The following is a 55,800-nucleotide window of genomic DNA, read 5'->3' on the forward strand; positions in this document are numbered from 1 at the left end:
CACGCGCCGCCTGACTCAAACCAACCAGCCTCCGGCAAACCCGGGGCGGTTCAGTACCGTGCTTCAACCTGGTTGTTGGCAGCGGGTGCAGTGTGTGGCTTTTTGAATCTGCTGATCATGGGCTGGGGAGCAGATTTTTGGGGCCAACGGGTGCTGCTGACCAGCCTTCTTATCGTGGCCGGCATCATTCCGATCTTCGCATACCGCCATTATGTGACCGACGGGGGTAAATTCCCGCGGTGGATGCAGATCGATCTGGAAGAAAATGGCCAACCTATTCCGCGTCGCGCCGGCTTCCTCCCTTACCTGACGCTTTTAGCAGGAGGGGCGACTATCTATGTCGGTCACCTGCTAGCCACCTATCAAGTTCCTTGAGGAGACGCGAACGGGCGGAAGCTTCCGCCCGTTCGCTGATTCAAAATAAAGGACATCGAGAGGGAGCTTCCCCTCTACAGGAATGTTGCACCTGTGGAGCGACTAGACACCTCGGCCAATAGCTGAGGTGTCCTTTTTGCGACTGCATTCCACTGCGTGCCTTCAGCTTAGATGGATTTGGGAGAGCGCGACGGCGATTTCTTCGCCGACCTTTTCGCCGCGCCTGATCCGCGTTGCTCCATCAGCTTGCGTTTGATCAATCGTCCGGCGCGAGATCTGCAATGACAACGGGCCGGGCTTGAAAAAAGTCCGGACGCGATCCCAACGGCTTTGTCCTCGCCCGCTCGCTCTTGGTCGACGTCCCAGTCACAATCCCCGTGGACCGAACCCGCTGTAATTCATGCAAGGCAGTCCGAGTACATTACCACTCCTTGGTCAGCGATAGCCGGAAGGATCTAGGCTCCAATGGGTGAAAGTGGAAGTCCTCAACCCCATCGACTGGCTCACCGGGGAGGCGGGATGCGTAGTAGTAGTCGATTTGGCTCGCTGTCTGGTCCAGCAAATTATAGCCGTCCAGCCTCACCACCAAACCATCGCTGAATTGGTAGCCCAGGCTCGCCGACACGGGCGTACTGGACCCAGAGCGCCTGCTGTTGTCCTCGATGAGTGGGCGCGGTCCGAAGTAGCGCACATTTATGCTTCCGAACCAATTGTCGAGATTATCGAACGACAGTCCGGCGGCAACGACTCCTTCAACGGCACCCGGAATGTATCGGCCCGGAGCGTCGGGGTCCTCCTCGCGGAAGCGAGCATGGGTATAGGCCGCATCAAAATCCAGCGAGAGCCATGGCAGCAACTTGGCGTGCAATGAATACTCCCCCCCGATCCGCCGGCTTGGGAGGCTCGCTTCCGTTGTTCCGGCGTCGCCGACGAACACAATCTCTGAATCGAAATCGAGAACAAACAGCGAGAGCGTGCTGGTCAGCCAGGAGCTTGGCGTGGTGCGCACTCCGATCTCGGCTCCTTTCGATCTCACGAGGTATGGTGTCGGCGATGCGGGGTCGCCGCTCGCGGGATCAACCGTCGTGACGGTGCCGCGCGCATCATTGCTGTGAAAACCGGTGCCGGCGTTGAGATACAACTCTGTCGCAGCCCAGGGAACGAGGACGAGGCCGAACTTTGGGCTCAGAATAGAATCGGTATCGTCCCCCGAATTCACAGGCATGTTGCTATCTATGCTGGCGGTGTAGAGGTCGGCGCGGAGGCCGGTTGTCGTGCGAAGCCAATCCGTCCAGCGCAGCGTGTTTTCCGCAAAGACGCCGACGCTTCCTTCTTGCACCTTGTCCGCCCGAACGGTTGAAAGACGTGCACGTTTTGCGGTGTTGAACAGCGCGACGTCGATGTCGTCATAACGACCCTCGATCCCCACAGTCGTTTCCGACTTAACGCCTCCAACCAGCGTGCCGAAGACCGTCCTACTCGCGCTTGCGCCCGTCAGCACACGGTCGTCGCTCTGCTGGAACTGGTCACCATTGATCGGATCATTGAGGAAGTAGGTAAAATTACTGAAGAGCGACATGTCGCTTTTCACGACATAGGCGCTGACGCGGGTCTGCGAGTTGGCATCCGTTTGGTTCCAGCGTCCCGAGAGACTATAGCGGTGAGATGAGCCGCCGTCGGTCGGATCGAGTGTTCCGAAGCGATCGATGATGCCGGACTCGACTGCGCGCAACGGGATCTGATCCGTTGAGGACCAGTGTCCGGAATAGGCCATGGCGGTTAGCGCGACGCCGTTGTTGAAGCTGCCCTTCGAATAGCGCATCACACCATTGAATTTCTCCAGATCGTCCGGCCGCTCCCATGGACCATCGAAAAGATGCGCCTCAGCGGCAACGAGAACGGTACCATCAACTCCCACAGGGGACGACATACCCGCAACCGCGCGTCGGTGGCCGAAACTTCCAGCTTCGATGCGTCCAAAATTTTTCTCGAGCTCGTCAAAAATGTCGAGATGGATTGCACCGGCTGATGAGAAGTTACCTTCCGGCGCAAAGAACGGGCCTTTGCGATACGTCAGGCCGCGTATGATTTCCGGGATCATGAAGTTCGTGTCGGCATATCCCTGGCCATGGCCATGAGTCCGCATGTTGACGGGCATCCCGTCGATGGTAATGGCGAGGTCGGTGCCATGGTCGATGTTGAAGCCGCGCACGAAGTACTGGTTGGCTTTCCCTTCGCCACTGTGCTGGGTGACGACAAGACCAGGCACGGCCTCCAGAAACTCACCTGTCCGATAAGCTGGCACGGCCGCGATCTCTTGAGGGCTCACGTAGCCTTGGCTTGCCGATTGCGCGATGCCAACGGCGTTTGCGCTGGAATCGATCGACTGGACGGCGGAGAAGCTCGGCTCGTTTCCGGATAGGGGCGCGCTATCGGGCTGCGGCACTGTTGCCGAATTGAGCTGCTGCCCTTTCGCTTTAGCGGCCTTCTGGGCCTGCGTCGTCACTTCCACGGGTGGGAGTTCGACGGGCGATTGCGCAAAAGCCATGGAATTGGTCGTCATTACCGTCGCGACGGACGCCAGAACATACCTCATCCCGGATACTCCATCGTAAGATCTACGCCCTGTGGCGCGAGAGGCTCGAGGGTCGTTGCTGAAACTGTCGAAGGTGGAGAAATGCGCCCCTATCGCTCTTCCGAGCGCGCCGTTTCAAATCCCATGTGGGCGCGCTCAAGCGGCGGCGGCGTCAAGGCCACTTCAAATCCCATGTGGGCGCGCTCAAGCGGCGGCGGCGTCAAGGCCACGAGGAATCCGAACGGAATTTCCAGCGCAGGCGTTGCTCATGCATTGACGTACTGATCCGCGGTAGTTCCCGGCCCCCGAGCGATCTCGTGGAACACCTTAAGTAGGTTCCAGTCCAACTTGCGGGTGAATTGATCAGCGTCCTTTTGCAATCGCGTCGCCCCACAGAAAGTCCCCGCTATCGATGCGTTGTGAAGGCTCGGTCGCCATCCGATAGGCATGCAATGGTAGGTTCAGCGGAGAGCCGCCAAAAGCCCCCGACCGCTCATGCAAATCATTCGGCCAGTCAATGCTTTTGGGGAGCGGGCTCCCGCTCTAGTGCGAAGAGCGGTTTCCGAAGGATCTGGCGAAATGTCCTATGCCGGCAGGCGGCACGCGGCGCACCAAATGTAGCTCGTCACCGAACTGCACGGCCAGATGAAACGTCGACACCAAGAGCAGCCGGCTTTCGGCGCTATACGAAATCCGTGGAGTGCGCGCTGGCGTCAGCGCTGGCGAACATTACGTTTTTTGATGCGATAAATAGATCGCAGGGACGTGTCTCAACACCTATCGCGTGGTCAAGTTTTGGCGCGGAGACAGGTAGTCGAAGGACAACTCTCCCGGCGCGATATGAGGTGTCGCATGCGATCGTTGGCGCTGACGGCACTCCGATTTGTTCGCATCATTGGCAAGCTCTTCCTGGTGCGCGCCTACGCGGTAGGACCGATAACGCCCGAGCAAGAAGAAAAACTTCGGGCAGTGATGGCGGCCGATCCCGCGATATGGAGCTGCGGACCGCATTCATGATGTAATCAGCAGGGCGGCCTTGAGCATCAAGAATTAAACAGCAAGAGTACGAAGACAGCAAAAAGCGCCAAATGCAGTATCCCTTGTACGAGCGATATTCTCTGGCCGAAGAACGTCAGCGCGCTCAGTCCGATTGTTAGCACCGAGAGAACTGTGTCGGGCGCAGTGAGGCCCATCACGACTGTCTTGCCGGTGACAAGTCCGACGATCAGAACAGCCGGCACCGTCAGTCCCACCGTCGATACAAACGCACCCAGACAGAGGTTGATAGTGCGTTGCATCTCGTTCCTGAGGCTCGCCTTCACGGCGGTAATGGATTCAGGCGTAAAGACAATGATGGCGATGATCACGCCGCCTACGGCAACTGGAGCGCCTGTATGTTCGATGCCGATATCGATCAGCAGGGCGAGATGGTGAGATAGCAGGACGATTGGAACAAGAAACAAAACAAGCGCCATCGAGCGAAGCACAACGGAGCGGCGATTGATCGTGTTTCGCGCCTTGGCTTTCTCACTCCTGGCCGCGCCATGCGAAACCGTAAGCGTACCTGGGCTGGGCTGAATGAAGAGGCGCCGATAGGCTCCCATTTGCGCGGCGAGAAAGACCGCGTAGGTGAGTATTGTGATTGCGGAAAGCGCGATTGCCTGGGCGTGACCAAAGCTGCCGCCACCTGTCCCAAGTGCATTCGGCAATACGAGCGCGATGCCAGTGAGCGTCAAAATCATGGAGACATAAGCAACACCGCCTTGCGCGTTGTATTCTTGCTCTCCGTGACGCAGGCAGCCAACGACGATGGATAGCCCCACCACGAGGTTCATGATGATCATCATCACGGAGAAGATTGCGTCGCGGCCAATCGTGGCGGCGTCGGCTGATACGATCATCACACCCGCGATGAGGATAACCTCTATCGAAACAACGGAAAGCGTGAGGATCAGCGTTCCATAGGGCTCGCCCAGTTCATGGGCGAGCTTATCGGCGAACCAGACAACGCCAACGGCCGCCCCCATAATTGTTGAAAAGAGCACGAGGAAGCTGACGATGGCGACAGGCGAAGAGATAGGGACAACGAGCCAGGAGCGCGCGCCGAAGTGGAACACCGCAACAATCACCCACGTCAGCGCCAGACCGCAATAAGTTGGGCCGGGCATCAGCTCTCGAAGAGACGGACGAGATTGCGAGATTTCCGTAAGAGGATCGGACCGGGCCACAACCACCGCCTCAGCGGGGTCGTCCCCTCCTCATGCGTCAAGACAGGTCGTCCCGTCCGACGGCGCCAAACGGCGCATCAAATACCTTTTGCAGAATAACAGTACATCGGTGGCCGACTGGCAAGCGGCATATCACTCAGTCGTCTGGGCCTGGGCAAGGCTTCACCCGGAGTTCTCTCTTTTTTTTGAGGGTGGCGCACCGTTCAGGATAAAACTGGGCACCGCTATGTCATTGCGGGGCCTTTATAATTGTTGCGACGGTGTTCCGCAGTTGGCTCGGCGCACCAGCCAGAACGTCGTTGCGTTCCTGGTCAGCGGGCTTCAGATCAGCCGTGGATCGCCTCGTATTGCGGATCGGATCGTTGAGCAGCCTCAGCCCGTTGAGAACGACGAGCACGGTACCGCCTTCGTGGCCCAGCACCGCCAGCGGCAGCGGCAGTTCGAAGAAGGCGGCACCGGTGACGAGAAGAAGCATCGCCCCGATGGCAAACACAAGATTCTGGCGGACGATCGATGCGGTGCGTTTGGCGAGACGGTGCGCGGCCGCGAACCGTTCCATGTCTTCCGACAGCAAGGCCACGTCGGCAGCCTGAAGGGCGACGTCCGAACCGGCTGCTCCCATGGCGATGCCGACATCGGCGCGCGCCAATGCGGCGGCGTCGTTCACGCCATCGCCAACGAAGGCGATCTTGCTTCCCTTGGCTATCTCGCCGACGAGGCGGACCTTGTCCTCCGGCAGCATCTCGGCATGGATTTCCTCCGGCTTCAGCCCCAATTCCGTGCCGATGCGCAGGGCAACGGCTCGCCGGTCTCCCGTCATCATCGCGATGGTCTTGACGCCGCTCTCGCGTAAGGCGGCAAGGGCGCCGGCCGACGTTTCGCGTAGTTTGTCAGCGACGCTGACGGCACCGAGGACGCGCGCTTCGCGGCCGAGATAGACGACGGTCTCGGCACTGTCCTGCAAAGCCTGAAAACGGTCATGATCGAGCGACGCTCCCATCGTCTGCGCCATGCGCCGATTGCCGGCCCAGACCGGACCATCGGCATCCCGACCGACGATGCCGGCGCTCGGGATCGCCTTCACATCATGCACCTCATGCAGCGCCAGCCCGCGCCGCGCAGCCTCGCGCCGTAGCGCATCGGCGATGTGATGCTCGGAATGGGCTTCGACGCTGGCGAGCGCTGTCAGGAAATGCGTCTCGTTTCCATTCAGGGCGACGATGCCGGTGACTTCGGCGCGGCCAGTCGTCAATGTCCCGGTCTTGTCGAAGGCGAATATATTGACGGCGGCCAGAGTCTCCAGCGCGGCGCCGCCTTTGAACAGCACGCCGCCACGCGCGGCGGCCGACAATGCCGACAGAATGGCGGCGGGCACCGAAATCACGATGGCGCACGGGCTTGCCGCGACAAGCAGCGTCGCCGCGCGGTAAAGCGCGGTCTCCCAGTCCCTTCCCAGCCCGTAGAAAATGCCGAGCGCGATGACGGCTCCCGCAAGTACGGCCATCGTATAGCGCTGGCCGAACCAGGAGCTGAACCGCTCTGACGGGGCCTTGGAAGCCTGGGCTTCCGTCACCAGCGCGATCATCCGCGCTACGGTGCTGTGCTCAAGCGATTTCGTCACCCGCACATCGAGCACGCCGTTGAGATTGACGGTTGCCTCGAAGACCTTGCCGCCGGGCTCCTTGCCGACGGGCATGGATTCGCCGGTGATGGTAGATTCGTCCAGCGCGCCACGGCCGGCCACGATGGTTCCATCCGCAGGAACCCGCGCGCCCGGACGAAGCACCACGATGTCACCCACGCCGAGCGCCGTCGCTGGAACCTCCTCCACAGTGCCGTCCACGGACTTGCGGAACGCGGTTTCCGGACGCAGCGCCATCAGCGCCTCGATCGCCCGCCGCGCCCGCCCCATGGCGCGTTCCTCCAGGGTCGTCGACAGGCTGAACAGCGCAAGCAGGACCGCGCCTTCGATGGCTGCTCCGACGGCGGCGGCGGCAATCGCCGCAACGATCATCAACAGGTCGATGTCAAGAACGTGCTCGTTCCGCAGCGCCTTCAGTGCCCGCCAGCCGGTCGGAATGCCACCCGCCAGATAGGCGAGTGCTGTCCCAAAACCTATGATGCTTGCGTTCCCGTCGAGAAACCAGTTGCCGACAAGGGCGATGGCAAGGCCCAGGACGGTCGCGGAGGTGAGGACAATGGAAGTATCGATGGAAAATCGCGGCACGCCGTAACGCCTTACTACAAAACCCTGACCGACCGAGGTAACGGACTATTCTGATAACATTAGGACACTGACCAACATATCACAGCCGTCGAACCTGCTCTTGCATGAATGGGCAAACAGAATAACCGATCCGTGATCAAGACTGGGGAAATCGGGGTTGGTGAGCTGAAATCCCGCGCGCCGCTATGTCATTGCGGCGCCTTCATAGTTTTCGTCCGGCCGTCACGGTGGCAGCACCAGCGCGCTACCTGCCGGATCGAACATCGCTTCGCGCCTCATGATTTCATAATCGGCAGGGCCGCAAGGCTGTTTCTCAGGCGCAGCATATCCCATGGCAGGAACTCGGTGATGGCGAGGCCGACGATATCCGCCGCACGCCCCACGTCATTCAGCAGTCTCACCACCTGCGCAAGCCGCATCCTGCCTTGCACGATCCCGTCGAAAGTCCCCTCGGGTACACACGGTCTATTGAACAGCAGCGGTGAGAAGTGTGCCGGGTCGAGCACGTCGAGATCAAAATGCACCGCAAGATGACTGATGCCCTCGGCTGCCATCCAGTCGAGGATCGGCTGGCTCGTATCGGCAATATCGGCAGAAGGCGTGTGCCGGAGGCCCAGTTCCGTCAGGATCGGCCCTTCGACATCGGTCCAGGCATCCATGCCAGCGATCATTACGCGCGAGGCGACCAGCTTTTGGGCGACCTGGGCGGTGAAATCCTCGTCGCCCCGGCCAAGCAGCATTCCCAATACATGCGCATGGGCATGGGAAAACTCGGCTGCGCTCATTACGTCAGGATGGGCGTCGATCCAGAGAACGCCCAGCTTGTCGCCATATTTCTGGCTGAGCCATGCGATGGGCGCGAGGTCGACCAGACAATCCCCGCCAAGTGTCACGATCCGATCCGGCCGGTGCCGTTCAATCGCAGCGCGCGCTGAGCGCGCTTGTGTCAACAGAGCGTGCCGCGATTTGATACCCCGGTCGAGTCGCGGTGAACTGCCGTCCGGTTCAGGGACCGCGACAGTTTCCTCGGGACCGTGATGATCCGGGGCAAGCCAACGCAGTAATTCGGCTCCGAAACGGTAGGCTGGCTCGTCCCCGCCCTGCCATTGCGGCATATTGAGTCTTAATGTTGTGGAGGTCATCCGACGGCATCCTCATTCAAGACATGGCCGCCAGACTGCGGCGCGCTATTTCTAAACAGTCGTTTTTGCCCATCGGCTACGCCGCCGGTGATGCGCCGAGGGTCAGCCAGTAGCGCGTCCCTCTGCGTTCGCCGGTGCGGGTCAAAGCGCCAAGACCCACCAGCTCGGCCAGATCACGTCGGGCCGTGGCTGCCGGTGCACCGGTAATGGTGGTGTAGTTTCCTGCTGACAGGCCGCCCTTAAATCCATCCGGTCCTTCCCGCATCATGCGAAGCAGCGCCTTCTCTTGCCGCGGGTTGATCTTCCCGCGCAAGGCATCGAGCAGACGCGTCTTGGCGATCAGGAAGTCGATCCAGCGCTGCGTGTGAAGCTGAGCTTCCAGCACCGTGTCGGCGAACCAGAGGAGCCAGTCTGTCACGTCGTTATCGCGGTTGGCGAGCTCCAACGCCTTGTAGTAGTCCTTCCGTCGCCGCTCGATCATGACCGAAAGTGCTGTCAGGCTCGGCTGTCCGAGCCCTTGGGCCAGGGCCTTTTCAGAGATGGCGCGGCCGATGCGTCCGTTGCCATCCTCGAAGGGGTGGATGGATTCAAAGTAGAGATGCGCGATACCGGCCCGCACCAGGGCGGGCAGGGGGTGGGCTCCATCGGGCGCCGTCTCGTTGAACCACGCATGGAAGGTCTCCATCTCTGTCGCGAGGCCATCCGACGGCGGCGCTTCGAAGTGAACTTTCGGCGCGTGGATGGGACCGGAGACGATCTGCATCGGCTCAGCATGGGTGCGATAGCTGCCGACATTCTTGAGGTCGCGGCGGCCCTGCATCAGCTGGGCATGCCAGAGAAAGAGCCGCTCGTCGGACAGCGGCGCATCATATCCGCGGTAGAGGTCGACCATCATCTCGGCGATGCCTTGCTCGGCCGGGCCGGCACGACGACGGTCCGTCGTCAGCCCGAATTGCCGTCTGATGGAAGACTGAAGGCTCTCGCGGTCGAGCATCTCCCCTTCGATCTCGGAGGTCTTGAGCGCCTCGGCGCTGATGATCTCGACCGTCAGGACGTCGCGATCGTCACCGTTCAGATGCTGGACGGAGCCGATCACAATGCCGCCTTGCCGAAGGAAGCGGGTTTCCAGCGGAGTCAACGCCTCGGCATCGAAGCGAAACTTCGGCCAATCGGTTTGCTGCCAGTTCCATCGCATGAGCGATACTCTACCACAATATCGCTCAGAAAATACCATAAATATGAGCGATAATGAGATGCGCTATCGCTCGCAAGGTCACGTGTACCTTTTCCCCCAAAGCCACCAAGAGCTTGGCAATGGTTGACGCTCTCACCGGCCCGTCTCAGTTCCTTTTGCGGCAAGCCGGTATGCCATCGCTGGATTTATGGAGCGATCCCCGGCGGCCAATATCGTTGCAAAGCTGGGCCATTCTGCCGGAGCACCGCTATGTCATTGCCGGGCCTTTATAATTCTCGCCCACCGGATCAGATGACAGCCGCTTGCGCACTCTTGCTCTATTCAAGGAAGGGTCCACGAAGGTTTGGTCCTGGCCTCTGGCGCGCCTGCGCCAGCCTTTGCCGCATTCTTTCGCGGCGTTCCTCCGGGGACAAATCCGCGATTTCGTCCTCCCGTTCGCGTTTCTGAGCGGGCGACAAATCTTCCCACTCCATCTGAAGGCGGCGGACGTTCTTCTTCGAGGACTGTTTTCTCGCCTCGACCAGCCTTTGCCGCATTCTCTCGCGGCGTTCCTCAGGCGATAAGGCCGGAATGTCATGGGCTGTTCCGGGGGTAGGTTCGCTTAATCCGTCATTCAAGAAACACCTTCCAAATATGGAAAATAGTGAAGTATTATCAGTAGATAAGCATAGAAATCGCGGCCGGTGCAAATTTAAAGGTCGCCGGGCAGGCGCTATTCGTGTGAAGGCTTTGGGCGCAGCCCTTCGGGTTCTACCAGGGCAGGTTCGCCCGCCTGGGGGCGCTCAAGAAACCTGTCCTGCGCGCGCTTCTGCGCCTGCTTCAGATCGGCCACCCATTGATCCTGCGAAGCGTATTCTCGCGCCGCATCGCGCAACGCGCGGGGTGTATTGCGGTCGAGGGGGATCATGTCCAGGCTCGGGACGATGCCGTTCTTCCTGACTTCGGACTGATAGTCCTGGCGCCGCTGTTCAAGCCGCTGCTCCTGGCGTTTTAGTTCAGCGTCCTGCTTTTGCCGGAGCGCCTGATACCGCGCGCGCTGCTCCTCGGACAGGCGCGCTTCCATCGCTGCGCGCCTGTTCGCGGCGGCGCGGAACGCGGCGTCGGCCTCAGACCTGGCGGTGATGTGAGTCTCGTTTGCCATGACGCGGCTATCGCAGAAGCGGCGCCGCCGGTCTGCGCCAGAATCTGGTCACGCGGGATCTGTCATTCCATGCCCGGCCCGCCGCGGCGCGGGCCTGACGACTTCAGCCACGCCGCCGCCAGCCCGTCACCTTGCACAACTCGTCGAGAACGCGTCCTTTGCCCGCCCGGTCGGTCAATCGGTAGCGCGCCGCCACCGCAGCCCTAATCTCGCGTCGTGCACCCATGCTCATCGGTCCCGCCATCCGCGACACCGATCCGATTCGGCAGCGCTACCCCAGTCACGGCGGTTACTTCGTCGGTAACATTCTTAGTGAGGCAATGCGGGGGGCATGTGTGGACGACGCCGATCGTCATGTGCGAACAGTGCCGGTTCACACCATGGCCAAATATCTCCTGCTCTTGAACGGTGATTCGAGCCGAGGACTACTGATTTCCGCATCTACATGGAAACAAGACCTATTGGCTGCGAGCGATGGAGCGGCGAAACAGGACCAGACTTGCAGCAAAGAAGACAAAGCCCAGTCCCGCGACTGTTATGAATTCCGGCCAGATGATATCGATACCTGCGCCGCGGAACACCACAGCCTGAGCAAACGCCATATAGTGGCGTGATGGCAGCAGCCATGTGAACGGCTGGATGACGGCGGGCTGGCTTTCGATCGGACTCATGCCTCCTGACAACATCATCATTGCCATGATCGTCATCATCATCAGAAGAGCGAACTGCGCCATCGTGCGCGCAATCGTTCCAAGAAAGATACCAATCGCTGCGGCGGCGAAAAGATAGATCATCGTGCCTGAGAGCAAAAGGATCTTTGATCCTGCCATGGGGATGTCGAGAACGCCTCCGACGACGAACACCATGGACAGCGTGAACGCGACGAGGATAATCAGCCCGTTCGCCCAGACCTTGGCCATCGCGATTTCGAACGCGTTCAGCGGCAAGACCAGGAGATGCTCGATGGTGCCGTGCTCGCGCTCTCGCAATAACGCGGCACCGGTCAATACGATTGTGAGCATCGAGAGCTGGTCGAGGAGCGCCACGATGGCGGCAAACCATTTTTGCGTGCCGTTTGGATTGAATGCGCGACGCTGCACTACCGACACCGGACTACTTGACGGTTGGTCGGCGCGGTCGAGATATCTGGTGATCTCGGTGGTCAGGATGTTCTGAATGTACCCGGCGCCGATACCGGCTTGCATGACCGCCGTGGCATCGATGTTGAGCTGGAGCTTCGGCTGGCGGCCCTGGCGAAGGTCTGCCTCGAAGCGCGGCGGGATCACAACTACGAACATATACCGGCTCTGATCCATCGCCCGATCGATCGCGTCGGCCTCGATCAGGTCCGGGCGTTTGAAATAGGGCGGATAGAGCGCATTGCCCAGGCGGCGCGACAAGGCGGTGCGATCCTCGTCGACGATAGCGATCGAGGCGTTGTTGACGGTGTCGCCCATGCCGGTCGCGCGCTCCGCAATCGAGAACGTGAACGACCAGACGATAAACGCGACCATCAGCACATCGCTGAACACGCTCCGGAGCTCCTTGTTGCCGAGCCAGAATATGTTGGCGAGCGTTCTCAGCATTAGGCCTCCTGCTTCTTAAGGAAGGCCGCAGCGGCGAGCACGAAAGCGGGTGTGAAGGCAGCAAGGACAAAAAGATCGGTCGCGAGATCTCCGATCCCGAGACCTTTTGTAAAGGCGCCGACGCTCAAATGCATGTAATAGGTCGTGGGCCACAACGTGCCCATAAGCCAAGCCCCGCCTTCGAGGGTCGAGACCGGCTGCAACATGCCGGAAAACTGCATCGTCGGGAGCATCGACAGAATCGCGCCCGCAAAGACCGCCGCCACCTGGCTATTTGTCACGGAGGAGATGAGCAAGCCGTAGCCGGTGGCCGCGAACAAATAAAGCAGCGCGCCGATCGACAATCCCAGCAGGCTTCCCTTCAATGGAACTTGCATCAAGAACACCACCAGCAATGTCAGGATGATGAAGTTGATCATCCCGATGAGAACGTAAGGAAGCTGCTTGCCGATCAGGAATTCGAATCGGCTGGTGGGCGTGACGTAGAAATTCGTGATCGTGCCGATTTCCTTTTCGCGCGCGACGCTGACCGCCGCCAGAATCGCCGGGAAGAGCAGCAGCAACAGGGCCGGCACTGTTGGTCCCATACCGTAGATGCTCTCAAATGACGGATTGTAACGGTAACGCGGTTCGACGGAGCCGGATGCGGTGGAATTTGGGTTGACACTACTCTCGCGCGCGAGCGTGCTCAGGAACTGCGCATGCGCACCCGCCACGTAGCCTTCGATCGTCCCTGCTCTGAGGGTATTTGCGCCATCAATCCAAGTGGAGACTTGCGGCTTGCCGAGCCTCTTGAGGTCACGTCCAAAGCCGACCGGGATCTCGATGGCCAGGGTGATGTCGTTCGATTTCAGGCGGGTTTCGAGCTCGTCACCGCTTCGGATTTCCGGGCGCTCGGTGAAATAGCGCGAGCCGGAAAAGTTGCGCAGATACGCGCGGCTTTGCGGCGTCTGGTCCAGGTCGAGGGCGGCATATGTCAGGTTCTCGACGTCCTGGCTGATTCCGTAGGCCATGATGATGAGAAGGATAACGCTGCCCAGAAAGGCGAAGGCAAGCCGCACGGGATCGCGCATGACCTCCATCATCTCGCGATAGCTGTACGCCAACATTCGCGCCGGGCTGAAGCTCCAACGAGTATTGCTGGCATTGCGCTCATCGCGGACGAACGGGGGAGCGGCGTCCGCTACCGCGGGCGAAGTTTTGGAAGCGCTTTCTGCGGACTCTCCAATCGCGTCCTCGATATAGGCGATGAAGGCTTGATCCAGCGTTCGGGCATTCTTTGACGCAATGATCTGTCGAGGCGCGTCGTTGACGAGGACCTTCCCGGCATGCATGAGCGAAATGCGGTCGCACCGCATGGCCTCGTTCATGAAATGCGTCGATATGAAGACCGTCACCTTATCTTTGCGTGACAGCTCGATCAGCAGTTCCCAGAATTCATCCCGCGCCACGGGATCAACTCCGGACGTTGGCTCATCGAGGATCAGCATCTCGGGTTCGTGAACGATAGCAACGGCAAGCGACAGGCGTTGGCGCATTCCGAGAGGGAGTGAAGCAGCCAAGGCATCCGAATGAGGCCGCAGGCCAAAGCGATCGATCAGCGCGTTGATGCGCTCAGTCGCCTTCTCGGATGGTAGGTGAAACAGCCGCGCATGCAGCCTGAGATTCTGGACAACGCTTAGCTCGCCGTAGAGCGAGAATGACTGCGACATGAAGCCGACGCGCTTGCGCGTCTGCTGATCGCTCGCGTCGACCGGTTTCCCAAAGAGGAGGGCTTCTCCGTCCGTCGCGGGCAAAAGGCCCGTTAGCATCTTCATGGTCGTGGTCTTGCCGCAACCATTGGAGCCAAGAAACCCGAAGATCTCGCCTTCCTCGATGCTGAAGCTCACATGGTCGACTGCGGTGAAGTCGCCGAACCGCATGGTCAGGTCCTTGGCGACGATGGCCGGTTTGCCCGTCGCCGGTCCGAGCGGCGGAATGACCAGTTCGCCCTTGTGACGATTGTTCTCGCCAGGAAGCAGCCGGACGAACGCTGCCTCGAACGTGTCGGAGTCGGTCTTGCGCTTCAGCTCCTGCGGCGTCCCGGTCGCAAGAACCCGCCCCGCTGTCATCGCAATGAGCCAGTCGAATTGCTCCGCCTCTTCCATGTAGGCTGTGGAAACAACAACGGTCATTCGGGGGCGCTCGGCGCGGATTGCGTCGATGAGTTGCCAGAACTGGCGGCGGGAGAGCGGGTCGATGCCGGTGGTCGGCTCGTCAAGGATCAGAAGATCGGGATCATGGATCAACGCACAACACAAACCGAGTTTCTGCTTCATTCCTCCCGACAATTTGCCGGCGGGACGGTCGAGAAACGGCTGCAGCCCCGTCGCTCGCGTCAAACGGTCGATGCGTGCGTGACGCTCGGCGCGCGGCTGGCCGAACAGCCGGCCGAAGAAATCGAGATTTTCCTCGATGCTAAGTTCCTGATAGAGATTTTTGCCAAGTCCTTGCGGCATGAAAGCGATGCGCGGACCGACCTTCCTGCGGTGATCGGCCGCGGCGATGTCGCCGCCCAGGACTTGCAAGCTGCCGTCTTGAAGCTTCCGCGCACCGGCAAGCAGGCCCAGGAGCGTGGACTTTCCAACGCCGTCGGGACCGAGCAGGCCGACCATCTGCCCCGATGGGATGTCGATGGTTACGTCATCAAGCGCGCGAACCTTCTTGTAGAGATGCGTGATGCCAACAGCGCGCGCGACCGGTTCGGTGTGGTCGTTCATGACTCACCGTCTGTCGCTCATGGCCGCAGCCGCGTCCGGCGGCAATTTCTTGAGGAAAGCCGGCCACTCCGGTGCCGGCTCACCATCAAGACGAACATAGCCCACCCCGCGCACGCCGGTCTTGACCTTTTCAATGTGCTTGCGAACGAGCTCGGCGGGCACGGCGATCTTGACACGGAACATCAGCTTTTCGCGCTCGCTGGACGTCTCGACCTGCTTCGGCGTGAATTGCGACTCGGGCGAGACGAACGTCACCGTTCCGGGCAGGGCGAAGTCGAGAATGTCGAGCTTGATCCGCGCTTCGCTGCCGATACTGACGCGATGCGCCTGACCCGCCGGCAGAAACATTTCCATATAGACGTCGGCGAGATTGACGAGGGTCAGAACCTTCCCGCCCGCGCTGAGCACCTCTCCTGGTTCGGCGAGACGATATAAGACCCGGCCGATGGTAGGCGCCGCGAGGACGCAGTCGTCGATCTGCGTCTGAATGTCCTGGACGTTCGCCTGGGCCGCGTCGACAGCGCGCTGCCGTGAGACAAGCGTCGCGTCGGCCGCTTTGAGCACAGCCACGGCGACATCGCGCTGGCTGACCCGCGTGTCGTGTAGTGCTTGGCTCACGGCGTCCGTCTCAAGCAACTTCGCTGAACGATAGACTTCCTGCTCCGCCAAAATGAGCTGGGCTTTAGCTTGCGCGATTGCAGCTTCCGCTGCCGCGACCTGGCTTTCGGCGCTCGCGACATCCGCTTTGGCGCGCAAGAGTTGTGCCCGCAACTGGGATGTGTCGATCCGCGCGACGATCTGCCCAGGCTGAACTATATCTCCTTCCCTGGCGGAGATTTCCGACACGCGACCTGGAATCTTCGTTGCAATGTCCACCTGCACGGCTTCAACCCGACCGTTGCCGGACACGATACCGGTGGGAAGAGCGTCACCGGTACGCCCATAGAGCAAATACGCGCCTGCGCCAGCGGCAAGTGCGATGCCGACCAGTGTCGCAATTAGTCGATAGGACTTTTTGTGATCGAAGGATGGGATGGTCATTGGAGTGCTTTTTCACTTGGGCGAAGGTTGCGCGCAGGAGCGCCAGACCCATTAAGGCATCTAACATTTATGATGCCAACGATGAGGCTTTTCTGCCGCAGCTTCTCGCGCACCTTTGGGATAATGCGGGCTGCTGTACCGATCACCACCGGCAATGCGGTGAGGGTGGAAACTAGGAGAAGCTTCTTCATCATGTGGCAGCTTTCGAAAGCGGCTGTGCCCGGCGCCCTTGGCGAGGTTGATGCGGCCCATAGCCAGCAAGGCGAGCATGGGCCCTTCTCTACAGGAGGTGCCAAACTAAGTCAATCAATTGACTTAGTTTGATCATGCGTCTATCGTGCAGGCGCTCTCACGGCTGAGTCGTTCGGGGCGACACGCTGCATTTCGCGTATGAGGAGATCGCGCCGTCGGGGTTCCCAGCTATGCGGCGACGTCGCATTTGGGCTCGGCCCGGACGTTCGGACGGGGGCGTCCGTCGGTATAGCTCGCAGGAAGTATGACGCCTTTCGCTTCTAAAGCCATTCCGTTGATGAGAGCAGCCTAACGCCATGACCGACACATCACTTTCCCCACGAAGCGCCAAGAATGCACGTAAGGACAGAGGTGATGCGACGCGGCAAAAGCTGCTACTTGCTAGCGTGGAAGTTTTTGGCCGCCTCGGCTTCGACGCAGCGACCACGCGGGCGTTGGCAGATGCCGCAGGCGTGAATCTGCAGGCGATTACTTATTACTTTAGCGACAAGGAAGGCCTTTACGTTGCCACAGCGGATTATATCGCCGATCTGATCGGCAAACACATGTCGAACATCGGCGAGCGCTTGCGCCTACGCTTCCGCGAAGCAGAAGAATCCGGTGTTCCGATTAAGATCGACGAAGCTCGCAGCCTCCTCGTCGAAGTTGTCCAGCATCTAGCAGCGCTGTTTGTCAGCCGCGAGTCGGATCTCTGGGCACGCTTCATGGTCCGGGAGATGATCGAGCCGACTGAAGCATTCAAGCGAATATACGGTCGCACGATGGGCCCCGGCATGCGGATAGCCGGACGGTTAATCGCAATCATCATGGCTGAACCGCCGGACAGCGAGCGCATCCGACTCCACACACTATCGCTGGTCGGCACGGTTCTGATGTTCCGCATGGCGCGCGCTACCGCAATGGCCCATCTCGGGTGGAAGCGTATCGGTCAACGCGAGGCTCAAGCCGTCCACGACATGGTGCCCGAGTTCGTTGCGGCGATTTGCCCACAAGGGCCTGTTGAATGAACAAGAAGTTAAGGCTCGGCACCGTTGCCTTATTGGCCGTCGGAGCAGTCCTTGCAGGAAAGCTCGATGTTCCGCGCCGTTTCGCCTGTTCGCGGCGGCGCGGAACGCGGCGTCTCAGACCTGGCGGTGATGTGAGCCTCGTTGGCCATGGCGCGGCTATCGCAGAAGCTGCGTCGCCGGTCTGCGCCAGAATCTGGTCACGCGGGATTGGTCATTCCATGCCCGGCCCGCCGCGGCGCGGGCCTGACGACTTCAGCCGCGCCGCCGCCAGCCGCTCGGCCATCCGTTGGCGGCGCTCGTCCGCCGTGAGTTCGTTAGCCGCCGCGCGCATCTCGCGGGTACGCTGCTCACTCTGAGCCTCGCGCAATAGATCCTCGACGCGCGCCTGTCGCACGAGATCGCGGACAAGACCACGGCGTTCGCGCGCGTCGATCTTGTCGAGCGCGGCGGCACGGCGATCAATGGCATGACGCTCCCGGTCGTGCCGACGGTCGAGTGAGTCGTTCTCCAGCCTGTGCCGCTCGGCGGCATTGATGGCCGGATTGCGCCGCAGATGCGCAATCACGGACCGCAGGGCGGGAACGCGGTCGAACAGGTCGAACAGCTTGCCGGCGACGATGTTGAACAGCCGGCCGTCCTCGGCCTTCTGTGCGGCATGTAACGCCATGCGCTCGCTCGCATGCGTGACGGCAAGGAGCTGACGCTTTTCCTCGATATGACGGCGCCGACGGGTTTCCTGCTTTGCCTTCAGGTCGGCAGCGGACTTTGCGCCGCGCGCGCGGGCCTTTTCGCGCAGCCGCTCATCGACCGCAGACTGGCGCGCCTTCTGCTGTGCCTGCGCGGCTTCGACGGTCGGCAGGGTCTCTGCCGGCAGCTCGGCGAGACGGGCTTTCACGTCCTTGGTCTTCCCGCCGTCGATCTGGCGTGCAAGGGCGTGAACATGGCCGGCGCGGTCAACCACGACATAGGCGCGGCGCTCGCCCTGGGCGAGAACGTATCCCGCACGCTCCAGCTCATTGCGGAGCGTCGCCGCGCTGTCGGACGACCGGAACACGTTTGTGATGGCCTTGCGCCGCTCCGCCGGCGTGATGCCGGAGGCCTCGGCCATCGCCTTCTCGGCGAAACTCACGTCTCGGTTTCTCTCGAACCGGGTATCGCCGCGATCCTCGGCAAGGCCGGGCGGGAGCTTTAGGCCATAGGCATGGGCCAGCTCGCGGGCGCAGGTGCGCAGCTTCATGCGGTCGTGGCTCAAGGGGATGGCCTTCATGCTGCCGATGTCGATGCGCGACCAGACGACGTGACAATGCTTGCGGCCGTCCTTCACATGGAAGACCACGGCACGCGGCTGGCCGGTGAGGCCGAGCTTGCCCTCGATATGATCGATGGCCGCCATGTACTGTTCGCGAGAGAGCGGCGATGCCGGATTGATGGCAAGGCTGTAGAGCGGCTTCTGGCACTGCGTCGCCTTTGCCATGGCCGCGAATTCGCCGAGCGCGCTGTGCAGATCGTTCGACGCGACCCCGCGAAGCTCGGCGATCTCGACCCGCTCATTGTCGTATTCATTCGACAGGTGGGTGGCGAGATCGGCTGCGCCGGTGCGCTGGTTGCCCTTCAGGATCATGGCTCGACCCCGAGATACTGGAGGCAGACAAAGCGCATCTCGGCCAGGTCGCGCCATGCCGCGATCAGGTGCGGGTGGTCCGGGACGACGCTGCCGTTCGCCTGCAAGGACCGCAGCTCGTCCGCGATCCGCCCCAACTGGCCGAGAATGCGGGCGGCATCTTTCTTGCCGCCCGGAGGCCGCCGTAAGGACCGGTTCAACGCCGCCGCGCGCATGAAGGAAGCCACGGGTACACCCGCGCTGTCCGCCAGCTGGCGGACGGCCTCGGCTTCCTGCTCGTTGAACCGCGCCGTGAGCGTGATGGGACGCTGACGGGAGTCGCTGCGCTCGGACATGGTCGGCCTCCTTTCGCGGGTCCAGGGATGCGAGAGTCCCTGGCCGGGTCCAGCGCCGGGGCGCTGGTGCATGGGGTTGTCCAGAAGGGGAGAGGTCAGTTCGCCCCTTGCTGGTCGATGGGTGTCCAGAGGGAGCGCGAAGGCTCCTTCTGGTCCGGTGCAGCGGGATACGCTGCGATTGACCGGCAAGGCTCGAAGCCGAATCCGGGCAAGGCCGGGGGATGCAACGGGGTTGGCTAAGGCCCCTTGCCAAGATGGCGGCGGAGTCTCCGCCGCACATCTTGCACCCAACGCAAAGTGTAGATTTCAGTGTGGGGGATCAAGTTAAGGAACGGCTTAAAATGGCATACACGGGTATGCGCCGCTCGAAACTCGAAGCAGTTTACAGAACTTAGGTCCGCTAGTCAAAAACTGGTCACGAGGAATAGTAGGCCTTTGCTTCCGCCTCGACGATGTAATCCGACAGCGCGTCATCGACCTCTGCCTCGGCGGCGATCAGGGTCGGCCACCGACCAGCGGCATCGGCTTTGAAGGCGGCGTTCCAGTCCTCGACCAGGATGCGGGTCAGGGTGAGGTTGTTGGTGCTGACGGCGATGTGGAGGGCTGTCAGGCCCATGTGCGGGTCTGTGGCGTTGACATCCGCGCCGGCCTTGAGCGCGGCGACCACGCCCTCGATGTCGGCGGCATAGGCGCGCCGCAGCATGAGCTGATTGTAGTCGGGGGTGAGGGTTTCGCTGCTGCTGGCGGAACGCGGTTTCGGCTGGGGGGCTCGGGCCATCACGAACCCTCCTTTGCCGGGGCGAGCGCGACCTGAACGGTCGTGTGGGCGGCCCGGTCGATACCCTCGCCGCTGTCGAGATTGGAGATGGACTCGTGTCCGTAGCCGCCCAGGCCGTTATCGACGGCCCGCGCCAGCCAATAGACGCGCGGCGCCCCGGTGGTGACATTGCGCATGAGGGCAAACAGCACGCCCTCGGGACAGGCCACGATCCCCACATACGAGCGGCGGGGCCGTGTCTCGATATTGGCGGCGACCGTACCCGGAGCGGCGGCCGCCCAGTTCTCGACGGTCTCACGGATGGATGCGAAAGACCGGCCGGGTATCAGGTCGATCTTGATGCGCGAGAACGGCACCAGATCCCGGGGATTATCCTTGGGTATGACGCGCACATTCTGACCGATGGGCAGGGCGCGCCGGGCGCGGCACGCATAGGCACCGGCCACCTCCGCCGGCACCGGCGGGTAGTCGCCCTCGCTCCGGCGGACGCCAAGGAATGCCGACAACTGTTCGCCGAACGTCGTGACCGGGTCATCACCCGGCAGCCCGTCGGTAAAGCGGGCGCATAGCCCGACGAAGCTGTCATTCGCACGGTGCTTGCCGGTGAGGAAGCGCTGCACGGTGCTTAGCGCGATGGGGTCGCGGCCGTCCTTCCTCAAGGTCAGGCCGTTGGCATCTGCAATCAGATCACGCAATCTCGGCGCCCCGATACCATTCTGCGCCTGATAGCGCATCAGGGCCGCGCGGATGCGGCCGCGCTCCGCGTCGTCATAGAAGGTGACAGTCGCGGGTATCCTCGCCTCCACCGCATTCCCCATGCCGTGACCAGTTAGTGCGCAATCCGCGCAGCCGGACTTGTGGCTCATTCCCGGCCACGCCCCAGCTTCGCACAGGGGCGCGGAAAGGAAAACGGCCATGAGCAACAACCAGCAACCCGGATCATCGCTCAGCATGTTCGTGCTCGCCGCCGGCTGCGCTTGGGGTGCGTGGTCGGTGTCGAACGATGCGGCGCAATGGTTTCTTGGTGCCGGCACTTTGATGGCCTTGCTCTCCGGCGCCGACCGCCTTCGCGCGGAGAACGAGCGGGAGCGCAAGCATCAAGAGGCGAAGACGCCGAGCGGCATTCACGGCACAGCCGCCTTCATGACCGGCGACGCAGCAGCGCGCGCCGGCCTGACCGATCCGTCCGGGCTGTTCCTGGGCACGCTCGACGGCCGGATGCTGTTCCATAGCGGCAAGGCGCACCTGCTGACCGTCGCCCCGGCGCGCTCGGGCAAGGGCATTGCCGCCGTCATTCCAAACCTTCTGCACACTCAGGGCAGCGTGTTTGTCACCGACCCGAAGGGCGAGCTGGCCGCGGTCACCGCAGGTCATCGCGCGCAAGCCTTCGGCCAGAAGGTGCGCATCCTCAACCCCTGGGGCCTGCACGGCCTGCCGCAGGACCGATTCAATCCGCTTGGGTTTCTCGTCGCCGTGTACGATGACATCGCGCAGCGGCGCGGCCTTGGCGACGAGGTGGCAGCACTCGCGCTGCAATTGATCCCGGAGTTGGAGGACGCGCGCAATCGCTACTTCCGCGAAGGCAGCCGCAAGCTGCTGCGCGCCTTCATGCTGCACTTCGCGAGCCGGGGACGTCCGGATTCTTGCACGCTGCCCGAGCTGTGGCGGACATTGCAAAGCGCCGCGCGCATGGATGCGACGCTGGCCGAGATGGCCAGATCGGACGCGCTCGGCGGCGTTGTCGCCGATCTCGCCGACGACATCACCCGCACCCTCGAAAAGAACCCGGAAAGCTTCCAGAGCTTCATCGAGGGCGCAACGCAGGCGGTGTCGATCTTCGATCCGTCAGGCTGGCTCGCCGACAGCGTTTCTGCGTCGGACTTCAGTTTCGAAGAGCTGAAGGCGGGCCGCGTCACCGTCTATGTCGTGATCCCGTCCGAGCGCATCGCGACGCACGGCGCATGGCTTGGCTTGCTGACGAAGCAGGCGATCGCGGCGGTGGCGCGCCAGCCGGGGAATTCGCCGGTCCTGTTCATGCTCGATGAGTTCGCCAACATGGGCAAGCTCGCAGGCCTCTCCGAAAGCCTGACGCTACTGCCGGGTCTCGGCGTGCGCGTGTGGATGATCGTGCAGTCGCTCGATCAGCTTCGCGCCGTTTACGGAAAGGAGACGACGAGCACGATCCTGTCGCAGGCTGAGGTGCAGCAGTTCTTCGCGGTGCAGGATCATGGCCTCGCCAAGACGTTGTCGGAGGCGCTCGGGCAGCGCACGGTCAAGACGACCTCGATCAATCTCGGCCGCAAGGAGGACGACGACCCGGGCGAAAGCCGGGGCGAGGTCGGGCGTCCGCTGATGAGCGCCGATGAAATCCGCCTGATGCCGAAGACGGACCAGCTCCTGCTGATCCAGTCGCTTGCCCCCATCCGCGCGCAGCGCATCGCGTTCTGGGCCATTGCGCCGTGGCGGGACTGGGCAGCCGTGAACCCGGTGGAGGGTGCCTATCCACGCCCCGAGCCGTCATTCCGCCTGACCTACAACAAGGAGAAGCGCCATGTCTGACTATGAAGTGAAAGTCGAATCCGCCAAACCGGAGAACACTGACCCGGAATGGCTACGCCTCGTCGAGAAGATTGCCGACTGGCTCGATGCCCGGCTCGGTATTCGTTTCTGGACGCTGACGGGGCTGGTCGTGGCGAGCCTGCTGGTCGGCTCGCCGCATCTGCTCATCCAATACAAGTGCTACGGCAGCTGCGGCCCGAACGCGACGGAGTTCAATTGCCAGTATTTCGGCGTCCGGGGATGGAAGGTGACGGAGCCGGAACAAGGCAAATGCCCGCGCATGCGGCTGCTGTAGCCTGCCTGCCGGCCGGCGACATGGTCTTACGGCCCGTGTTCGGCGGCGGCGGCACGGCGGGGATGGTTTCAGGCATCCCCGCCGTGCGGTGCGGATGGATGAGGTGGCGGGGATAGAAGTCGAAATAATCCTCGTCGTCGAACCAGGCGCATTTGAAGTGATAGATGCCGATGCCGGTCAGGCGCGAGAGCGCGAGCGCGTAGAGCGTCAACTGCTCGATGGGCTTGATGCGCTTGGCGCCCGGCTTGTAGTCGAGGATGTGAATGAGCCCGAAGCGCAGCTGCACGATGTCGATGTGGCCGGTGATGGTTTCGCCGCGACCGAGGGTGAAGGGGAGCTGGCTGAAGGCGGGGCGCATGTCGTCGAGATCGGCGGCGGTCAGATAGACCGGCACTTCGACCGCCACCGTGTCCCCGTCGTTGGCGAGCATGAAGCCTTGCAGGGTTTCATGCCGCTGCCTGTTGTCGGCGACGGCCTGCAACGCGAAACGCGCCGCCTGCACGGCAGGGTCGGGGCGCGGCTTGATGACCAGTCCGTCCAGCCTGAACCGGCCCTTCGTGGAAGAGGCGCGCGCCCGGTTGTCGCGAAACAGCGTGTGCGGGCAGGAGCGCGGGACGCCTTCAAGAAATGCCTGTAGCGGGCGGACGGGATGGGTTTCGCGCAGGCGGTCCAGAATGAGCGCTGTCTTGGCGCGATGGTATTTGAAGGCATAGACCTGGCCGTGAAGAAGCTGCGCCTCGGCAATGGCGTCGCGCCGGTCGAAAGATCGCGCCGCCGCTGCGCGCAGCTTTGTGAACGGCACGTAGTCTGCGAAATCGTCCAGCCAGTTGCGCAGCGTCTGACGGCTTATCGCAAGGCCGTATCTGCGCCCGACCGCGCGTGCCGCGCCTTCGAGCGTGTAGAGGCGATTGTAGAAGGTCAGGGCGTCGATGATAACCCGGAGCGGATAGGTCTTGTTGCGCGTCAGGAGCGGGGTGAATTTCCTGTCGCAATGCCGGCAAAGATACAGCTGCACGTCGCCGAACTTGTTGCGGCGCTTACCCTTGGGTCTGATCTCGGAGCCGGCGCACCAGGGGCAGCATTGAACCGGCCTCGTCGTGTGAAGCGAAATGTCTCCGTGCATGCAGGGGCATCATGCCGGGTTATGAGAAATTATTCAAATTTCGCGCGACGGCCGGCCGGGCCGGTTGGCTGCGGGCCGGCGCGGGCTCGGATTTTTGCAGTGCCAGTGGTCCCGGATTTTTGCCTTGGGAGTGATCCCGAATAATTGCGGGCGTGGTCTCGAATTCTGGCGGTTTGGGCGCGGATGGTTGCTGCCCCGTGGGTGGCGGCGCGGCCGGTTGTGCGGGCGGATTGGTGTTGGGGGAGAGACGATTAGGCCGTATGGGCGCGGGGCCGGCGCGTGGGCTGGGTGTTCGGGGCGGTCCCGGATTCTGGCGCTGCGGTTTGGGGCGGGGGTGTTTGATGAAGGGTGATGGCGGTGGCGCGTGCGGCTGCTGTAGCCCTCCCAGCCGGCGGCATGGTCTTGCGGGCCATGCTCGTCGGGGCGGCAAGTGGTCGTGCATCGGCGGCGCGATGAGCCAGGTGGAGAACACGTTCGCGCTTTCGATGCTGATGCGCAGGTTCAGGCGTTTGCGCCGCGCGGCGCGGATGGATGAGATGGCGGGATAGCGCGTCAGTTACCAGCGGGGTGATCAGTGTGTGACCTTTGCGGAAATGATGATCTCAGCGGAAATGTTTCGATGCGCGAAATGCTGCTGGAGCAGAACGGCCGGCGTTACATTGCGGAGCGCGGCCACGCACTCAACGACCTCTTCGGCCCGGCCCAGCAATTCCACGAATATAACCTGGCTGCCATCCGGCCGTTCGATAATCTCGACCTTAAAATCGTCTTCGGTAATCCCGAAATCTTCTGGGTCAGTACTCATAGTTTCAGAATACCATAGCCGAAGGTGGCGGTGCCAGCTTGGCAAAGCTGACGGTGTATGCCGGGTCAGGCGGTCCGTCGCCTATGGCGACGGCAAGTTTGCGGCGAGAGTGTTTGCCGACGGGGTGATGGCGTGTCGCGGGGCGGGGTTTGGTTCCGGTTTTATCAGCGCCCTTTTTTCAGCGCGATGCCGGCGACGAGCAACGCCAGCGTGCCGCCGAACAGGAAGAAAGCGATGGCGGGCGCGGGGTCGGCGGGGACGGGGCGGACGTCGGTAGTGTCGGCGGGATTGAATATGACGTCTATGACGTCGCCGGGAGCGAAGGGGGCTTTGCCGCCGCCTGTTTGAGTGATGGTGTGTGTGCCGTCACCGTCGTCGTAAGTGATGGCGTAGGCGTAGCGCATGTGCCGGCGATGTTCGATGGGGGTTACGGATTCGACGGCGGCGGTTGTGCGCGTCCATTCCGTAATCAGCTCCTGGTGGGAGAAATGGATCGAGGCGGCGAAGATGTAAAACATGATGCCAAAAAGGGCCATCATCCCCATGCGGGCTTCGATGGAGTCGGGCAGATATATATTGCTCATATCGCGGGATGTCCTGTGAGTTTTCGGAGGGTCACTTTTCGGCGTTCCATGCGCGGACGGTGGCGGCCAGTTCGCCCAGGAATTCTCTGTCGTCCAGAAAGCCGCCGTCGCGTGCGGCGTATACAAGATCAAGCACGGCAAGGGCGCGGTCGATGTGGGGCCAGTCGATCAAGACCACGGATGCGATGGCGGGTGGCTTTGGCGGGGACATCAATGCGGCAAGCTGCCTGCGCAGACGTATAGCGGAGTTTGCGTCGGCTCTCGTATCGTGTGCCTCGGGGTTGATGGCGTGATCGGTCATGGTCAGACTCCGTGCTCGTCGGCGGCGGACTGATAAGCTTCGAGCACGTCGATTTCGTTCAACGGGGTCCTTTCCGGCACCATCATGACCCGGCCGGTCAGGGCAATGCCGGGCGGGATATGGAGCACAAAGCCGCCCATGGACGAGGGCGTTGCCGCGCCGACGCGGTGCGGTTTGTGACGCTTTTGGCCATGGCGCGTGAAGCTTTCGAAAACGATTAATTCGTAACGCGTTGCTTTTCCTGATGTTGTGGTCATGAAAATTCCTTCTGAAGATATTAATGGAATATAGTATATTATTTTCATTATGGGGTTATTCAGGTATTCAATTGCGATAATTATCGCGGTTTTCATTTCATTTTCCGGCACCGCGCGGGCGGACTGCGTTGATCCCGCCAGCGAGGCGGGCGTGCTGCAATTCACTAGCAGCAATGCCAGCATGGAGTATTGCAACGGGGCGGAGTGGGTCAGTTTTCCGAGGGCGGGCGGCGCGACATGCGGCGCTCTTGGCGACTGGACTCCCCATTCGGCCGTTACAGCGAACGCATGGCAAGTCGTCGCCTATGGCGCCGGCCGGTTTGTCGCCGTGTCCGATGGATGGGATCCTCCGCGGATGACCTCTATCGATGGTGTCAACTGGACTCCCGCGCCGAATGGAAGAGGGTCCGCCATTATTTATGCGGGCGGCCAGTTTGTTTCAATGGAAGGTTTCTGGGAGCGCAGAGTTTTTACATCGCCGGATGGTTTGATCTGGAGCACACACGAAAACGCCGCGCCAGCAGCCGGGTTTTGGCATAGCCTTGCGTACGGCAACGGCCTTTATGTCGCGGTTGCGTGGAATAGCGGCGGCGCGAAGATCATAACCTCGCCTGACGGCGTCAACTGGTCGGCGCCGGCTTCAGCAAACCCACCTGTAATTGACAGGACATGGTGGTCCGTTGCCTATGGCAACGGTGTATTTGTCGTCATTGATCATCACTGGGGTGAGGTTCTGGTTTCATCGGACGGGATTGACTGGACTTTGCACAGTACCCTGCCGATTGGTCATGCGCGGTCCATAACTTTTGGGAACGGCCTGTTCGTTGCCGTCGGCGGCGGCGGAGCAACTCGGGTGGCGACATCGACGGACGGTGCGACCTGGACGCCGCAGACGGCAACGGAACTGAACAACTGGACATCCGTGACCTATGGCAACGGGCTCTTTGTGGCCGTGGCAGGCGATGGTGCAAACCGGGTCATGACATCGCCTGATGGCATTGACTGGACCCCGATGGCTGCGGCGGAAGCGAATGACTGGGCGAGCGTCGCCTTCGGCGCGGGGCGCTTCGTCGCCGTCTCGGGCAACGGCACAAACCGCGTGATGACGACGGAATGCCTAAGCCCCGGCTGCACTGGTCCCGAAGGCCCGGCAGGCACGATGGTCTACAGCAACAATTACCGCGTCCTGCAATGGTGTGATGGCGCAAACTGGCAGGCGTTGGGACCGATCAACCCTCCCGGTCCCAATAACGGCTGCGTAGATCCCGCCAAGCCGGGCGGCAACTTGCTGTTCAGCCAAACATACTGCGTGCTTCAATATTGCGACGGGGATACGTGGCGGGGAATTGGGAAAATCGATCCCTGCGCGTGTGACCCGGATGCGGGGACGTGGACGGCGCAGGTCATGCCCGAATCGCAATTATGGCGCGGCCTTGTCTTTGGCAACGGGATGTTCGTGGCAGCCGGAAGCAACCCGGCAAGCTCGCCGGATGGCATCAACTGGACGGTGCATAACACGGTGGATCTGGCCAATGGGGCGGGGGGGCATATCGCGTTTGGCAACGGGCTTTTTGTTGCGCCTAGCCAGGGCGGCTGGATTCGGCAGGTGTCGACGTCGTCGGACGGCGTGAACTGGACCATGCACGACCCGGCACTACCGCCATCATGGCCGCCGGCGGATGCAGTAGGAGACATAGTCTACGGCGACAATCAGTTCGTCATCGTCGGCGGCGGTGGCGGGATCGCGACATCGCCGGACGGGATCGCATGGACGCCGCGCACATCCGGCGTGACGACAGGCTTCACCAGCGTCACGTATGGCAATGGCCTTTATGTTGCCAGCGGGCAATGGAGTGGTGCAACCCCGGATTATCCGGTCGTAATATCCCCGGACGGTATTAACTGGACGCCTGTTCCCGCCGCAAACGTTTTCAACGCGAAAGTGACGCGGATCGACTTTGGTAACGGGCTGTTCGTCGGGAAAACCTATCAGGGCGGGCCGCAGCTGATCTATTCGACGGATGGCGTGAACTGGACGGCCGGCGATCCGGGGAACGTATACAGCTCCTGGAGCACCATCTCCACCATCTATGCTAATGGACGGTTTGTGACGGCGGGAAACACGGGGGGGCCGACGACACTCTACTCATCCGAAGACGGGATTACATGGTCGGTCCTTGAATCGCCGACCCTGCACGGCGTTGGTGGGATTGCCTATGGCAACGGGGTTTTTGTGACCGTCAATGATGGGACCGGGGCTATGCGCGCGACCTGCGTCGGCGGGGGATAAAAGCGTACGTCGCTCAAGGTGACTACTCCCGCTGTAGGCAGCCCGCTTTCAAATGAGTACGAGCTGTCGGTCGGCAAGATCGGGCGCCGCAACGCGAGGGCGTGCCACGGCGATGGTGCTCCTGCCCTCGAATGTCGGTTTCGCTGCTCTAAATGAGCGAAATAATTTTCGAACAAGCGATTGATTTGATTGAATTGCGCGGAATTTAAAATTCCTTCTGAAGATATTAATGGAATATAGTATATTATTTTTTATTATGAGGTTATTCGGGTATTCAGTTGCGATAATTACGGCAATCATTCTTTTCGTTCCCGGCGTTGCGCGTGCGGACTGCGTGAGCCCTGCTGCGCCGACTGGGCATCTCGTTTTCAGCAGCGCCGACGCCGCCATGCAGTACTGCAACGGCGCGGAATGGGTTGCCTTCCCCAAAGCCCCGCTGGCGAGTTGCCCCGGGCTGGGTCCGTGGACCGTTCATACCTCTGTATCGCAAGAGATGGGGGATTACGGCTGGAACGCCATGGCCTACGGCAACGGCGTGTTCGTCGCCGTAGGGGCATGGAACTACGACAACGTCCTCGTCTCCCCCGACGGCATCAACTGGACGGCTCATGTCGTCACCCCGGGCGACGACTGGCGTGACGTCACGTTCGGCAACGGCATGTTCGTGGCGGTCGGTTTCGGCGGCAACATCAGGACTTCCACCGACGGCGTCAACTGGACCGCCCGCACATCCCCTGCGGCCAACGAGTGGCGGGCTGTCACCTACGGCGATGGCCGTTTCGTGGCCGTCGGTTCCAGCGGCGCAAACCGCGTTATGACCTCGACCGACGGCATCAGCTGGACAGACCACGCGGCCACGGCCGCCAACGAATGGACTGGCGTTACCTACGGCAACGGTCTTTTTGTGGCGACCGCTCGCAGCGGCCCGGGGCCAGCCTACGTCATGACCTCCACAAACGGCACCGCCTGGACCGCTCGCCCCGGCACCGGCGGGATGGAGGCCGTAACGTTCGGCAACGGACGCTTCGTCGGCGTGGTCTGGGGCGTCTCCTATACTTCGACAAACGGGACCAGTTGGACGGCTCACAACGGCGCCCTCACCAACCTCACATGGCGGCGCGTCATCTATGCGAACGGGCGCTTCATCGCGACCACCTCCTATGGCGTCCCCAACGAAATTGTATCCTCAGTCGACGGCGTCACCTGGCAGGATGTGCCCAAACCCATCCCCATAAGCGGCCTCGTCGCCTACGGCGACAACCGCGTCGTCATCATGGGCGGCGCCGGTCCTGAAACGTCACTGGTTGCCTTCTGTGGCGGCACAGGCTGCGAAAATCCCGAAGCGCCAGGGGGTGCTCTGGTCTTCAACGGTGACCATCGCGTCGTGCAGTGGTGCGATGGCACCACATGGCAGGCGGCTGGACCGGTTGATCCGCCCGGCCCGAACAGCGGCACATGCGGCGGCGGCCACCCCACAGGCTTCCTCGCCTTCAACGGCGATTCCTGCATCCTGCAATATTGCGACGGCGATAACTGGCGGGGGATTGGCGAATTGAACTCCTGCGCGTGCGATCCGGATGCGGGGACGTGGACGACACATTCTATCGGGGAGGCCGGGAACTGGCGCGGCATTGCCTATGGCAATGGCACTTTCGTTGCCATGGCCCATAGCCCGGCGACTTCCGGTGACGGGATCAATTGGACAGTTCAAAGCGGCTCGCCGGCCGGTAGCGTTAGCGGCGCCATAGCTTTCGGCAACAACCTCTTTGTCGTTCCTTCACAAGGCGGCTGGACGAGAGATGTCTGGACTTCGCCTGATGGCATCAACTGGACGACGCACAACAATTCGCTGCCGCCGTCGGCGCCAAGCATTCAGGCCGTGACTTACGGCGGCGGGCAATTTGTCGGGGTCGGGAATGATGGGGCGATCATAACGTCATCTGACGGCATCAACTGGACGGAACGATCTTCGACCGTGACAACGGGCTTTACGGACATCGCCTACGGCAACGGACGGTACGTCGCCGTAGGCGGGTGGGGGGTGCCCAGCCATCCTGTCGTGACATCGACCGACGCAGTGAACTGGACTGCCGTGCCCAGTGCTTCGGTCTTCAATTCGAGATGGAACAGCGTGGCTTACGGAAACGGGCTGTTCGTCGCCAAGTCTTACGGCGGGGGGCCTCATTTCATGTATTCGTCCGACGGCGAAAACTGGCAGGCGGGCAACAGCGGCACATACGGCACGCATTGGGGCGGGGAATTCATTTCATTTGGAAATGGTTTGTTTGTCGTTGCCGGTGCTGTAGGGGCGGGCCCGTCGGATCGAACGATCTACACATCGTCCGACGGCATCAACTGGTCGCTTCAGTCGGGACCGGGACAGGCTGCGATTAAAAGGGCCACTTACGCCAACGGCATGTTTGTCGGCGTCAATGACGGGCCAAGCGATATGACCGTGCGCGCGACCTGTCTCGGCGGCGGGTAGAGGCGGAAAGTATCTTGGCGGCTCGCCGGGATGAGAGGGATTTTCCATATTGTCGGGCAATGCCGAATGGCGCGGAAGGGGCCGGGGATAATTCGGACATCAGCGTGATGGCAGCCAACCCTCGAAGGAGGGCAAGCTGCCGGTCGGTCGGATCTTTGATGCCGTAGACGAGGCGGGCCATGGCGATGGTGCTCTTGCCCTCGAAGGTCGGTTCCGTTGTGATGTGATTGCAGATGTCCCACGAGATCCAGATTTTCAGACCGGCGCCCTGATAGGTGAGCGATAGCTCTCCGGGACCGCACGAGCCACCGAAGATGCCGATCTCTCGCGACAGCGCCTCGGCAAGCTCCGTGTCGCTCAGACCGCGCGCTGCGCGCGTCTAGAGATTCTGCTCGAAGGCCATGCGCTGGTGCAGGACGCGCACGACATCGATGCCGTAGTCTGCCTTTTTGAAGAATACGAGGTGGGAGCCGGCCGGATAGTTGAAATATCCCGAACGGATATGCTCAGCGGACCGGCCTTGTAGACGTCCATCCGCGAGTGCGGTCATCACCTTGATAATCCGGTGGTGATAGATATCGGCTTGCTCCGGCGACCATCGCTCTGCGGTATAGAGCCAGATGTTTTCCAGATCGGCCTGCGCCGCCGGCCGGAGCCGGAACTGCTTACGGCGTGCCGGCATGGCGGCGGTGCATGCGGGCGAGGAATGCCCGGTTGTCGAACGGCTCGGCGGGGCCGCTTTCCTCGCCTTCGACTAGCGCATTCTGCAACGCCTGCAGCCTGGCTTCCTGCTCTTCGAGCAGCCGCAGCCCTGCGCGCACGACCTCGCTCGCCGAGCCGTAGCGGCCCTGGGCGACCTGGGCGGCGATGAACTGGTTGAAATGCTCGCCGAGCGCGATGGATGTGTTCTTGCTCATGATGCGCCTCCATTAGTACCAATATATCATATATATATTGGTACATTCGCAATGCGGATGGCAGCTCCTGTAGGGCCTGCGGCGCGTTCTATGGATTGTGAATTGGAGCACCAACGCCGCGATGCCGACCGGGAGGAGAAATTGACAAAAGATAACAATGTGGCTACAATGGTACCACACATGGAGGTATCATCATGGCTACCGATACGACCGTTCGCGCCCGCATTGACGGCGCTGTGAAGGAAGAAGCGGCCCACGTCCTCGATGCCATGGGCCTGACCGTTTCCGATGCCATCCGCATCATGCTGATGCGGGTCGCAGCGGAGAAGGCGCTGCCGTTCGAGCTGAAAGTCCCGAACGCCGAAACCCGCGCCGCCATGGCCGAGCTCGAAGCCGGAAAGGGCAAGCGGGGAACCGTCGAAGAGCTGTGGGCCGATCTGAATGCGGACGATTGAATGGGCGTCTGCTTTCAAGCGCGATTTTAAGCGCGTCTCCCGGTCGATGAAAAACCTGGAGGCGTTGCTGGACCCTGTGGTGCGGACGCTGGCGGCGGACGAGCCGTTGGCCGAACGCTTCAAGGACCATGCGCTTAGCGGTAACTGGGCCGGGTATCGGGATTGCCATGTCAGGCCGGACCTCGTGCTGATCTATGGCAAGCCGGACGCGGATACGCTGCGGCTTGCCCGTCTCGGCTCTCATAGTGAACTATTCTAAGCCGCGTCTTTCCGGGGCGTTGCTCGCTGCTGCATCCGTTGCGGCTTCCCATGTGCGGCCCTTGACGGGACGAGCCACAACCAGCCGGGTCGCGAATGACTGAAAATCCCGAAACACACCGCGTCCGTGAAATCCTCGCCGAGATCAAACCGCTCGCCGCTGAATATTACCGCCTGACCGGGAAGCCGCTTGGGGTGACGGGCGAGGTCGCGGAATACGTCGCCGCTGAAATGCTCGGCCTTGAACTCGCCCCGCCGCGAACGGCGGGCTATGACGCCATACGCCGGACGCCGGCGGGGCCGGTGCGAATCCAGATCAAGGGCCGTGCCTGCGGCGAGGATACGAAGCCCGGTCAACGGCTGGGCACGATCAAGCAGGAGGCGGCGTGCGACACGGTGCTGCTCGTGCTGCTCGATAATCGAACGCTGGAGCCGCGTGAGATGTGGGAAGCGCCTTACGAATCCGTTGCCGCAAGGCTGGCTCTCCCCGGCTCGAAGGCGAGGGCGCGCGGAGCACTCGGCGTGTCCGAGTTCAAAAGGCTCGCCCAAAGGATATGGCCGGGTGCGTGAACAGTCACCGCGTCCGCTATCGCGGCCGACGTCGCTGCGCTCCGTCTAGCGGTGCCTTGCAAGCCTGTCCTCATAGACCAGCCGTGCCACGGCGATGGTGCTCCTGCCCTCGAATGTCGGTTTCGCTGCTCTAAATGAGCGAAATAATTTTCGAACAAGCGATTGATTTGATTGAATTGCGCGGAATTTAAAATTCCTTCTGAAGATATTAATGGAATATAGTATATTATTTTCATTATGAGGTTATTCAGGCATTTAATTGCGATAATTACAAGATGGAAGGTTTATGTGCGCATTTGATATTTTCTTCTACTTGCTGTCCTTTTAGTTCCCGCCGGTAGTCTGCGTGCCGAATCCGCCCGCAACGCAGCGCCCGCCACCGCGCAACTAGCGGAGCCTTCCCTGGGCATGGCGATGATCAAGGATGAGGAACTGAAGGCGTTCCGGTTCGTGATCGACGGGAAAGAGGTGGCGCGTATCGATGCCGCCGGGGTGACGGTGCTTAAAGACATGACCTATGGCGGCGCTCTGACGGATGCAGGCAGCGCGAGTGTCGAAAAGGAACTGAACGCTACGGCGCTGCCGAAAGGGGATCGCGATGCGCGGTAAGCGGTTGGCATGGCTGGCGGGGATACTGGGAGTGCTGCTGGTGCTGAGCGCGGCGGGCCACGCGCAGCTGGTCGGCAGCGACACAGCACCGGGAGATCCATGCGCTGGCGTCGCGCAGGGCGCGACGCGCATGAACGCAGACCCGGATCAAGATGGCAAGGAAGTGGTGCTGGTGTGCGACGGGACGACGTGGAATGCGGTCGAAGACGTCGGCATTGAGGCGGTGACGGGCGCGCCCGCTCCGATCTCCCCGGGCTGCACGCAGCGCACCGCAACGGGTGCGACCACGACCGTGAGCGTGAGCTGCAATGCCGGAGAAATCATGACGGGGGGCGGATGCTCGCACTCCGCCACGCCCGTCCACCATGATTCCGGCCCGAGCGCGGCGGCGACGTGGAGGTGTGAATGGGGCACGGCTGTCGCGACGGGCACGGCGCACGCGATCTGCTGCACGTTCTAGGGGCCACCATGAAGCGCCTCCTGATCCTGCTGTTTTTGTTGATAGCCGGACCGACTTCCCTGGGATGGGCGGCGTGCGCGAGTCCGGCGGGAAGCGCCGGAAAAATTGTCTACAACGTCGACCATGCGCGGACGCAATATTGCAACGGGACGGATTGGATTGGGTTTCCGAAGAGTGGTGTATCGGGCGGCTGCGCGGTGGGCGCGTGGACGCAGCAGGAAGCCTTTCCCCTGACCAACATTGCCTATGGCGGCGGCCTGTTCGTCGCCATCAGCCGCGACGCGGCCCTGAACCAACAGGTTTATACCTCGCCCGACGGCGTAGACTGGACGCTACGACCGTCGCCTCACGGCCAGTGGCAGGCGGTAATCTATGGCAACGGCCTGTTTGTCGCCGTCGGTTCGCCGTGGGGGGATGAACATGTCATGACATCGCCTGACGGCATCGTCTGGACGGCCCGAACACCTGCCGAAGAGAACGACTGGCTAGGTGTCACTTACGGCAACGGCCGTTTTGTGGCGGTGGCAGTCAGCGGCACCAATCGCGTTATGAGTTCGACCGACGGGATTTCCTGGACCCCGCACGCGGCGGCGGCGGCCTATAATTGGAGCAACGTGGCGCATGGTAACGGCCGCTTCGTCGCCGTTTCGGATGAAAACGGCAATCAGGGCGTTATAACGTCGGCGGACGGAATGAGCTGGGTGTCGGCAACGCTGCCCTCAAACACATCGCTCGAAGGCGTCATTTATGCGGGGGGGCAGTTTGTGCTGGTGGGTTACGACAATGTCTACACTTCGCCAGACGGCACTCTCTGGACGGAACGCGCGTCAACGCCTTCCGGCTGGTGGATTGGCTTGGCGTTTGGCAACGGCCGTTATGTGGCCACGGGATGGGGAACGGACCCATGGCACACTCATGTGGCGATGACATCGACCGACGGCGTACACTGGGACCCCATGGCGGTACCCGGCGATGTGCCTTTAGGGCGCGTAGCTTACGGTAACGGCGCGTTCGTGTCGGCCGGCGGAAACGGCGTATTCGCGACGGAGTGCCTCAGCCCCGGCTGCGAAGATCCGGACATGTCCGCGGGGCGGATCCTCTTCAACGCCGATCACCGCGTGGCGCAATGGTGCGATGGCACCACGTGGCACGCGATGGGACCGCTCAATCCGCCCGGGCCGAATGACGGCTGCGAAAATCCGGTGAAACCTGCCGGCAATCTGTTGTTCAACGCTGATTACTGCGCCTTGCAATATTGCGACGGGGATACGTGGCGCGGCGTCGGCAAAACTGACCCCTGCGCGTGTGACCCGGATGCGGGGGTGTGGACGGCGCAGACGGCGGCGGAGGCGAATATATGGAGCTCCATTGCCTACGGAAACGGTGTGTTCGTGGCCGTGGCGTGGGACGGCACCAACCGCGTCATGACCTCGCCGGACGGAATAAGCTGGACAGCCCAGGCAGCATCGGTCGGGAATCTCGTGACCTTCGGAAACGGATTATATGTTGCCTTGCAGGGCGGCTCACGGACTTCGGCGACATCGACGGACGGCATCAACTGGACCACGCATAACAATGCCCTGCCGGCAAGCAATGACTGGAGCGATGTGACTTACGGCAACGGATGGTTCGTCGCCGTTTCCAGCGACGGCACGAACCGGGTGGCGCGATCGCCGGATGGCATCAATTGGACCGCTCATTCGGCCGTGGAGGCGTCGTTCTGGATAGGCGTGGCCTATGGCAACGGAATGTTCGTCGCGGTGTCCTACACATGGAACGCGACCCATCCCATCATGACATCGACCGACGGCGCGACATGGACGCCGCAGACGGCGATATCCCATCCCTGGGCCGGTGTGACTTATGGCGATGGATTGTTCGTAGTCGGAGGAGAAGAACGAGTCATGACTTCGCCCGATGGTATCAATTGGACGCCCTACGATAGCGCGGATATTCAAGCAGGTTCGTGGCGGAAGCCCGCCTACGGGAACGGCCGCTTTGTTTTGACAAGCATGTGGCACGGCTCCAATCCGGTGCTGACGTCCTCTGACGGCGTCACATGGGAAGCCATGCCGTCGACCGAGGCAAATGACTGGGCGAGCGTCACCTTCGGCGCGGGGCGCTTCGTTGCCGTCTCGGGCAACGGCACAAACCGCGTGATGACGGCCTCTTGCCTTGGCGGCGGCTGAGACCGGCGACGCTCTTTCAGAGCAAAGTTAGCTGTGTATCCGCCGGGTCATTGATGCCGTAGACGAGCCGTGCCATGGTGATAGTGACACTGCCCTCGAAGGTCGGACGCGTGGTCACGTGATTGCAGACCTCCCACGATATCCAGATTTTCAAACCCGCGCCCTGATAGGTGAGCCACAATTCGCCGGGACCGCATGAGCCACCGAAGATGCCGATCTCTCGCGCCAGCGCTTCGGCAAGTGCCGTGTCGCTCATGCCGCGCGCGGCGCGCTCGGCCCAACGCTCTCGCGAGCGGGAAAATCCGCCTGTCGCGCGCATGAAGCCTTTGCGCTTGTCGGCTTCGGTGAGGGCGCGCGTCATAGCGCGCCCCCGTTTTCGTCGTTGAAGTGCATGGCGGCGACGCGGCTGCATCGCTCGAAGTCATGACCGGCGACGGCACAGAAGTGGCGGATGTCGGCGAGTAGGTCGCTCACGGCGTCCTCGTCGTAGGCCGGTGCTTGACCGCGACTCCAGGCGGCGCGGGCGAGTGCGGCGCGTGCGGCTTCGATGTGAATGGGAATGCACATGGCAATGTCCTCCGAAGGTTGAGAGGGGCGCTTACGCGCCCGCTCCGTTGTTGTTCTCGCTCGGATGGCGGAGGACGATGCGCCCGCCGTTCACCGGGACCAGGTCGAGCTGGAGCGTCAGCCCTTCGCCGTCCTGGTGCGCCCACGCTGCGCCGATGCGGGTCCAGAAGGCTTTTTCCTCGTTCCCCGCGACGTGCCAGGCGATGTAGGCCGGGCTGCGGTTTTCGCGGGCAGGGCGGCGGTTCTGTTTGTCGTTGCGTGCCATTATGGTAGCTCCTTTCGCTTGGGGTTTCTCGACACGCCAACCGTCAGAGCGGGCGGAGAAGCGAACGGTTCACGGCTGAGGCGCCGGAGGGGAATCGCCCGGCTTGCAGTTAGCGCAGCGCGGCGAAAGTCGGGGACACCGGGGCATCACCCGCAGGGCCGAAGGGCCTTGAAACGGATGCGCGCACGATCAGGTTTGGGCGTCATCAGTCGAGGAAAAACCGTAGCGATAAGGAAACAGCGCAACATCTCAGCAGCACGACGGAAGCGCCGTCACGACACGACGATCATGACAGCGAAGCGCGGCATGATGCGGGGAAGCTGAAGCCTTTGTCCTGGACGGTATCGGCGCGCGGGCGCGGCCGCGAGTGCTAGACTCCAAAGGCCGGAGAATAGATGCTGGCAGGTGGCGGGAGTTTCCGTAGTCGCGATGCGATAATATAGATTAGGGAAAATAGGGCGTGTATCTGTGCGCCGGATCAATGGATTAGGCGCTGGTCATCAATATTCAATATGGAAAATGAAGCCAATTCATCACGGCGGCGGCCTCGGACCGACTTAATCTAAGCTCCGAATTGCGCATCTACGCGGAGCGCTGCAATCGAAACTGAGCGGATATTGTTATGGGAAGCACCGCCTCCCGGTGGCCAACTTCCGGTGGGAACGACAGAAATTTTAGAGTAAGCTCAGATACCCATATACTCTGACGCTAGACGCGGCGCAGGTGTCTAGACATCTGCGCCGTTTTTTTTTGTGTGTTTCCCGCGTCGTCAACCTCGCCGATAATCGCAACTTCGGTGCCAAGTTTGATCAAATCCGGCAGGCCTCGCATTTGAGATCGCGCAGCGCTTCCACCGGTCGCAGATAATATTCTAACGCTCAGTGCCGTTAGAACAGCCGCGGAAACAAGACCTCCAGCGCATCGGCAGGAAAGCGCAGCGAGACCGGGCCTTTCGGCGTCGCCGAGCCGAGCAGGCCCTGGGCGATTGCATCGTTGAGAACACGGCGCGCGGACCGCTCGGGCAGCGCGGTAATGCGAGCAGCCTCGCCACGCTCGAACTCGCCCCGGATGAGCGCCTCGGTCAGCAGACGGCCGACCTCCGGCTTGAGATTGTCGCTGCGCGCTACATAAATTTCGAGCCGGCCGGCCAGCGTATTGATGTCGAAGGCGTCCGACATAAAGCTCACCTGGTCGAGACAGATGCGCAGGAACCATTCGCTGAATTCGGCGAGAGTGCGCTGAGAGAGGTTGCCGCGCCCGTCGAGGTCGCCCTGCCGCGGGGTGTCGGCGTAGTCCATCATCCGCTTGTATTCGCTGCGGCCCTCCGGGCCGGCCGCCAGCCCGCGAGCCAGGCCGCGGGAGACGGACCACAGGCCGTGCGCACCGATGGCGGTGCGCAGGCACATCGCGTGGCTCATGAGGCGGCTGACACGCCCGTTGCCGTCGGGGAATGGATGAATGTAGTTGAAGCGGTGGTGCGCAGCCGCAATGGCGACGATGCGCGTTGCCGCACCGAGTGGTTCCAGGCGGTAGCGATGTTCGAAATAGCGCATGAACTCGGCGACACGATCGCTTGAGGGCGGAACGTGGCGGCCGACAGCCACGTCGTGCTCCACGGCGGAGCGCCACTCGCCCGGCGTCATGGAGAAAGTGTGATCCCGTCCGCGGATTTCGAGCATAGCGGCGGATGCATCACGATAAAATTCGCGATGCAGCCAGCGCAGGAAGTCGGCTGAGGCGGGCTCCGGCAGAATGCCGGCGGCGGCCTGGCGGTCGATTTCTGCCTGGAGCCGAACGTGGGCGGCGGCTTCGAGCTGAAGGTTGCGGCGCTCTTCGTTGTCATCGAGATCGCCAGCGAGTGCGCGCTCGATATCCCGCGGGCGGGTGTTATGACCTTCGATGAGATTGCTGTAGTAAGTATTCATGATGCGCACGACGCCAGCGAGCTGGGCCGCCGTCGTCGGGTGAAGAGCGCGCCCGAGCGTGGCGGATGCAGCGGCCAGCTCAGCGACCAGATCGACGACAGCCGCCGGCGGCTCTTCGAGAAGAGCCGGCTCAATGCGGGCGGGTGTTTCTATCGGGTCAGACATGGTGCTCCAAATCGGGTTGGCCGATCGTGACCATGGCCAATATCGTGATAATACAACAATAATTCCACTAAGACTACTGTTTTGGCCGATCCAATGGCCGATCTTCCGGGCGATCGCCGCGCGGCATACGCGACCCGCTCCGCGCCGTCGCGTCCGTTGAAACTGACATCGACCGGGCTAAGGCCCGGCTCAATCTAAGCGACGCGTGACGGCCGCTGCCCCAGATTATTCATCCGAGGGGCCGTCGTCGCGCCCGTTCTCCGCCGCGAGCAACCCCTCAAAAAATGGCGCGTTCACCCGCTCCTTGAGGATTCGCAAGAATGCTTTGCCGATGGCATCGGCCTCTGGCGTCCGCTTGCGTTCCCAGCCAAAGACCGCGACGTTTTCATCCATCTGCCGGTAGTACATGATATCGTTCATGTCCGGCTCGAATGGCATCAGGCAGCCAATGAGGTTGATAATCTCTTGAAAGGCCTCCTTGGTCTGCTCGCGCGTGTACCGGCTGCTTTCGCCAAATTCCCAGTACCAACCATCGATCAAGCGATCGATGGAGTCGGGCATGGTGACTTGCAGATCAATATTGGACATCGTCCCCTCCAAAGCTTGCCGCGAAGAGCGTACCAGGGACGCACGGACATTTCCGCGTGCTTTCCTCGTTTGGAAACCGGGGTGAATGCTGCGGCCGGAGAATCGGATCGTGACAGCGGAGCGTAGAGGCTGCTGCGTGACCAGCTAGTGACCACGACTGGCGGCGGCGTCTGCCGCATCTGGGACGCAACTCGAAGAACGGAGTTGCACCATGAAAAAGCCCATCAAACACTCTGCTGACCTCATGCTGGATGAGGATTTCATCCGCCGGGCAATGGACCTCAAGGGCGGTCGTGATCTCAACGCGGCCGACTTCAGAGTCCTGCTCGAAGCCGGGCTGCAAGCGATGGAGGCGTTCGCCTCCGAAGGTCAGGAAGGCTGCGACGATCCTGATTGCGTCGGTTGCCGGATTGGTCGCGGCGAGCAACCGCGCCCGGCGATCATGGCCGAGTTCAATGCCGTGCGGGAGCGGTTGGCGCAGTCCGCTGAGGAAAGCGCGGCCGGCAAGGTGAAGGACTGGCCGGTCACGATCGAAGTCTCGGAAGCCAGCCTCATATTCATGACCTGGCTCGATCGCGTGACAAGGCAGAACGCCTCCGGCGGCGTTCGTCTCGCCGGGGCGGACATCGACCTCGCCCGTCCGGTCGATCAGGAAAGTGCCGGGCGTTTCCTGGCTCACCTGGTCGTCGCGACTCTGGAACGAGTGTTTCAGGAGTTCGAGGAGGGGCGGCATCCCCTGCTCTTTGCGCCTGCGCAAAGGAGGGCTCCCGATGGCTCGGCGCTCCACTGACGGGCGCAATAGATCCGGGCCGGACGCGCCGTCGGCCCGGAAGCCCGCCCCCACGCTCGCCGGGCTGACCGTGACAATCCCGGAGGCGCTGTCCGACAAGGCAGCGTCTTTCCTCGGTTCGGATGTCGCCAACGATCCGGCGTTCTGGATGATCGCGTTGTCCACAGGGATCGAGGAATTGGAGCGCCAGCTCCGCGAGATCGAGGCCGACGCGAGACGGGAAGCCGAGGAGGCCGGCTACGTCATCATCTTCGGCGCCCCGACGATCATCGGTCCATCGGAGTCTGACGACGACGACGATCCCGACGGTGACGATCCTGAAGGGATTCCGTTCTGAATAAAGCTGCGGCGACCGCCTGGCCGCCGCAGCGCTTTCGTCACCACCATGACGAATAGAACACCGTCAACCCGGCTGCGAGCGCCTCACGCGCCTTGGCGATAAAGCGGAGATCGTCACCGATCTCGGAGCCGTCGGATTCGCCGAAGAAGAAGCCTGACGTCGGCGGCAGGTTGCCGGCGCGGATGTCGGCTTCAAGCCGGCCGAGATCTTCAGCCGTAAGCACGAGATTGACGCAGTTGAACGATGCGTCCCGCCCGCCTTTCGCGCGATAGAGCGCTTCCATCCAGCCGTGCAGGTTCGGATGCTTGCGCCAGTAGTGCAGCTCGCCGTAGTTCTCGACCTCGAAGTCTACGGCCGTTGCCGGTGCGGCGTGCAGGAAGTTGGCGTACATATCCAGTCCCATTTTTCTTTCCTTTCGTTCGTTGTTGATCGTCCCGAAGGACGCGGACGAAAGGCCGGGCGGCAGGGCTGCGGCCGTCATGGCCAACACGGCCCGCCCCTTCGGCGGGGTGGTGCGGGCAGACCATTGACGGCAAAGCGCCGTCCGGCAGGACAGCGGAATTTCCGAGGGCACAATGAACGGAAGGACGTTCGGGCTGGCTATGTACGACGCGAGGCCTATTTGCCGAACCGCACGGTATCGACGTTCTTGAGAAAGCGCAGGCAGGCACTAATGGCGCCGAAGATGAATCTCGCCTCGGCCGCTGCTCGATGCGGTCGTTGTCGTGCGCCAATGAGCGGTTACGCTATCACTTCCCGGTTTCCGATGATTGTGGCCGACGTATCAATGCGGCGTGCGCCTTGGCAGCACGTTTGAGGCCGTCGGTCGGTTCCGGCGACGACAGAAATTGCTCGACAAGGCGCTTCTGGTCGTCCGGCGACAAGGTGATGACGGTGGGGCTGGTATCGTCGGACATCAACGCCATGGCCTGCCGCAAATCGGCATCGGCGCGGCCAAAGTCCCGAAAGACATTGCCGCCGCCGTATACGAGCTCAAGGTCATCATCTTTCGGCTCAGCCATCGGGACTACCGACCCGCCGGAGAGGAGCCGGATGTGTCCGGCTCGAAACTGATCCGCAGCCGCGACTTGGTGGCCTTGGCGAAGCGTTGCAGCGTGCGGGTCGAAGGCATGACGCGCCCGCTCTCCAGACGCGCCACTACCGCCTGCGTCGTCCCCATCGCCTGCGCCACTTCCTCCTGGGTCATATCGGCTTCGCCGCGCGCGCGAATCAGCGCGGACGCAAGCGCGAACTCTTCCTCAAGGGCGTCATAGGCGGCGACATATTTGGGGTCCTTCCGCCATTCGTCGAAGGCTTCCTCGACCGGAATAAACTTGCGCTTGCGGCTCATTGCACCTCCTTCGCCCGGCGCTTATGGGTTCTGCGGGGCGCCGACTGCGTTGCCCCGCACCGGCAGCTTGGCGATCTCCTTGCCGGCTTTCTGCTCGGCAAGGCGGATATCATAGGCGCTCTGGAGGTTGAGCCAAAACTGCGCCGAGGTGCCGAACCAATGGCCGAGCCGCAGGGCGGTGTCGCCTGTAATACCACGCCGGCCATGAATGATCTGCGTAACCCGGTTGGTGGGCACGTTGATCTGGCGCGACAACTCAGTCGGTGTCACGCCGATCTCCAGCAGTTCGTCGGCGAGGATTTCGCCGGGATGGATGGGTGGCCGTGCCATAACTTTCTCCTGTCTCCTAATGATAATCCACAATCTCAACATTCGACGGCCCGGCCGCGCCTTTCGGCCACTCGAAGCAAATCCGCCATTGGCTGTTGATACGGATGCTGAGCTGGCCGCGCCGATCGCCACGCAGCGCCTCAAGGCGATTGCTCGGCAAGGCCCGCAAGTCGTCCAGGCTCGACGCGGCATCGAGAATTTCGAGGCGCTTCCACGCCTGCCTGTCGAAGCTCTGAAACTCCCGGACAAGCGTGCCATCAGCAAAGGCTTGGGTTCGTTTGTCGCGATAGCTCAGGATCATGTCTCAGAATAGCCGAAAATGATGATTTACGTCAACCGTAAATGTGACAGCCGGGAGGCTGACGGCATTATGAAAATAAGCCCGTTTCCTGCCTGCCCGCGCGGAGCGCCCGCCGCCCGGACGTGGCCGGGCGGCCGTTTTTTTTTCGCTTGCCGCCGGCCTGACCGGCGCGCAGGATTGCTCCTGCTAGTCCTCTGGCAAGCGCCGCCCGTCATCCCATACGGGCGGCGCGTTCGCTCATGCCGCTATGCGGCCTCCCTTCCCTCTTCCTGCGCTAAAGCTCCGGGCAACACGTCCGCCTTCGGCTGCAATCCGGCGAGGAAATCGGCGGCGCGCTGCGCATGGGCGGCGGCGGCGAAGATCGCCCGCTTGTTGTCCTTCAACGCCTTGAGCCACGAACCGATATAGGCTGCGTGTTCCTCGCGGGGCTGCGGAGTCAATGCGAGGTCGGCGCAGACGAACGCCGCGCCCAGCTCGGCAACAAGCTCTTCCATCGCATAACCTTCATCGCCGAACCGCTTGCGGCCGAAATCCCGGTCCAGTCGCTTCGGGTGTTTCGTCCAGTGGCAAAGCTCGTGCGCCAGGGTTGCGTAAAACGCCTCCGGCTCTCTGAACGAAACAAGCGGCGGCATCTGCACATGGTCGTCGGCCATGCGGTAGAAAGCCCGGTTGCCGCCCTCCACGATGGTCGCACCGGTTGCGGCAAAGAAAGCCTCCGCCGTCTCGACGCGCTGGACGGGATCGAGCGCCGGGGCCTGTGCGGCGTAGAAGTGCGCCGGCAGCCCGTCCACCTGCTCGGCGTTGAACACGGTGTATCCCTTCATAAAAGGAATTTCCCGGTCCACGTCCTCGCAGGTCGCCTCGTCCTGCTCGGTGCGGGTGATGGTGTTGGCATAGACGACAAGATTGCCCTTCTCACCTTTCCTTACCTGCGCACCAAGCTCCTGCGCCTGTTTGTAGGTCAGCCACAGCGGGGCGGCATAGCCGCGCTCGGTCGCCGCTGCCCAAAGCATCAGAACATTGATGCCGCGATACAGGATGCCGTTTGCGCGCAAGGGCCGCGTGATGCGTCCTGCGGCATGTTCGGCGTTCCACGGTTTGAGCCATGGGCGGATGCCCTTCTCAAGCTCGCTTACGATGGTGTCGGTGACACGTTGATAGATGTCCTTACGATCTTCACTCATGGCTTTCTTCCTTGCTTAGTCGGTCGCGCATGCGACCGAGCTAGGCGAGCGCCAATGAGCGGGGGTTCCGGCGGTCAGGGCCGCCGCCGGGGAAAGGGGGATCACCCGTCTTGCAGAGCGCGAAGCGAACGAAAGACGGGGAACGCCCCGGCGGCGTCCGCAAGGCGGATTGCAAAGCCTTGACCGCCGTGGGGCCGCAGGCCCCTCTCCTTTTTGGAAGACGCGGGCAACGCCCGCAGGGGCCGCAGGCCCCTACTTCACTGATTGAAAGCGCCGGCATCGCCGGCTCCGCGCTGTTCTCGCGCGAAGGATGAAAACCGTTACGGCGGAGACGACCGCACCGGGCGAAGCCTGACAGCCTGACCGCAACGCGGTCGCGCCCGTTCCCTATCGCTGCCTTGTCTTGTTCGACGAAGATCAGACCTGCTTCACGAGTCCCTGTTGGAAGACCGTTTTACAGCCGGGCTTTTCTGCCAGTCGGAATGTGAATGTGCATCGGTCTGTCCTCCACACGCGCAAGCGCAAATTCCCGTATCCCCAACCTTCACTGCGTTGCAGGCCGGGTGATGCCCCTCGGTTTTTGTCGCCTTGCGCGCCGTCCATCCCGACGCGGGGAGGCATTCACAAGGCTGGCAATCAAGCCGGCCGCAAAACCAACGGGAGACACTCATGAACCGCTTACTGACCATCGCCGAGCTGCAACAGCGCAACGCTTCGGAACTGCGCGCCCTGTTCCATCGGGCCAGCCAGACACTGGCCCGCACCAAGGCCGGCACACCGGAGCGCCGCAATGGCCTCGCCTCGCTCGAAAACATCCAGCGGGCGATGACGATGGGAGCACCGGGCATTTAGCCCGGCGCCTTTCCTGGCCCTGGCCGAGAGGCGTTGGTTGGCTGCGCGCTATTCTATCTCGGCCGGCGCATAGCGGCAGCCGCCTGCAAACAACGGGCAATAGGCCTGTGGTCGAGCCATGAAGGAAAACACAATGCGGGGATCGATGCGCCGGGCGTTGTAGAGGACCGGAACCTCTGCGATCCTGGGATCGATGAGGGTCGCGGCGGCGAAGTACGGTACGAACATGTCGGTATAGTGGTCGAACCCGCAATCGTCTTGCGAACGGCACGGCGTGAAGGTTTCCCGTACAGGATGCGCAAGCAAATCGGCAACGCCGGCGCGCCTGCCATCCGCGAAAACCCAAAAGACGTTGGCGTCGGGGTCCTGGATCGTCCAGCGTCCGTCCGCGGGATTTAGAATCTCAAGGAATGTGTGGCTCTCCACCGTGCTCATACCGGGCTGTACGACGACGAAGCGGGAATCAATGCCGGCCGCGCGCAGCAGGTGGTAGGTTACAGCGCTGCGAGAAGCGCATTCCATATGCGGCCTGTCATGCGCTGTCTTTCGAGGAGGGATGGCGTCGGCATGGCGAGCCATCATCGTCATCAACGTCGGCACGTTGTGCCAGTATGAATAAAACTCTTCGTCGATCTGGTGGACTGAATGCCGGTTGACGAAGCCGCGGATGGCATCGGCCCTGTGCAGGACGTTGGCATCTGCCGGGATGTTTATCCGCTTCAGCAGAGCCTCGCTCTGTTTGAGAATGGTGGCGTCGGCGTGACTGCCTGCCGGCGGCACGGCGTATGGCCACCAGGACACAGCGGCTAATGCGCTGGTGGTCACAAGGGCGGCAAAAGTCGTGAATAAAAATAACCGTAAACTTACTATCATGCGCACGGAGAACGAAATTAGTGAAAGCGGACAAACTCGCCGAGATCCTACCAGATAAGAAAGGAGTTTCCTCGCAAATAGTGGATGCATTAGCCAGTTAATCCTTGATAATTTGGACGCGGGAATAGCGATCGTCGCTGCGCTTGCGGTAATCCGCAACCGTGGCCGTGGCCTCCCGCAACGTGCTGAAGCCGAGCGCGTTGCCGCGCGTTACATTCCACCAATAATCGGCGTCGATCTTCGATAGATAGAGGATGTGCGGCTGATAGTTGGACGGGTCCAGCGTACTCTGGGTGTCCGATGTTTCGACCTTCATGATGCGAAACATTAACCGTGCCTGCCCTGCGCGTATTCTTTCTCCAGAAGCGTCACGGCATGTTCGAGTGTTTCGCCAAGGCCCCAGCCTTGCCTGTCGGCGAGGGCGCAGAACGCATCAACGGTTTCTTGGCGAACCTTCAGGTTCAACTGAACGCTGCGGCCGGTGCGGCGGCCGCGCATAACTTGCTGCCGCTCGTTTGCTTTCGGTTTAACGGGAGGTTTGGGCTCGCGACTGCGGAACCCGGCTGCGGCGGCGGCCTCAGAGGTTTCCATCTTTTGCGGCTTGTCGTTGGCGCGAGCGGCGCGGGGCAACCAGTCATCGGGTTTGAAGTCATCGAGTTCATCGGCGAAGCCGAGATCGGCGCGTTCCTGTGTCATGTTTACGCCGCTTCCGCGGCTGTCGCCGGCCGCTTGAGCATGGCGAGCACTTCTCCGGCAAATGCCCGCGCGTTCTCGGATGCCTTGTCGACATTGCTGACCCTGTCTGCCGGAAGCTCTCCGAGCAGTCCGCCGAAGTCGAAGATATCGCGGTAGGCTGCGCGTTCGACGATCGAGGTGGTGAGCACGTTGATGCCGGCCTTGTCGAGTTGATCGCGCACGTTCCGCAACGCTCGCGACGTCACGGCTGCGCTCGTGCGCGTCAGCAGGATGCTGTGCGGGATCGTGCGCCGCCCCATGCGTTCCTGATTGCGGATGAGCTTGATGGTCTTGGCCGCCCCTTTCGCATCCATCGACGCGCCCTGGGTCGGAATGAGGACGAGATCGGACATGCCGATGGCATTGGCCACCATGAGGCTCGCCGTGCCTTCGAGATCGACGATGACAAACTGGGATGTCTGTGCTGCGCTCTCGATGTGATCGACAATCGTATCCTCGGTCACGTCCGCCAGGATCTCGATATGCGGCGGCTTTCCGGGCAGCTTAGCCCACTGCGAGATCCAGCGCTCCGGGTCGGCGTCGATGATGGTGACGCGGGCTCCCTTGGCGGCAAGTTCTCCGGCTAGCAGCAGCGCAGATGTTGTTTTGCCGGCTCCTCCTTTGGGATTGGCAAATGAAATAACGGGCATACACACTCACTTTGCAATCGGGTTAAATAAAATACTCTTCTCGGGAATAATATCAGACGACTATTGGATACCAAAAGGATATCTGTTCGCCGTCCAAAAGCTATCGGCTAGCCGTCTCGTCGCTATCTGGTAGCGATCGGATAGCCTCCTATCGGATAGCTATCCGATACCAGGACCCACGCCCGAGTTTGATTTATTTCTGCGATATGGGAATCGATCGGTCTGCGCACCATCGCAGGTAGACGGGCGCGCAGCGGGCCGAAAATGCAGAACTGACTTGATATGAGCGCACGCATTGCGGACAATCTCATGTAGCCCGACTCGGGCTGCCAGAGTGTTTCCACCGGACAATGGAGTTTATTGTGCTGTAACAAAAAGAAAACCCGCCGAAGCGGGTGCATTTAAATCGAAGGTATTTGTCTCTGAACAATTCAAATATCCCAAAATAAAACCACCGACGCAAGTAATTTCTGCGACGACTTCGTGCGCCCTTATTTTCTGCGGGTTTTCTCCATGCCAAGAGGAGAAAACCAATGACTATGCAAAATGACCCCGCCGCCGCTTTCATCGAATCGGCGCGCAAGCTCCGGGGGCGAGTCGGGGAGCGCCGTTCCGGCGACGACTTCGCGCCGAGCGAGCGCAGCCAGCGTGCGCTCGCGACCTGCCACCGCTTCAAGGCCGAACGCCGGCCCAGGGCGTGGCGCGCGACCAACGGTTACGTGCCGGAACTGGCGGCGCGCATCGAGGACGATCCGAATCTTTGCGACGGCGCGCGGCGCTGCGTGCGCAAGATCGCGGAGGCGACCTACCGGCAGAACCGGGAGGGGCGGGTGCTGGCGGTGACAGTCACATACCTCGCCAAAGCGCTCGGCCGTTGCCGCCGATCGGTGCAACGCTATCTCCGCCAGCTGGAGGAGGCGGGCTATATCGCGGTCGATGTGGTCACGGGGAAGCGGACGCGCCTGTGCATCGGCCTCGCGGTGCGGCTGCTGGAGCCAGCTTTTCCGCGTCACCACAAGGCGCGCTGGCCCGGAGCCCTTGCAAATCCAGGGGCGACACGAGAGTCACGGAATCAGAGTCCAAGGATTAAAGGGATAGAGGAAGGAAACCGAATCCCGATCCTGAACTGGGCGGCCCGGTCGATGAATGGCGTCTTCGACGCCTTTATGACAACAAACCCGTTCGCCGGACAGCCTTCCCTCGCACTCGCGTAAGAAAGCTGCGTCACCGTCGATGTCGATTCCTGCCCGATCGCGGGCCGGAGAGTGCGCTATTGCCTTCAGGGGGTGGTTCGCCGAGGACAGCGCGCAAAACGCACCACCGATGAACGTCGGACAAGGCGCGCCCATGCCGTCAGCCGCCGGGCCGCGATCCCATGATAGGCAGGAGCTAGCTCTGTCCGCTCTTTGCCCTAGGCGGACGTTCAAGCAAGGACCAAGCGCTTGGCGAGCCGGGCGGGACCGTCCGGATCGTGCGCAGGCAGGATGATGGTCGGTTCCTTTGCCGCGAACGCCTTGATGGCGCGTAGCGTCGCGATCGAACGCTCAGGATCGTTCGTCACGCCGTCAGCCTTTTCCGCCCGCAGATTGCCTTCCGAATAGGTCGCATCGCCTGCCAGGAAATATGTAACGTCCTCGCCTCTGACGACGACGGACATATGCCCTTCGCTGTGGCCGGGCGTCGGCACCATGAAGATGCGGCCATCCTTCGTTATGGGATGGATAAGCGGGAACGGTCCGTCCGCGTGCGTCTCGGGTACGATCAGGTCGGGCTTAAACCAGATCGGCCAGCGCTGCGGCAGGCAGCCCATCATCTTGCCCTTGAGACCGACCGATGCCTCGTAGCTCTCGCGCGGTGCGATGATCCGGTTGTGCGGGAAATGATCGAGCCCGCCGGTGTGGTCATGATGGAAGTGGGTGAGGATGACAGCCGCAACGTCCCGCGCGGGATCGATGTCCATAGCGGCAAGCCGCGTACCGATCTCCTCGAGCGGCGCCACCTTGATCTGAACCTGCTTGGTGAAGAATGGATTCCACCACGGTAGATAGCCGGGCACCGAGTTGCGCCATGTGTCGCCGGTATCGACGATGAACTTCCCCTCCGGATGCTCGATCAGGAACGACAGGATTGGCAACGGATCGACCCAGTGATTGTCACGGAAGATATCGATCTTGCGGCCGACGCCGCTGCGACCATCCCGCCCCGCCATCTGAGCCGTCTTCATCCGAGCCTTGCCTGTTTCGATGGGAACTACGCGGATCACAATCGCCTCCATATCTAGAGCGAGCGCTCGTTCTAAATAAATGCGACGCGGGATGGTTGTCAAGAGCGAGCGCTCGTTCTATATCCATGGCATGGCAAAACTATCAGAAGAACAGAAGCTTGCGCGCCGCTTGCAGATTCTGAATGCGGGGTGGCGGTGCTTCGACCGCAACGGCCTGCATGCCACGCGGATGGACGACATCATCGCCGAGGCTGGGTTGTCGGCGGGGGCGGTCTACTCGTACTTCAAGAACAAGGACGACTTGGTCCAAGCGGCCCTGATCACGTCCATGACGGGGCTCGCGGAGCGGCTACGGCCGATACTGGAGAGCGACGATCCTGCGCCACCGGCCGTGCTGCTAGAGAACATTGCCGCTGCCATCGAGGCGTTCACCAAGCGCGACGGCTTCGATCTCAAACGCCTTGCCCTACTTGGCTGGGCAGAGAGCCAGCGCGATGAGAAGCTCAAGGGGATCATGCAAGCGTTCTACGAGGCGTTCCTCGCCCAGCTCGCCGGATGCGTCGCGCGATGGAAGGCGGCGGGGCTCGTTGATGGGGCAACGGAAACGGAGCCGCTGGCGAGGGCGCTTCTTGCTCTGCTGCTTGGATACACCGTCCAGGCGGCAGTCGTTGGCGGTATGAGCCCCGGCATCTTCCGACAAGGGGTAGAGACACTCACTGCTCCTCGCGCCGGCTGAGCAATAATTTCCGCCTGAAGTCTGCCCCCGAAGCCGAAGTTCAAACTGAGGCACGACCGAGGTTCGGACTAGTCGGGGCCAGAACGCTCCCTCGGCCAAAGGCGGCCGCGTCATGCCGCCAGCCTCCGGGCGGCGATGCCGTGATAGGTGTGGTCCAGCTCTATCCCAAGGTAGTCGCAATTTGCGTCGCAAGCTGCAACGAGCGTCGAGCCGGAGCCGCAGAACGGGTCGAGCACCAGCCCGCCTTCCGGGCAGAATGCCTCGATCAGCGGTGTCAACGCCGCTACGGGTTTCTGTGTCGGGTGCAGCCGGTTGCCGCTGTAGGGGAAGTCGATCACGTCGGCCGGCGGGTTGTCGGGGAGCACCGGGCGGCCCTTGGCCAGCACGTAGGCGGATTCGTGCGTGTAGCTCACGAACCGCGCCCGCGAGGCGTAGCCCTTGCGGAACACAATGTGGCCGACAATGCGGAACCCCGCCGCGCGCCAGGCGCTGATGAAGCGGTCGGTCTGCGTCCAGCCGTAGAAGCTCACACACAGGCTGTCGTTCTTGAGCACGCGGTACATCTCGCGAGCGGCCGGTGCCAGCCAGGCGGCGTTGTCGTCATTGGCGATGCTGCGCCCGTCGCGGGATTTGTAGCGAACGAGATAGGGCGGGTCGGTCAGGATGAAATCCACGCTGCCGGCCGGCATCTGGCGCATCACCTCGATGCAGTCGCCCTGCTGGATCGAATTACGGAGCGGGTGGGTCGTTACGGTCATGGCGTCCTCCTTGCCTGTTGCGGTTGATGCCGCGTGACAGGGCGGGCCGGGGCAGCCGGACGCGCACCGCTTGAGGGGAATGGTCAACACGGGAGCCAGAGACGAAGGAGCGGGCAGGCCATTGCGCGTGCGGCGCGGCGCGCCAGAACAGCGGGTCAATGAGACCGCAAGGGAAGGGGGGCGGCTATGGCCGGGCTATCCGGCACAGCCATTCTGACCAGTTTGTGCGCACTACAGGTCGGGCGGCTGGTGCGATCACGGCGCGATGAAAACCGTCGATCCCAGGACCGCCCGGCCCGCACCCGCAAAGTCATTCGACTTTGTGGTCACGGACGATCTTGCGGGCCTGCCGGTTACGGAGGCCGAACTCGACGCGATCGAAGCTTTCCTGTCGTCCGCGCTGCGCGATTTGTTCGCGACGGACTCGCAGACGCCGCAAAACCATGCTGAACGTAAGGACATTCCGAACCGCCGGGGGGCCAAACAATGAAACCTGCCGCACCTGCCCAACAGCCCGCCACCGGGCGCGCCGCGCTCTATCTGCGCGTGTCCACCGGCCGTCAGGCGGAAAGCGATCTGTCCATCCCCGACCAGCGCCGTCAGGGCATCGCGTTCTGCAAGGCGCGGGGCTGGGACGTCGTGGCCGAGTTTGTCGATGCGGGCCTGTCGGGGACCAACGACAACCGGCCGGAGTTTCAGCGTCTACTTGACCTGGCGACGAACGGCGCGCCGCCGTTCGATGTCGTGGTCGTGCATTCCTTCAGCCGCTTCGCGCGCGATGCCTTCTTGCATGAGATGCACCTGCGCCGCCTCGCCAAGGCCGGCGTGCGTCTGGTGTCGATGACGCAGGAGCTGGGCGATGATCCGATGAGCGTGATGATCCGGCAGATCTTCGCGCTGTTCGACGAATACCAGTCGAAAGAAACCCGCAAGCACGTCCAGCGCTCCATGAACGAGAACGCCCGGCAGGGTTTCTGGAACGGGGCGGCCGCGCCCTTTGGCTACAAGGTCGTCGCCGCCGAGCAGCGCGGCGCGAAGACCAAGAAGAAGCTCGCCATCGACCCGGTCGAGGCCGAGACCGTGCGCCTCATGTTCCGGCTTCTGACGGAAGGGGACGGCACCACGGGGCCGATGGGCGTCAAGGCGACCGCGTGCTGGCTGAATGAGCGCGGCTATCGCACGCGCGGCGGTGCGCGTTGGGGCATCGGCCCGCTCTATGGCCTTATCTCCAACACGGTCTACAAGGGGCAGGCCGTCTTCAACCGCATGGATTCCAAGACGCGGCAGCGCAAGCCGGAGTCCGAGCACATCATCGTGGCGGTTGATCCGATCATCGACCCGGCTGTCTTCGATGCGCTCCAGACCCAGCTCAAGGACCGCAACCCGCGCGTGATGCCGCCGCGCGTCGTCACCGGGCCGATCCTGCTGACCGGCATCGCGACCTGCGCCAGCTGCGGGGGCGGGATGACGCTGCGCACCGGCAAGTCGGGGCGCTATCGCTACTATGTCTGCGCGGCGGCCGCGCAGAAGGGCAAGACCGCGTGTCCCGGCCGTTCCGTGCCGATGGACCGGCTCGACAATGCCGTCATGGACCGCGTTGCGGACGAGCTGCTGATGCCCGGCCGCGTGGCGGACATGCTGCGTGGCCTCATGGACCGGCAGACCAAAAGGGATGAGGATTACGGTAACCGGCTCACCGCGCTGAGGGGCGTGCTCGCCGAGGCCGAAGGGCGTCTCGGGCGCCTTTATCAGGCGATTGAAAGCGGTGTGGCCGACTTAAGCGACGGCACGCTGAAAGACCGTATTGGGGCGGTGAAAACCGAACGCGACATTGCGCAGGCCGCCTTCGACCGCGCGGTTGCCGAAATGCGCCCGGAGGCGCGCATCACGGAAGAACGGATCGCCGCCTTCGTCGGCACGATGCGCGAGAACGTGCTGTCGGGCGATACGCCCTTCCGCCGCGCCTGGCTGCGCGCCGTCATCGACGGGGTGGAGGTTGACGACCGGGAAATCCGCATTCACGGCCGCAAGACCGTGCTGGAGCGCCTTGTGATGGCGGGCGGCGCTGCTCCGGCAGGAGTGCCCAGTTTTGTTCGCAAATGGCGCACCCGACAGGATTCGAACCTGTGACCTCTGCCTTCGGAGGGCAGCACTCTATCCAGCTGAGCTACGGGTGCAGTCCAAGAGCGGCCCGGATAAATGTATCCGAATGCGGCCGGAGGCCCCTGATAGCGCATTCGGTCACTCCGGGCAAATGTTGCCTCCGAGGGGCGTGGCCACACAGACGCTCGCCCCGACGCGCATAGCGAGGCGGGACCGACGCGGCCGGGACGCGCACATGCCTGTCCCTTCCTTCGCTTGAATTGCGCGTGTCAGGGGGCTGACCTGGCAGCCCGCGCCCCCTATATTGCGCGCCCATGAGCGAGATTTCCTCTCAAAATGCCGCCCGGCCCGCCCCCATCTGCTCCATCCCCGACGGCGAGCCGGTGCCGATCGTCAAGGGCAGCCACGTCTACCTCATCGATGGATCAGGCTACATCTTCCGCGCCTTCCACGCCCTGCCCCCGCTCACGCGCCCGTCCGACGGGCTGCCGGTCGGCGCCGTGCACGGCTTCTGCGCCATGCTGTGGAAGCTCCTGGTCGAGACCAAGGCGTCGGAGGCGCCGACCCACATCGCCGTCGTGTTCGATGCGTCGGAGAAGACGTTCCGCAACGCGATCTACCAGGACTACAAGGCACACCGTCCGCCGGCGCCGGAAGAGCTGGTCCCACAGTTTCCTCTGATCCGCGAGGCCGTGCGCGCCTTCAACGTCGCCTGCCTCGAGCAGCTCGGCTACGAGGCCGACGACCTGATCGCGACCTATGCCAGAGAGGTGGTGGACGCGGGCGGCGACGTCACCATCGTCTCGTCCGACAAGGACCTGATGCAGCTCGTCCGGCCAGGCGTCCTCATGTGGGATGGCATGAAGAACAAGAAGATCGGACGCGACGAGGTGTTCGAGAAGTTCGGCGTCGCGCCCGAGAAGGTGATCGACGTGCAGGCGCTCGCGGGCGATTCCACCGACAACGTGCCGGGCGTTCCGGGCATCGGCGTCAAGACGGCGGCCGAGCTGATCACGAACTATGGCGACCTCGAGTCACTGCTCGCGGCGGCGGGCTCGATCAAGCAACCGAAACGGCGCGAGAAGCTGATCGAATTCGCCGAGCAGGCCCGCATTTCGCGCGAGCTGGTCACGCTCAAGGACGACGTACCGGTCGAGGTCTCCGCCGACCGCCTCGGCGTGCAGGATCCCAACGCCGAGATGCTCCTCGGCTTCCTGCGCAAGATGGAATTCACGACGCTGACGAAGCGGATCTCGGAAAAGCTCGGCGTCGAGGCGCCGGCTGCGGCGGCGACTCCTCCTTCTCCTCCCCCCTTGAGGGGAGGGGGGGAACCCGCAGCGGCCGGCGTTGGGAGTTCCCCCACCCCTCACCCCTCCCCACAAGGGGGAGGGGAAAGAGAGCGTGCTCCGGCGGATACTCAGGGGCCGGGCACGCCTGCGGCCGGGGCAGCGATCTTCTCGGCGCAACTTGCCAAGGTGCCGTTCGACCGGGCGGCCTACGAAACCGTGCTCAGCCTCGACCGGCTGGCGTGGTGGATCGCGGCTGCCCGCGAAGCGGGCCGGCTCGCGTTCGACACCGAGACGACGGCGCTCGACTGCATGACCTGCGATCTCGTCGGATTCTCGATGGCGGTGGCGCCCGGCAAGGCGTGCTACGTGCCGATCGGGCATCGGCCGGCCGAGGGCGGCTTCGATTTCGGCGACGGCAACGCGCTGCCGCAGGCGCCGTTCCGCGAGACGCTCGCGCTCATGAAGCCGCTGCTCGAGGACGCCTCGCTGCTCAAGATCGGGCACAACATCAAGTTCGACATGCTCGTGCTCAAGCGCTACGGCATCACGCTCGCGCCGATCGACGACACCATGCTGATCTCCTACGTGCTGGACGGCGGGCGGTGGGCGCACGGCATGGATACGCTCGCGGAGCGCCATCTCGGTCACACGTGCATCCCGTTCGACAAAGTGCTGGAGCTGGCGCCCGGCAAGAAGGGCGAGAAGAACTTCGCGCAAGTGCCGATCGAGAAGGCCGCAGAGTACGCCGCCGAGGACGCGGACGTGACGCTGCGGCTCTGGCATGCGCTGAAGCCGCGGCTTGCCGCCGAGCGGCTGACCGCTGCTTACGAGACGCTCGAGCGTCCGCTGGTGCCGGTCATCGTCGACATGGAGCACGCCGGCATCCTGGTCGACAAGAGCGTGCTGTCGAAGCTGTCGTCGGCGTTCGCGCAGTCGCTGACTCGCCTCGAGGAGGAGATCAACGGGCTCGTCGGACACAAGTTCAACCTCGGCTCGCCGAAGCAGCTCGGCGAGCTGCTGTTCGACCGGCTGAGGCTGCCCGGCGGCAAGCGCACCAAGAGCGGACAGTGGGAGACGCGCGCGGGGCTGCTCGACGACCTCGCCGCCAACGAGGACGTGCCCGAAAGCGCGCGCGGACTGATCAACAAGATGCTCGAATGGCGGCAGCTCTCGAAGCTGCTCTCGACCTATACGGACGCGCTGCCCGCCTTCATCCACGGCGAGACGGGACGCATCCACACGAGCTATGCGCTGGCGTCGACGACGACGGGGCGGCTTGCGTCCTACGATCCCAACCTGCAGAACATCCCGATCCGCACCAAGGAAGGACGCGCGATCCGTACCGCGTTCATCGC

At 62.1% G+C, this 55,800-nt stretch carries 58 protein-coding genes, 1 tRNA gene and 1 pseudogene (1 of these 60 only partly in view); 21 read left to right on the top strand and 39 right to left on the bottom strand.

What is annotated here, in order from left to right; all coding sequences use genetic code 11:
• A pseudogene (locus V7082_RS07205) lies at positions 1–375 on the top strand (hypothetical protein); the annotation flags it as partial.
• A gap of 421 nt (positions 376–796) precedes the next feature.
• On the opposite strand, the gene V7082_RS07210 reads toward V7082_RS07205, so the two are convergent.
• The 11 genes from V7082_RS07210 to V7082_RS07260 form a co-directional block, all read right to left on the bottom strand.
• Entirely contained in the window at positions 797–2,971 is a 2,175-nt protein-coding gene (locus V7082_RS07210) for a TonB-dependent receptor (RefSeq protein ID WP_334147181.1), read from the bottom strand.
• Between the two features lie 1,022 nt (positions 2,972–3,993).
• Positions 3,994–5,118 carry a calcium:proton antiporter gene (locus V7082_RS07215; RefSeq protein ID WP_334147183.1) on the bottom strand — a complete coding sequence of 375 codons (1,125 nt, stop codon included), beginning with the start codon at positions 5,116–5,118 and terminating at the stop codon, positions 3,994–3,996.
• A 289-nt stretch (positions 5,119–5,407) separates the two neighbouring features.
• Positions 5,408–7,405, bottom strand: a complete 1,998-nt coding sequence (locus V7082_RS07220; RefSeq protein ID WP_334147185.1) for a heavy metal translocating P-type ATPase — start codon at positions 7,403–7,405, stop codon at positions 5,408–5,410.
• 275 nt (positions 7,406–7,680) lie between these two features.
• Positions 7,681–8,547, bottom strand: a complete 867-nt coding sequence (locus V7082_RS07225) for an arginase family protein (protein WP_334147187.1) — start codon at positions 8,545–8,547, stop codon at positions 7,681–7,683.
• A 76-nt stretch (positions 8,548–8,623) separates the two neighbouring features.
• Complete coding sequence (locus V7082_RS07230; protein ID WP_334147189.1) at positions 8,624–9,742, bottom strand: Fic family protein; 1,119 nt, start codon at positions 9,740–9,742, stop codon at positions 8,624–8,626.
• A 712-nt stretch (positions 9,743–10,454) separates the two neighbouring features.
• Complete coding sequence (locus V7082_RS07235; RefSeq protein WP_334147191.1) at positions 10,455–10,883, bottom strand: hypothetical protein; 429 nt, start codon at positions 10,881–10,883, stop codon at positions 10,455–10,457.
• 103 nt (positions 10,884–10,986) lie between these two features.
• Positions 10,987–11,109, bottom strand: a complete 123-nt coding sequence (locus tag V7082_RS07240) for a hypothetical protein (protein WP_334147192.1) — start codon at positions 11,107–11,109, stop codon at positions 10,987–10,989.
• Positions 11,110–11,341: 232 nt separating this feature from the next.
• Positions 11,342–12,469, bottom strand: coding sequence for an ABC transporter permease (locus V7082_RS07245; protein ID WP_334147193.1), 1,128 nt, complete (start codon positions 12,467–12,469; stop codon positions 11,342–11,344).
• Positions 12,469–15,228 carry a ribosome-associated ATPase/putative transporter RbbA gene (gene rbbA / locus V7082_RS07250; protein ID WP_334147195.1) on the bottom strand — a complete coding sequence of 920 codons (2,760 nt, stop codon included), beginning with the start codon at positions 15,226–15,228 and terminating at the stop codon, positions 12,469–12,471. The genes V7082_RS07245 and rbbA overlap by 1 nt, the downstream gene beginning before the upstream one ends.
• A 3-nt stretch (positions 15,229–15,231) precedes the next feature.
• Positions 15,232–16,269 carry an HlyD family secretion protein gene (locus V7082_RS07255; RefSeq protein ID WP_334147197.1) on the bottom strand — a complete coding sequence of 346 codons (1,038 nt, stop codon included), beginning with the start codon at positions 16,267–16,269 and terminating at the stop codon, positions 15,232–15,234.
• Positions 16,266–16,463, bottom strand: a complete 198-nt coding sequence (locus tag V7082_RS07260) for a hypothetical protein (RefSeq protein WP_334147199.1) — start codon at positions 16,461–16,463, stop codon at positions 16,266–16,268. Before V7082_RS07260 ends, V7082_RS07255 begins: the two co-directional genes overlap by 4 nt.
• A 354-nt stretch (positions 16,464–16,817) precedes the next feature.
• On the opposite strand from V7082_RS07260, the gene V7082_RS07265 reads away from it, so the two are divergent.
• The gene (locus V7082_RS07265) at positions 16,818–17,528 is read left to right on the top strand and encodes a CerR family C-terminal domain-containing protein (protein WP_334147201.1); all 711 of its coding nucleotides are present in this window, start codon (positions 16,818–16,820) and stop codon (positions 17,526–17,528) included.
• A 211-nt stretch (positions 17,529–17,739) separates the two neighbouring features.
• On the opposite strand, the gene V7082_RS07270 is transcribed toward V7082_RS07265, so the two are convergent.
• The 4 genes from V7082_RS07270 to V7082_RS07285 form a co-directional block, all read right to left on the bottom strand.
• Positions 17,740–19,149, bottom strand: a complete 1,410-nt coding sequence (locus tag V7082_RS07270) for a relaxase/mobilization nuclease domain-containing protein (protein WP_334147203.1) — start codon at positions 19,147–19,149, stop codon at positions 17,740–17,742.
• Positions 19,146–19,484 (bottom strand): plasmid mobilization protein, encoded by a 339-nt coding sequence (locus V7082_RS07275; RefSeq protein WP_334147205.1) that lies wholly within the window; start codon positions 19,482–19,484, stop codon positions 19,146–19,148. Before V7082_RS07275 ends, V7082_RS07270 begins: the two co-directional genes overlap by 4 nt.
• Before the next feature lie 415 nt (positions 19,485–19,899).
• Positions 19,900–20,262, bottom strand: a complete 363-nt coding sequence (locus V7082_RS07280) for an ankyrin repeat domain-containing protein (RefSeq protein WP_334147207.1) — start codon at positions 20,260–20,262, stop codon at positions 19,900–19,902.
• Positions 20,262–21,128: a hypothetical protein gene (locus tag V7082_RS07285; protein WP_334147209.1), complete on the bottom strand. Its 867-nt coding sequence runs from the start codon at positions 21,126–21,128 to the stop codon at positions 20,262–20,264. The genes V7082_RS07280 and V7082_RS07285 overlap by 1 nt, the downstream gene beginning before the upstream one ends.
• 49 nt (positions 21,129–21,177) lie before the next feature.
• Between V7082_RS07285 and V7082_RS07290 the strand changes: the two genes are divergently transcribed.
• Entirely contained in the window at positions 21,178–22,821 is a 1,644-nt protein-coding gene (locus tag V7082_RS07290) for a type IV secretory system conjugative DNA transfer family protein (RefSeq protein ID WP_334147210.1), read from the top strand.
• The gene (locus V7082_RS07295; protein ID WP_334147212.1) at positions 22,814–23,116 is read left to right on the top strand and encodes a hypothetical protein; all 303 of its coding nucleotides are present in this window, start codon (positions 22,814–22,816) and stop codon (positions 23,114–23,116) included. The genes V7082_RS07290 and V7082_RS07295 overlap by 8 nt, the downstream gene beginning before the upstream one ends.
• Here the strand turns inward: V7082_RS07295 and V7082_RS07300 are convergent.
• Entirely contained in the window at positions 23,034–24,239 is a 1,206-nt protein-coding gene (locus V7082_RS07300; protein ID WP_334147213.1) for a PD-(D/E)XK nuclease family protein, read from the bottom strand. The genes V7082_RS07295 and V7082_RS07300 overlap by 83 nt on opposite strands.
• Before the next feature lie 619 nt (positions 24,240–24,858).
• On the opposite strand from V7082_RS07300, the gene V7082_RS07305 reads away from it, so the two are divergent.
• Positions 24,859–25,062: a hypothetical protein gene (locus V7082_RS07305; protein ID WP_334147215.1), complete on the top strand. Its 204-nt coding sequence runs from the start codon at positions 24,859–24,861 to the stop codon at positions 25,060–25,062.
• A 146-nt stretch (positions 25,063–25,208) separates the two neighbouring features.
• On the opposite strand, the gene V7082_RS07310 is transcribed toward V7082_RS07305, so the two are convergent.
• From V7082_RS07310 to V7082_RS07320, 3 genes are all read right to left on the bottom strand, one after another.
• Complete coding sequence (locus tag V7082_RS07310; protein ID WP_334147217.1) at positions 25,209–25,589, bottom strand: DUF3592 domain-containing protein; 381 nt, start codon at positions 25,587–25,589, stop codon at positions 25,209–25,211.
• 70 nt (positions 25,590–25,659) lie between these two features.
• Positions 25,660–25,929 carry a hypothetical protein gene (locus V7082_RS07315; protein ID WP_334147219.1) on the bottom strand — a complete coding sequence of 90 codons (270 nt, stop codon included), beginning with the start codon at positions 25,927–25,929 and terminating at the stop codon, positions 25,660–25,662.
• Positions 25,930–25,931: 2 nt separating this feature from the next.
• Entirely contained in the window at positions 25,932–26,369 is a 438-nt protein-coding gene (locus tag V7082_RS07320) for a hypothetical protein (protein WP_334147221.1), read from the bottom strand.
• A gap of 172 nt (positions 26,370–26,541) precedes the next feature.
• Here V7082_RS07320 and V7082_RS07325 point away from each other — a divergent pair, with 172 nt between their 5' ends.
• Together V7082_RS07325 and V7082_RS07330 are read left to right on the top strand one after the other, a co-directional pair.
• A complete protein-coding gene (locus V7082_RS07325) occupies positions 26,542–28,476 on the top strand; it encodes a WD40/YVTN/BNR-like repeat-containing protein (RefSeq protein WP_334147222.1) in 1,935 nt (644 codons plus the stop codon).
• A 388-nt stretch (positions 28,477–28,864) separates the two neighbouring features.
• Positions 28,865–30,961 (top strand): hypothetical protein, encoded by a 2,097-nt coding sequence (locus V7082_RS07330; protein WP_334147223.1) that lies wholly within the window; start codon positions 28,865–28,867, stop codon positions 30,959–30,961.
• A 379-nt stretch (positions 30,962–31,340) separates the two neighbouring features.
• Here V7082_RS07330 and V7082_RS07335 read toward each other — a convergent pair whose 3' ends face one another.
• Positions 31,341–31,643 (bottom strand): type II toxin-antitoxin system RelE/ParE family toxin, encoded by a 303-nt coding sequence (locus tag V7082_RS07335; protein ID WP_334147225.1) that lies wholly within the window; start codon positions 31,641–31,643, stop codon positions 31,341–31,343.
• Entirely contained in the window at positions 31,627–31,878 is a 252-nt protein-coding gene (locus V7082_RS07340; protein ID WP_334147227.1) for a type II toxin-antitoxin system ParD family antitoxin, read from the bottom strand. The genes V7082_RS07335 and V7082_RS07340 overlap by 17 nt, the downstream gene beginning before the upstream one ends.
• A 194-nt stretch (positions 31,879–32,072) precedes the next feature.
• Here V7082_RS07340 and V7082_RS07345 point away from each other — a divergent pair, with 194 nt between their 5' ends.
• The 6 genes from V7082_RS07345 (at position 32,073) to V7082_RS07370 (ending at position 36,419) form a co-directional block, all read left to right on the top strand.
• The gene (locus tag V7082_RS07345; RefSeq protein ID WP_442909765.1) at positions 32,073–32,333 is read left to right on the top strand and encodes a type II toxin-antitoxin system RelB/DinJ family antitoxin; all 261 of its coding nucleotides are present in this window, start codon (positions 32,073–32,075) and stop codon (positions 32,331–32,333) included.
• Positions 32,320–32,592: a type II toxin-antitoxin system YafQ family toxin gene (locus tag V7082_RS07350; RefSeq protein ID WP_334147229.1), complete on the top strand. Its 273-nt coding sequence runs from the start codon at positions 32,320–32,322 to the stop codon at positions 32,590–32,592. Before V7082_RS07345 ends, V7082_RS07350 begins: the two co-directional genes overlap by 14 nt.
• A 95-nt stretch (positions 32,593–32,687) precedes the next feature.
• A complete protein-coding gene (locus tag V7082_RS07355) occupies positions 32,688–33,161 on the top strand; it encodes a DUF6998 domain-containing protein (protein ID WP_334147231.1) in 474 nt (157 codons plus the stop codon).
• Between the two features lie 408 nt (positions 33,162–33,569).
• On the top strand, positions 33,570–33,770 hold the full coding sequence (locus V7082_RS07360; RefSeq protein ID WP_334147233.1) for a hypothetical protein: 201 nt from the start codon (positions 33,570–33,572) through the stop codon (positions 33,768–33,770).
• Positions 33,771–33,801: 31 nt separating this feature from the next.
• The gene (locus V7082_RS07365; RefSeq protein ID WP_334147235.1) at positions 33,802–34,230 is read left to right on the top strand and encodes a hypothetical protein; all 429 of its coding nucleotides are present in this window, start codon (positions 33,802–33,804) and stop codon (positions 34,228–34,230) included.
• 8 nt (positions 34,231–34,238) lie between these two features.
• On the top strand, positions 34,239–36,419 hold the full coding sequence (locus V7082_RS07370; protein WP_334147237.1) for a hypothetical protein: 2,181 nt from the start codon (positions 34,239–34,241) through the stop codon (positions 36,417–36,419).
• Positions 36,420–36,435: 16 nt separating this feature from the next.
• On the opposite strand, the gene V7082_RS07375 is transcribed toward V7082_RS07370, so the two are convergent.
• The 5 genes from V7082_RS07375 to V7082_RS07395 all read right to left on the bottom strand — a co-directional run bounded on the left by V7082_RS07375 (position 36,436) and on the right by V7082_RS07395 (position 39,929).
• On the bottom strand, positions 36,436–36,780 hold the full coding sequence (locus V7082_RS07375) for a hypothetical protein (protein ID WP_334147239.1): 345 nt from the start codon (positions 36,778–36,780) through the stop codon (positions 36,436–36,438).
• Positions 36,777–36,986: a hypothetical protein gene (locus V7082_RS07380; protein WP_334147241.1), complete on the bottom strand. Its 210-nt coding sequence runs from the start codon at positions 36,984–36,986 to the stop codon at positions 36,777–36,779. The genes V7082_RS07375 and V7082_RS07380 overlap by 4 nt, the downstream gene beginning before the upstream one ends.
• Before the next feature lie 31 nt (positions 36,987–37,017).
• Complete coding sequence (locus tag V7082_RS07385; protein ID WP_334147243.1) at positions 37,018–37,251, bottom strand: hypothetical protein; 234 nt, start codon at positions 37,249–37,251, stop codon at positions 37,018–37,020.
• A gap of 887 nt (positions 37,252–38,138) precedes the next feature.
• Positions 38,139–39,341 carry a Fic family protein gene (locus V7082_RS07390; protein ID WP_334147245.1) on the bottom strand — a complete coding sequence of 401 codons (1,203 nt, stop codon included), beginning with the start codon at positions 39,339–39,341 and terminating at the stop codon, positions 38,139–38,141.
• 225 nt (positions 39,342–39,566) lie between these two features.
• On the bottom strand, positions 39,567–39,929 hold the full coding sequence (locus tag V7082_RS07395) for a hypothetical protein (protein ID WP_334147247.1): 363 nt from the start codon (positions 39,927–39,929) through the stop codon (positions 39,567–39,569).
• Positions 39,930–40,140: 211 nt separating this feature from the next.
• Here V7082_RS07395 and V7082_RS07400 point away from each other — a divergent pair, with 211 nt between their 5' ends.
• Positions 40,141–40,719, top strand: a complete 579-nt coding sequence (locus V7082_RS07400) for a hypothetical protein (protein ID WP_334147249.1) — start codon at positions 40,141–40,143, stop codon at positions 40,717–40,719.
• Positions 40,700–41,056, top strand: coding sequence for a hypothetical protein (locus tag V7082_RS07405; protein WP_334147251.1), 357 nt, complete (start codon positions 40,700–40,702; stop codon positions 41,054–41,056). Before V7082_RS07400 ends, V7082_RS07405 begins: the two co-directional genes overlap by 20 nt.
• 40 nt (positions 41,057–41,096) lie before the next feature.
• Here V7082_RS07405 and V7082_RS07410 read toward each other — a convergent pair whose 3' ends face one another.
• The 6 genes from V7082_RS07410 to V7082_RS07435 form a co-directional block, all read right to left on the bottom strand.
• Positions 41,097–41,462: a phosphoglycerate kinase gene (locus V7082_RS07410; RefSeq protein WP_334147253.1), complete on the bottom strand. Its 366-nt coding sequence runs from the start codon at positions 41,460–41,462 to the stop codon at positions 41,097–41,099.
• 346 nt (positions 41,463–41,808) lie between these two features.
• Positions 41,809–42,081 carry a type II toxin -antitoxin system TacA 1-like antitoxin gene (locus V7082_RS07415; protein WP_334147255.1) on the bottom strand — a complete coding sequence of 91 codons (273 nt, stop codon included), beginning with the start codon at positions 42,079–42,081 and terminating at the stop codon, positions 41,809–41,811.
• A 5-nt stretch (positions 42,082–42,086) separates the two neighbouring features.
• Entirely contained in the window at positions 42,087–42,410 is a 324-nt protein-coding gene (locus V7082_RS07420; protein ID WP_334147257.1) for a helix-turn-helix domain-containing protein, read from the bottom strand.
• Between the two features lie 21 nt (positions 42,411–42,431).
• A complete protein-coding gene (locus V7082_RS07425; RefSeq protein WP_334147259.1) occupies positions 42,432–42,740 on the bottom strand; it encodes a HigA family addiction module antitoxin in 309 nt (102 codons plus the stop codon).
• Between the two features lie 16 nt (positions 42,741–42,756).
• Positions 42,757–43,041 (bottom strand): type II toxin-antitoxin system RelE/ParE family toxin, encoded by a 285-nt coding sequence (locus V7082_RS07430; protein WP_334147262.1) that lies wholly within the window; start codon positions 43,039–43,041, stop codon positions 42,757–42,759.
• A 245-nt stretch (positions 43,042–43,286) separates the two neighbouring features.
• Positions 43,287–44,225 (bottom strand): ArdC family protein, encoded by a 939-nt coding sequence (locus tag V7082_RS07435; protein ID WP_334147264.1) that lies wholly within the window; start codon positions 44,223–44,225, stop codon positions 43,287–43,289.
• 669 nt (positions 44,226–44,894) lie between these two features.
• Between V7082_RS07435 and V7082_RS07440 the strand changes: the two genes are divergently transcribed.
• Positions 44,895–45,077 (top strand): hypothetical protein, encoded by a 183-nt coding sequence (locus V7082_RS07440; RefSeq protein ID WP_334147266.1) that lies wholly within the window; start codon positions 44,895–44,897, stop codon positions 45,075–45,077.
• Between the two features lie 48 nt (positions 45,078–45,125).
• Here the strand turns inward: V7082_RS07440 and V7082_RS07445 are convergent, their stop codons facing one another.
• The 4 genes from V7082_RS07445 to V7082_RS07460 form a co-directional block, all read right to left on the bottom strand.
• Positions 45,126–45,902 (bottom strand): hypothetical protein, encoded by a 777-nt coding sequence (locus tag V7082_RS07445; RefSeq protein ID WP_334147268.1) that lies wholly within the window; start codon positions 45,900–45,902, stop codon positions 45,126–45,128.
• Positions 45,903–46,047: 145 nt separating this feature from the next.
• Positions 46,048–46,278, bottom strand: a complete 231-nt coding sequence (locus tag V7082_RS07450; protein ID WP_334147270.1) for a hypothetical protein — start codon at positions 46,276–46,278, stop codon at positions 46,048–46,050.
• Positions 46,278–46,646 (bottom strand): stability/partitioning determinant, encoded by a 369-nt coding sequence (locus V7082_RS07455; RefSeq protein WP_334147272.1) that lies wholly within the window; start codon positions 46,644–46,646, stop codon positions 46,278–46,280. The genes V7082_RS07450 and V7082_RS07455 overlap by 1 nt, the downstream gene beginning before the upstream one ends.
• 2 nt (positions 46,647–46,648) lie before the next feature.
• Complete coding sequence (locus tag V7082_RS07460; RefSeq protein ID WP_334147274.1) at positions 46,649–47,335, bottom strand: ParA family protein; 687 nt, start codon at positions 47,333–47,335, stop codon at positions 46,649–46,651.
• A 533-nt stretch (positions 47,336–47,868) separates the two neighbouring features.
• Between V7082_RS07460 and V7082_RS07465 the strand changes: the two genes are divergently transcribed.
• Positions 47,869–48,549: a helix-turn-helix domain-containing protein gene (locus V7082_RS07465; RefSeq protein WP_334147275.1), complete on the top strand. Its 681-nt coding sequence runs from the start codon at positions 47,869–47,871 to the stop codon at positions 48,547–48,549.
• Positions 48,550–48,758: 209 nt separating this feature from the next.
• Here the strand turns inward: V7082_RS07465 and V7082_RS07470 are convergent, their stop codons facing one another.
• Positions 48,759–49,598 (bottom strand): N-acyl homoserine lactonase family protein, encoded by an 840-nt coding sequence (locus V7082_RS07470; RefSeq protein WP_334147276.1) that lies wholly within the window; start codon positions 49,596–49,598, stop codon positions 48,759–48,761.
• 52 nt (positions 49,599–49,650) lie between these two features.
• Between V7082_RS07470 and V7082_RS07475 the strand changes: the two genes are divergently transcribed.
• A complete protein-coding gene (locus V7082_RS07475; RefSeq protein WP_334147277.1) occupies positions 49,651–50,295 on the top strand; it encodes a TetR/AcrR family transcriptional regulator in 645 nt (214 codons plus the stop codon).
• Between the two features lie 110 nt (positions 50,296–50,405).
• Here V7082_RS07475 and V7082_RS07480 read toward each other — a convergent pair whose 3' ends face one another.
• A complete protein-coding gene (locus tag V7082_RS07480; RefSeq protein ID WP_334147278.1) occupies positions 50,406–51,053 on the bottom strand; it encodes a DNA methyltransferase in 648 nt (215 codons plus the stop codon).
• Between the two features lie 265 nt (positions 51,054–51,318).
• On the opposite strand from V7082_RS07480, the gene V7082_RS07485 reads away from it, so the two are divergent.
• A complete protein-coding gene (locus tag V7082_RS07485; RefSeq protein WP_334147280.1) occupies positions 51,319–51,543 on the top strand; it encodes a hypothetical protein in 225 nt (74 codons plus the stop codon).
• A complete protein-coding gene (locus tag V7082_RS07490; RefSeq protein ID WP_334147282.1) occupies positions 51,540–53,183 on the top strand; it encodes a recombinase family protein in 1,644 nt (547 codons plus the stop codon). The genes V7082_RS07485 and V7082_RS07490 overlap by 4 nt, the downstream gene beginning before the upstream one ends.
• Here the strand turns inward: V7082_RS07490 and V7082_RS07495 are convergent.
• A tRNA-Arg gene (locus tag V7082_RS07495) sits at positions 53,154–53,230 on the bottom strand. The two genes, V7082_RS07490 and V7082_RS07495, sit on opposite strands and share 30 nt — an antisense overlap.
• Positions 53,231–53,470: 240 nt before the next feature.
• On the opposite strand from V7082_RS07495, the gene polA reads away from it, so the two are divergent.
• Positions 53,471–55,800 carry the 5' portion of a DNA polymerase I gene (polA, locus tag V7082_RS07500; protein ID WP_334147284.1) on the top strand. It continues 718 nt past the right edge of the window, so the window shows 2,330 of its 3,048 coding nt (coding positions 1–2,330); the start codon lies at positions 53,471–53,473; its stop codon lies beyond the right edge, outside the window.

The sequence above is a fragment of the Hyphomicrobium sp. genome (genome assembly GCF_036833075.1).
GTDB lineage: Bacteria > Pseudomonadota > Alphaproteobacteria > Rhizobiales > Hyphomicrobiaceae > Hyphomicrobium_C.

Coding starts and splice junctions, on each gene's coding strand:
- V7082_RS07400 (WP_334147249.1), top strand. CDS start 40,141: ATGAAAAAGCCCATCAAACACTCTGCTGACCTCATGCTGGATGAGGAT.
- V7082_RS07480 (WP_334147278.1), bottom strand. CDS start 51,053: ATGACCGTAACGACCCACCCGCTCCGTAATTCGATCCAGCAGGGCGAC.
- rbbA (WP_334147195.1), bottom strand. CDS start 15,228: ATGAACGACCACACCGAACCGGTCGCGCGCGCTGTTGGCATCACGCAT.
- V7082_RS07300 (WP_334147213.1), bottom strand. CDS start 24,239: ATGCACGGAGACATTTCGCTTCACACGACGAGGCCGGTTCAATGCTGC.
- V7082_RS07255 (WP_334147197.1), bottom strand. CDS start 16,269: ATGACCATCCCATCCTTCGATCACAAAAAGTCCTATCGACTAATTGCG.
- V7082_RS07350 (WP_334147229.1), top strand. CDS start 32,320: ATGCGGACGATTGAATGGGCGTCTGCTTTCAAGCGCGATTTTAAGCGC.
- V7082_RS07325 (WP_334147222.1), top strand. CDS start 26,542: ATGACCTCTATCGATGGTGTCAACTGGACTCCCGCGCCGAATGGAAGA.
- V7082_RS07395 (WP_334147247.1), bottom strand. CDS start 39,929: ATGTCCAATATTGATCTGCAAGTCACCATGCCCGACTCCATCGATCGC.
- V7082_RS07420 (WP_334147257.1), bottom strand. CDS start 42,410: ATGAGCCGCAAGCGCAAGTTTATTCCGGTCGAGGAAGCCTTCGACGAA.
- V7082_RS07440 (WP_334147266.1), top strand. CDS start 44,895: ATGAACCGCTTACTGACCATCGCCGAGCTGCAACAGCGCAACGCTTCG.
- V7082_RS07485 (WP_334147280.1), top strand. CDS start 51,319: ATGAAAACCGTCGATCCCAGGACCGCCCGGCCCGCACCCGCAAAGTCA.
- V7082_RS07385 (WP_334147243.1), bottom strand. CDS start 37,251: ATGGCACGCAACGACAAACAGAACCGCCGCCCTGCCCGCGAAAACCGC.
- V7082_RS07410 (WP_334147253.1), bottom strand. CDS start 41,462: ATGGGACTGGATATGTACGCCAACTTCCTGCACGCCGCACCGGCAACG.
- V7082_RS07490 (WP_334147282.1), top strand. CDS start 51,540: ATGAAACCTGCCGCACCTGCCCAACAGCCCGCCACCGGGCGCGCCGCG.
- V7082_RS07330 (WP_334147223.1), top strand. CDS start 28,865: ATGCAGTACTGCAACGGCGCGGAATGGGTTGCCTTCCCCAAAGCCCCG.
- V7082_RS07290 (WP_334147210.1), top strand. CDS start 21,178: ATGAGCAACAACCAGCAACCCGGATCATCGCTCAGCATGTTCGTGCTC.
- V7082_RS07275 (WP_334147205.1), bottom strand. CDS start 19,484: ATGTCCGAGCGCAGCGACTCCCGTCAGCGTCCCATCACGCTCACGGCG.
- V7082_RS07345 (WP_442909765.1), top strand. CDS start 32,073: ATGGCTACCGATACGACCGTTCGCGCCCGCATTGACGGCGCTGTGAAG.
- V7082_RS07240 (WP_334147192.1), bottom strand. CDS start 11,109: ATGGGTGCACGACGCGAGATTAGGGCTGCGGTGGCGGCGCGCTACCGA.
- V7082_RS07335 (WP_334147225.1), bottom strand. CDS start 31,643: ATGCCGGCACGCCGTAAGCAGTTCCGGCTCCGGCCGGCGGCGCAGGCC.
- V7082_RS07465 (WP_334147275.1), top strand. CDS start 47,869: ATGACTATGCAAAATGACCCCGCCGCCGCTTTCATCGAATCGGCGCGC.
- V7082_RS07310 (WP_334147217.1), bottom strand. CDS start 25,589: ATGGGGATGATGGCCCTTTTTGGCATCATGTTTTACATCTTCGCCGCC.
- V7082_RS07460 (WP_334147274.1), bottom strand. CDS start 47,335: ATGCCCGTTATTTCATTTGCCAATCCCAAAGGAGGAGCCGGCAAAACA.
- V7082_RS07320 (WP_334147221.1), bottom strand. CDS start 26,369: ATGCTGGCATTGCTGCTAGTGAATTGCAGCACGCCCGCCTCGCTGGCG.
- V7082_RS07405 (WP_334147251.1), top strand. CDS start 40,700: ATGGCTCGGCGCTCCACTGACGGGCGCAATAGATCCGGGCCGGACGCG.
- V7082_RS07355 (WP_334147231.1), top strand. CDS start 32,688: ATGACTGAAAATCCCGAAACACACCGCGTCCGTGAAATCCTCGCCGAG.
- V7082_RS07295 (WP_334147212.1), top strand. CDS start 22,814: ATGTCTGACTATGAAGTGAAAGTCGAATCCGCCAAACCGGAGAACACT.
- V7082_RS07360 (WP_334147233.1), top strand. CDS start 33,570: ATGGCGATGATCAAGGATGAGGAACTGAAGGCGTTCCGGTTCGTGATC.
- V7082_RS07425 (WP_334147259.1), bottom strand. CDS start 42,740: ATGGCACGGCCACCCATCCATCCCGGCGAAATCCTCGCCGACGAACTG.
- V7082_RS07450 (WP_334147270.1), bottom strand. CDS start 46,278: ATGTTTCGCATCATGAAGGTCGAAACATCGGACACCCAGAGTACGCTG.
- V7082_RS07340 (WP_334147227.1), bottom strand. CDS start 31,878: ATGAGCAAGAACACATCCATCGCGCTCGGCGAGCATTTCAACCAGTTC.
- V7082_RS07375 (WP_334147239.1), bottom strand. CDS start 36,780: ATGACGCGCGCCCTCACCGAAGCCGACAAGCGCAAAGGCTTCATGCGC.
- V7082_RS07390 (WP_334147245.1), bottom strand. CDS start 39,341: ATGTCTGACCCGATAGAAACACCCGCCCGCATTGAGCCGGCTCTTCTC.
- V7082_RS07280 (WP_334147207.1), bottom strand. CDS start 20,262: ATGGCCCGAGCCCCCCAGCCGAAACCGCGTTCCGCCAGCAGCAGCGAA.
- V7082_RS07435 (WP_334147264.1), bottom strand. CDS start 44,225: ATGAGTGAAGATCGTAAGGACATCTATCAACGTGTCACCGACACCATC.
- V7082_RS07370 (WP_334147237.1), top strand. CDS start 34,239: ATGAAGCGCCTCCTGATCCTGCTGTTTTTGTTGATAGCCGGACCGACT.
- V7082_RS07305 (WP_334147215.1), top strand. CDS start 24,859: ATGCGCGAAATGCTGCTGGAGCAGAACGGCCGGCGTTACATTGCGGAG.
- V7082_RS07230 (WP_334147189.1), bottom strand. CDS start 9,742: ATGCGATGGAACTGGCAGCAAACCGATTGGCCGAAGTTTCGCTTCGAT.
- V7082_RS07210 (WP_334147181.1), bottom strand. CDS start 2,971: ATGAGGTATGTTCTGGCGTCCGTCGCGACGGTAATGACGACCAATTCC.
- V7082_RS07475 (WP_334147277.1), top strand. CDS start 49,651: ATGGTTGTCAAGAGCGAGCGCTCGTTCTATATCCATGGCATGGCAAAA.
- V7082_RS07270 (WP_334147203.1), bottom strand. CDS start 19,149: ATGATCCTGAAGGGCAACCAGCGCACCGGCGCAGCCGATCTCGCCACC.
- V7082_RS07315 (WP_334147219.1), bottom strand. CDS start 25,929: ATGACCGATCACGCCATCAACCCCGAGGCACACGATACGAGAGCCGAC.
- V7082_RS07265 (WP_334147201.1), top strand. CDS start 16,818: ATGACCGACACATCACTTTCCCCACGAAGCGCCAAGAATGCACGTAAG.
- V7082_RS07245 (WP_334147193.1), bottom strand. CDS start 12,469: ATGCTGAGAACGCTCGCCAACATATTCTGGCTCGGCAACAAGGAGCTC.
- V7082_RS07415 (WP_334147255.1), bottom strand. CDS start 42,081: ATGGCTGAGCCGAAAGATGATGACCTTGAGCTCGTATACGGCGGCGGC.
- V7082_RS07380 (WP_334147241.1), bottom strand. CDS start 36,986: ATGTGCATTCCCATTCACATCGAAGCCGCACGCGCCGCACTCGCCCGC.
- V7082_RS07260 (WP_334147199.1), bottom strand. CDS start 16,463: ATGATGAAGAAGCTTCTCCTAGTTTCCACCCTCACCGCATTGCCGGTG.
- V7082_RS07430 (WP_334147262.1), bottom strand. CDS start 43,041: ATGATCCTGAGCTATCGCGACAAACGAACCCAAGCCTTTGCTGATGGC.
- V7082_RS07455 (WP_334147272.1), bottom strand. CDS start 46,646: ATGACACAGGAACGCGCCGATCTCGGCTTCGCCGATGAACTCGATGAC.
- V7082_RS07225 (WP_334147187.1), bottom strand. CDS start 8,547: ATGACCTCCACAACATTAAGACTCAATATGCCGCAATGGCAGGGCGGG.
- V7082_RS07215 (WP_334147183.1), bottom strand. CDS start 5,118: ATGCCCGGCCCAACTTATTGCGGTCTGGCGCTGACGTGGGTGATTGTT.
- V7082_RS07235 (WP_334147191.1), bottom strand. CDS start 10,883: ATGGCAAACGAGACTCACATCACCGCCAGGTCTGAGGCCGACGCCGCG.
- V7082_RS07285 (WP_334147209.1), bottom strand. CDS start 21,128: ATGAGCCACAAGTCCGGCTGCGCGGATTGCGCACTAACTGGTCACGGC.